The sequence below is a fragment of the Corynebacterium sp. 20-84 genome (assembly GCF_053479455.1).
In genome coordinates, this window is sequence record NZ_JBRBCB010000001.1 from 56,629 (window position 1) to 114,299 (window position 57,671).

Below are 57,671 nucleotides of genomic sequence, written 5' to 3' on the forward strand. Positions count from 1 at the left end.
CACAAAACCAACCAGGTCATCGGTCAGGCGTTGCTGGCGAAGAAGATGGGGAAGAAGCGCATCATCGCCGAGACCGGTGCCGGTCAACATGGCACCGCGACCGCACTCGCGTGTGCGTTGATGGACCTTGATTGCGTAATTTACATGGGCGCAAAGGACATGGAACGCCAGGCGCCGAATGTCTACCGCATGCGGCTCATGGGCGCGGAGGTGATCGGTGTCGATTCTGGCTCCGGGACCCTCAAGGATGCGGTCAACGAAGCCCTGCGCGATTGGACCGCTACCTTCCACGAATCGCACTACCTGCTCGGCACCGCCGCGGGGCCGCACCCATTCCCGACTATCGTTCGCGAATTCCACAAGGTCATTTCCGAGGAGGCTAAAGCACAGCTCGCCGAGCGCACGGGAGCGCTTCCCGACGTGGTCGTCGCCTGCGTCGGCGGCGGATCCAACGCCATCGGTATGTTCGCTGACTTCATCGACGACGAGTCAGTGGAGCTCGTCGGCGCCGAGCCCGGAGGCGAGGGCATGGAATCCGGCAAGCACGGTGCCGCCATCGCCGCAGGTACAGTGGGTATTCTGCACGGGACGAAGTCCTACCTCATGCGCGATGCCGACGGCCAGATCGAGGAGTCCTATTCGATTTCGGCGGGGCTCGATTACCCGGCCGTCGGTCCGCAGCACGCACACCTGGCCAAGTCCGGCCGCGCGACGTATGCGCCCGTCACCGACGGCGAGGCACTCCGCGCGTTCCAGCAGCTCTCCCGTCACGAGGGCATCATTCCCGCCCTCGAGTCCTCACACGCGCTCGCGTACGCATTGCGCCGCGCCGAGGAAGCCCGCGACACCAGCACGTCGACGACCATCCTCGTCTCCCTGTCCGGCCGCGGCGACAAGGACATCGCCCACGTCCAGCAGACACTCGAGGAGCACCCGGAGTACGTCCTGAACAACTCGGAGGAGAAATAATGTCCCGCTTTGCCACCCTTTTCGCGGACCTCGACGCCAAACACGAAGGCGCATTCGTCCCCTTCGTCATGCTCGGAGACCCCTCCGCCGAAGATGCCGTAGACATCATCAGCACGCTTATCGACGCCGGCGCCGACGCCCTCGAGCTCGGCATTCCCTTCTCCGACCCCGCAGCCGACGGCCCGACCATCCAGAAATCGCACTTGCGGGCGTTGGACGGGGGCGCCACCGTCGATAAGTGCTTGGACCAGATCCGTGAGATCCGCCGCCGATACCCGAATGTTCCGATCGGCATGCTCGTCTACGCGAATGTGCCCTACGTTCGCGGACTCGAGAAATTCTACTCTGAACTGCACGAAGCCGGCGCCGATGCCGTGTTGATTCCCGATGTTCCGGTCCGCGAGGGCGCTCCCTTCATCGAGGCCGCGACCGGAGCCGGTATCGACCCCGTCTTCATCGCCCCCGCTCAGGCCCGCCCCGAAGTCCTCGAGGACGTTGCCGCGAACTCCCGCGGATACATCTACGCCGTCTCCCGCGATGGCGTCACCGGTGCCGAGCGCGAATCCCAGACGCAAGGGCTTGCCGACGTCGTCTCCAACATCGCCTCCTACAACGGCGCCCCCGTCCTTCTCGGATTCGGTATTTCTACCCCGCAGCACGTGGCCGACGCCGTTGCCGCTGGCGCCGCCGGCGCGATCACCGGCTCTGCTATCGCGAAGATCATCGACGCCCACGTCGATTATGCGCACCCGAATCCCGGCACCATCCGCGATATCGATGTCCTGAAAGACGAGCTAAGCGAGTACGTCAGCACCATGAAGCAAGCTACGATCAAAGCATGACTGAGTTCTCCTGTTCCCGCCGCACATTCCTGCTCGGCACCGCGACCACCTTCGCCGGCGCATTCCTCGCCGCTTGCGGCAAAGCCCCGTCCGCGGAGGTCGCCGCCACGGAGGTTCCTGTCGGTAGCGCGGTGATCGTGGACAACCTCATCATCGCCCAACCCACCGAGGGCGAGTTCGTCGCCTACTCCGCTAAATGCCCGCACCAGGGCAACCCGATCACGCAAGTCGACGGCGATACAGTGCGGTGCCCGTCTCACGGCTCGGTGTTCAATATCGCGACCGGCGATCCCGTCTCCGGACCGGCTGCAACAGGCATGACCACCGTCCCCGTCCGCGAGGAAGGCGACACTGTCGTCGCTGGCGGCAGCAACGAGTAGCAATAGGAGCAAGAAAATCAGCGAAAATCCCATGCGCCTCTTCGTGAAGACAATTTTCACCACCCCAGACGGGTCCGGGCTGGTGAATGTCGCCGAGCTAGCTGAACTCGACGACACCCGCACTCACTGCCGCATGGTCAGGATGATCGAATTGACCCCTGACAATTCCATCGTCGGCACATACACTGAGGGCACGGTCTACGGCAGTGCTAACAAACCCCTCGATGTCGTGCCACACCCAGACCAGCTCGGCCAATTCGAGGACATCGAGCACCACATGCTCGAGAAAAGCGCTTTCGATGGACTGTGGGCAGAAGCCCAAGCCATTTTCCCGGACATTCCCGATCGCCCAACATCCCCCGACCCGAACTAAGACCCTCGAAGCAGGAGTAGAAGATCATGGTGCGACAGTCCACAAAGATTTTGGCCGGAATTATCTTGGCGGCTGCCTCTCTCACTGGTTGCAGCCAATTTTCCGACGACATTGATGAACCAACCCTCACGGAGCATAGCTCCACCGCGAGCCCAAGCCCCGCCGCCAACACAGAAGCTGCAGGAACGACAACGATCGAGTCTGGGCCGTCCTTCGTGAAGTGCGAGAAGAAGGACACCGCGCAGCTTGCCGACGGCAGCACCGTCACCGACACCCGCCGATGTGGCGATTTTGAGGAAGAATCCGCACAACCCGAGCAGCCGGAACAACCAAAGCGACCGGCACAATCTGAGCAACCAGCAGCCCCGGAAGCTCCCGCAGCTCCTCCGGCTGCACCTGCTGAACCAGAATGCACCGGCGGTGCCGCGGAATGCGGTTACGGTCACGATGAGCAGGGAAACCCGAACCCATCCTCGGGTGAGCTGCAGACCCAGTACGGATGCGAACAGGGTTATATCACCGACCCCGAGTTGTGCGCCGCGGTGAGGGATCTCTAGAACGGCGGTTCCTCGGGGAGCTGACATCCCCGGTGCTTTTCTGCCCCATTTTTCTGCCCGTTTTCCGGTGATTGTCCATTCACCTCCTCGGCTTCATCTTCGGGAGGCTCCGGACGGAACGGGAATTCCATGTTGAATTCCTTTTCGAGTTCGGCGATCGCTTCGAGCGTCTCCTCGTAGGTGATCGGGGAGAGTTCCTCAGAATCGGTACCGGATTCTGCGCCAGAATCGGGTTCGTCGTTGGTGGGGCGGGGGAGGCCTGCCTCGTACGCGTCGATAAGCGTGTGCCCTTTCGCGAGAAAATGGGCCTTTTTACGCTTGCGGTGCTCGATGTCCGCGGTGGAAGCGCGCCAGCGCGGTGCAGTCGGGGTGACCTGGGTGCCGATGAATCCGGCGGGTTCGGTGCGGGCGTAGGTTCCATCGTCGAAGAGCCAGATGATTTCGCCGGTGACCGGATCGGGCACGTAGAAAGCACGGCGATCGGTCTTGATGTTGTGGTGGTGAGCGCACAGGCAGTAGAGATTCGCTGCAGTGGTCTGGCCGCCTTCGTCGTAGGGGATGCGGTGGTCGAGCTGGCAGCTCCACGCCGAACGGTGACAACCCGGGAAGATGCAGGTGCCATCGCGGCCGCGAACGTACGCCTTGACTTTGTCGGGCGCGATATAACCGGCGACTGCGTGGTCCTTGTATTCTTCGAGGTCGATGATCTTGTCGGCCATCTCGTGGAAGGCTTCCGTGCCGGCACCGGTAGTCCAACCGAATCCGGGCAGGAATGCAGACTTCGACGGATCAGGCATTCCGTTCTTCATCGGCGCATAACCGTAGATGGTGGCCGACGTGGAACGAACCTTGTCGAAGATGAGCAGACGCAGTGCGTCCCACTGATCGACGCCATTTTCACGCGCGATGGCGTTGAGCTCGGCGCGCATAGCGGCGACTTCCACCTTGTCGCCCGTGATATTCATGTACGCGTTGCTGGGGTCGCCGGAACCGGAAGGGGGCACGGAGAAGGAGATCTCTCCTTCACCCGGCCCGAAAGGTTCCTTCTTCTCTTCCCGGTCCTTACGCTTCTTCTCGTCGTACGCGGCGGTGGAATCGAAGTTGGCGATCATCGAATTGATGCGGTGCGTGATCGCTTTCTTCGTGGGCAGCTGCTGGTTCATCTTCTCCGGCGTGAACAGGGCCGTGAGCATGTCGTCGAACTTCGCGTACACCTCGTCCGACACGTTGTTGCCCAGATCCGCGAGGCCGTTGGCGATAGCATTGACCCGCTCGAGATCGAGACGGTAATGCTCGAATTGGAGGGCGCGGAGCTTGGGCAGATTGCGCAGGCACATATACGCGGTGATCGCGTTGTCTACCTGCGGCTTCGTCATTCCGGTCTGGGTGCAAACCTGAACAACTTCGCGGTCGTGGTCCTTAGAGCAGAACCCATAACCGGGCTCGGAATAGGGTGCGAAAATCTTGGTCTGTGCCTCACGGATGGCCAACGCGGCGCGGCACGTCGCATTGTCGAAGTTCTCAGTGGCGAAGCAGGCGGGTTTCTTGGAACGGGCTCCTTCCTTCTCGGGCTGATTATTGGTCGTGCTATTGGAATCGGTGTGATGTTCGTTCGGAGGGCTGTCAGTCTTTCTATCTTCGGGTGGTCTCGCTGTAGTCATTGTGCTGGCTTTCAGTGAGTGCTTTGTTTGGTTGTATAGAACACTCTTTCACATAGGACGAACCATACCCCTGGAAGGTTTGCTCACATTCGCCCCTCTGTTCGACTCTAGTTGCAAAACTCCAGGTCAACCCTGTGGATAACTTTTGCTTTTCGAACAACCCCGGATGCGAGACCACCATCTAGACAGCGAACCAAGGTCGCACTGAGTACGAACCGCAAAGCAAACCGCGGGCCACACTGAAAGCCACCGAGCCCACGGCGCAAAAGCTACGGCAAGTACGCCTCAATCTGCGCGCGTACATCGCCCTGGACTCGCGCGAGATTCGACTGCGCATCAGCCTGCAAACGCGTGAAATCAGCAGAAGTGGGAAGCGCGATAAGACCAGCCTGATCAGCCGCGAAAACACCGCCGAACAGACCCACCAGGACACCAGCAGCGATCCACCAGTTCAGAGCCGTGCCCAGTTGCTGTCCACGCGCAGCATCCCACCGCAGGGAGCTTCCGAGCACCGCATTCGCGGATTCGTTGTTGTCGTATCGCGCCACGTTTTCGTCGACCGCATCCATGCGCTCTTCAAACCCATCGGGGATCTCAAGGTCGTAAATCGACTCAATGATCGGGGAGAAAAAGCCCTTCCGAGAGGCGGCTGCCCACTCCTCGCGTAGATGCTCGTCCGTTGCCATGCTGGAGTGCTCGGAACTGTGCTCTGGGGAGCTGAGCTCGAGCAACGGCTTGATCGAGCTGTGCTGATCAACAGGCCGCTCCTCGCCAGCATGCGCGGGCACGGCACCCGCAACGAGTGCGACGGTCAGGGCAGCAGCGACGGCACGACGCTTCATGGAAACTCCTTGAACGGCAGAAATACAGCACAGCAAGCATAGGACCTCAACGCATCTTTAGCAGCACGTTTACAGAAAATTCACTCACCGAGCAAAAAGCATTCGCTTATCGACGCCCACCCCTCCCGCGCAGAAGCCCCAACCCGCATCCCTTTGAAGGAGCGTGGTTGGGGCTAAAAGACTGGAGCGCTAGGGCGCTAGAACGGGAGCTTCGGCAACTGGACCAGACCCTGCTGGACAGCGAAATTACCGAGACCGCCGAGAATCAGGGCGGTGATGCCGGTGCCGAGCAGAATGTTCAGAGTCTTACCCGAGGCGTAACCGTTAGCGGCGTCATTACGGAGGGAACTGTAAAGAGCCTGCGCAGCGGGGGAATCTTCAGCCGGGTTCTGGTGCTCCTTGATCGCAATTTGCTTCATGAGCGCAGTGACATTTCCATTCCGCGCTTGCTCCAGGAGGTAGCTCTTCAGCTCAGTGTCCGAGATTTCGGACGAGGTTTTATTCTCAACTGCCTGGGCGGGGGCGACGGAGAGGGACAGGGCCGTGGCGGCTGCAAGGCCGGCGGCGAGGATACGACGCTTCATGTGGGGACTCCTTTGTGGATCTCTACGACGGCGAGTGAGTTCGCGTGGATGTTCCTAGAACGGCAGCTTCGGAAGCGGCAGCTGACCGGACTGTGCCGCACCGCCGAGCAGGGCGAGCACCGCGACAGCGATGCCGGTGCCGAGCAGGATGTCGAAGGTAGTTCCCATTGTGTAGTCGTTCTTCCAGTCGTTCTCGGAAGAGGGCAGAGTAAACTTGTACAGGGCTTCATTGACTCGATATACCCGTTCCAGTTTTTTGGGATCACGGCCAGCATCATCCCGCCTCTTTTCATACATCTTGCTGCTGGACTCGTACGAGGAAGTCAGCTCGAGCTTGGACGCTGCCTGGGCGGGGGCGACGGACAGGGACAGGGCAGTGGCGGCTGCAAGGCCGGCAGCGACGATACGACGCTTCATGTGTGGGCTCCTTGTGGGGTTGTGGGGCAATCAGCAAGGGGAAAGCCCACCCGTCCGGAGCACCGAGCGAGTGGACTTCAGCGATTTTAAGAGGATCTTCTTAGAACGGCAGCTTCGGAAGCGGCAGCTGGCCGGACTGTGCCGCAGCTGCGACGCTTCATGTGTGGACTCCTTGTGGGGTTGTGGACTGAAACTTGAGTGATCGGGGTGTGAACCAGTGAGAAATGATCAACCAATGTAATTGGCGTCATTTGATTAATAGCAGAGCCAAACCGAGTTGTTACTACAACTGGAGAAAAAGTTACCGAGCAGTGACCCTAGAACACCAGATTGATGAGCAGCATGTAGATGGCGGTGCCGGTGAGGATGGACAGGCCAGCGCGGCGCTTCCAGGCATGCAGTGCGAGGGTGATTCCGGCGGCTATGAGGGCAGCGACGAGTCCATGGGGAATGTCAGGGTCGAGAGAAATTGAGGAAATTGTGTAGATAAGGAGGACAGTCATCACGCCGACCGGCATGGTTGCGCCGAGGAACTGGACAACGGGGCTGTCCTTGAGCAGCCGCAGGAACGAAAAGGGGATGGCACGCAGGAGCACAGTGACGATGCCGACGGGAATGAGGACAGCGGCGACCATGGCGAAGGTGACGCCTTCGGGAAGGCCCAAGATCACTGACCTCCTTCGTGAGAGGGGCGGAGCTCGAGGGCGCGGTCGAGGTCGGGGTGCGCGTAGCGGAGCAGCAGGACAAAGAAGTAGGCGGTCAGCGCGACCATGAGGAGCCAGGAGGGGGCGACGACGGCGACAAGGATGGCGATTGCTGTGACGGTCAGCGGCAGGGAGAAATCGCGGTTGGAATTGAAGGACTCGTAGGCGAGAACGACGAAGAGGGCGGTCAAGGCGAAGTCCATTCCTTTGACCTCCGGCGGGATGACCTCACCGAGCAAAGCGCCGAGAATGCCGGGGATGACCCAGAGAAGTTGGCAGACGATCTCCACGGTGAGGATGCGGGTGCCAGTAAGGGTCGAGCGGGTGGAGGGGGGAAGGGAGGAGATGACGGCGTAGGTTTCGTCGGTAAGCGCGTAGGTGGAGTACGCGCGGCCGAGAGACGACGAAATGCGGTGGCGGGGGAAGGTGAGGCCGTAGAAAATGTGGCGGAAATTCACCATGAACCCGGTGACCGCCGCGGACAGTGGGCCGACGCCCGCGGAGACGAGCTGCACGGCGAGGAACTCCATCGACCCCGCATAGATGACGACGGAGAAAAAGGGGGTCCACCACCACGCGAAACCAGCTTGGGTCATGACCAGGCCGAATGCGAGGCCGAGGGGAATCAGCCCCAGGCCGACAACCCACAGGTCTTTGAGGGCGGCGTGGATCTCCCGATCCACGGCTAGTTGTCCTCGAGGTCCGCGGGGAAGGTCGAGAAGAGGGGCAGGGGCATCGGTTGACGGCGCAGGACATCGCTGTACAGGTCGGCGGCGGCGGGAGCGATGACGTCGGTGGGCAGGGCGGGGGCGACGTACCAGTCGCCGCGCTCGATCTCCTCGTCAAGCTGGCCTGGGGCCCACTCGGCGTAGCCGGAGAAGACGCGCATGCCCTCGAGGAGACCTTCGACAGACTCGGGCTCGGCCTGCAGGTTCACGTGGACAAGGCGATTAGCCAGACGGGTGAAATCGGGGTGGTCCTCGATGACGGTGCCGGAAGACGTCATGCCGACGGCAATAGCGGCCTGGGGGCGCAGGGGTCCACCGACATAAAGAGCCTGCGGCTTTGCCACGTGGGGGAGCCAATCGGGCAAAACGGAGTGGACGGCCAATTCGGAGCGGCGGTTGAGGACGACGCCGAAGGTGGCGGAAGGGGAGACGTCGATAAGCAAAATGACGGTGCGGGAGAAGTCATCCGCGAGCATGCCTGGGGCGGCGACCAGCAGCATTCCGGGCGCTGGTGTTTCGCGCTCGAGCGCGGTGAATAAGCGGTCCGCGTAAAAGAACTCAGCCATTTTCCTTCTCCCACCAAGCCTTGAGCTCCGCAACGGCCTCGTCGTGGTCTAGCTCGCCGCGTTCGAGGCGCAGGTCCTTCATATACTTCCAGGCTTTGCCGACCTCGGGGCCCGGTTTGAGGTCGAGAATCTTCATGATCTCGTTGCCGTCGAGGTCCGGGCGCACGCGGGCGAGGTCCTCCTTGGCGGAGATCTCCGCAATGCGTTCCTCCAGCTCATCGTACGTGCGGCGGAGACGCGCGGCCTTCTTCGGATTGCGGGTGGTGCAGTCGGCGCGCACGAGCTTGTGCAGGCGCGGAAGGAGATCGCCGGCATCCGTGACATAACGGCGAACCGCCGAATCGGTCCACTGGCCCTCGCCGAAACCGTGGAAGCGCATGTGCAAGTAGACAAGCTGGCCGACGTCCTCGATGACGTGCTTCGGGTACTTGAGCTTGCGCATACGCTTGCGGGTCATCTTCGCGCCCACGACCTCGTGGTGGTGGAAGGAAACGCCGCCGCCGGGCTTGAGCTCGCGCGTGTCCGGCTTGCCGATGTCGTGCATCAACGCAGCCCACCGCAACTTGAGATCCGGGCCCTCGTCCTCGAGCTCCGTGGCCTGGCGCAAGACGGTGAGCGAGTGGGCGTAGACGTCCTTGTGCTGCATGTGCTCGTCGCGCTCGAGTTGGAGCGCGGGAATTTCGGGGAGAATATGGTCGGCCAGGCCGGTCTCGACGAGCAGGTCAATGCCCTCCCACGGCTGGAGACCCAGCATGAGTTTGTCGAGCTCAGCCTGGACGCGCTCAACCGTGATGCGGCCGATCTCTTCTGCCATGTCCGTCATCGCACGCTTGACGCGCGGGCTGACGGTGAAGCCGAGCTGGGAAACAAAGCGGGCGGCGCGCAGCATGCGCAGCGGATCGTCGCGGAAACTCACCTCGGGTTCTTGAGGGGTGTCCAAGGTACGCCCCAGCAGATCCTTCAGGCCGTCGACGGGGTCGTGGAAATCCAGCGACAACGTGCCGTCGGCGGCGGGAATGAGCTCGATTGCCATCGCATTCGCGCGGAAATCGCGGCGGACGAGATCGCCCTCGATCGTGTCGCCGAAGGTGACCTCGGGGTTGCGCGTCACACCGTCATAGAGGTCGGCGCGGAATGTGGTCACCTCCACCTGCTGGTCGTGCTTCACGGTGGACACGGTGCCGAACTCAATTCCGGTGTCCCACACGGCCTCGCCCCACTCGGTCAGGATCGCCTTGATCGTCTCCGGGCGGGCCGAAGTGGTGAAGTCCAAGTCGTGGCCCAACCGTCCCAGCATCGCATCGCGCACCGGGCCGCCGACGAGAAACAGCGACTCGCCCTCGGCGGCAAAGGCGGCAGCAAGGGGTCCGAGCAGGCCAGCGAGCTCGCCAACGGCACTTTCCGCGCGGGCGAGCAGGGCAATGAACGCTGTCGGATCCCCCTTCTCCGGCAGGTTGAACAGCTCCGCCGGGTCGGTGGACGTCGTCTGACTGCTGTTCTGGGTGGTCACCCGCACAACCTTACAGCCCCACGCAAACCACCCAGTAGCACCTCACAGAACACCACCTTGGAGCAACTCAAGTACCACATGGTCACCACGGGCGGATACCATTCAATAGATGGCTCAAGAAACCCCCGGCGATTCGAATTCGCCGCAGCACAACACGCGCAGGCGCAAACGCCGCCGGCGCGCGTCGAGCCGCGCCCACGATAACCAGAGCCAGAACAAAGGCCAGAACAAGAGCCAAGGCAAGAATCAGGGCCAAAATCAGGGCGATAAACACGGCGACAAGCAGGGTGACAAGAATCGTCGCCGCAAGCGTCGCGGGGGAAGCAACAACCGGGGCAATAACCAACGGGGCAACCAACGCGGTAATCAGCGCGGCCGGAATCGCGGCGGCGGGGGCAATAGGTACCGCAAGCCTTCGCACAAGAACGCGCAGTACGCGTCGCAAAACATGGAAACGCGCGACGAAACGAGCGCGGGCGGCCTCGTCGTTTCGGGCATGGCGGAGGCAGTTGCGCCGGACGGTTCCGTGGACATGTCGCAGATCTACGTCGCACTCATCGGGCGGCTCGACAGGCGCGGGCGTTTGCTGTGGTCCATGCCGAAAGGGCACGTCGAGCCGGACGAGCACCAGTGGGACACCGCGCGCCGCGAGGTATGGGAAGAAACGGGTATCTCGGGGGAGCCGTTCGCTGAGCTGGGCGTGATCGATTACTGGTTCGTCTCGGAGGGGGTGCGCATCCACAAGACGGTCCACCACAATCTGTTGCGCTATGTCGACGGGGTGCTCAATGACGAGGACCCGGAGGTCACGGAAGTCGCGTGGGTGCCGGTCAGCGAGTTGATCGAGCATTTGGCGTACGCGGACGAGCGGAAGCTGGCACGCATCGCATTCGACAAGATGCCGGAGCTCGCCCGCGCGGAAAAAGAAGCGGGAAGGACCACCCCGCGGTGATGATTCGGCGCACGCATCGGGCGGCTGCGGTGCTCACCGCGGCGGTGCTCTCATGCGCGGCCCAGCCCGTCCCCGTCGATCCGAACGATCCCGCAGTTGCACACGAGTGGGTCAACGAGCAGATCCGTCCCGACGACGGGGAGCAAGGACTGAAGCTTTCGCTTATCGACGCCCCGGCCACCGTCCCTTCCGGCAACCCCCTGTCCGTCACTGTTCGTGTCAGGAATGAATCTGACGCGGACGTCTCCGGACTGACCGTGGCACCACTGCGCGGACCCGCCTCCGGCTCGGTGTCGGACGCGCGGGCGGCGAGCGTGGCATCGGTCTCGGAGTACCACGCGGCTGGCGACGAAGTGAAGGTCCCGGAGCTGGCACGAGGCGAGGAGACCGAGATCAAGGTCACCATCCCCACCCAGAAACAGCCGTACAACAGTAATTTTCCGATGATGCTGGTGCTGGGCCAAGACGGCGCGACGCTGGATACGGAGCGCTGGCACATGGCGGTGAAGGGGGAAACGCCTGAGAATGAAGCAGAAGCAGAGGCAGAGGCAACCAAGCCCGCAGGAATGAGCGTGCTGTTCCCGATTTCTGCGCCGGTGGACATCGTGCCGGGGGAGACGGGAGAGGCGCCGAACCGGCCACCGCTGATTCTGCGCTCGGAGGAACTCGCCGCTCAGGTCGCGCCCGGGGGGCGCTTGGACGAACTGGTGAACACGTACGAGGAAGCGACGAAGGACGAGGGCGTACGCAGCTCGACGTGTCTCGCGGTCGACCCCGCGCTGCTCGACACCGTGGAACGCATGGCCCAGGGCTACACGGTGGATGACGACCGGCCCTCGCCAGGACTGAACCGGAAGCGGCTGCGCGATTCTTGGGGCGGTGACGAAGCTAGCGCAGGTGCGGAACAAGGCACAGGTGCCGAAGATGCCGCGGCGTGGCTGGACAAGCTCCGCGGGGCCGCAAAAAACAATTGCGCGGTCGCACTGCCGTGGGCGAATACCGACCTGAACGCAGTGGCGCGCACCGGCGACACGTGGCTCATGCGAGAGGCGGTCGAGCGCGGACCCTTCACAGCAGAACGCATCCTTGGGACCCCGGTGGTACGCAACCTGGTGGTGCCCGGCGCGGGCTACCTCACCTCCGAATCCGCGCCGGGCATGGGCTGGGCTGACCTGAGCAAGTCGGACCTGCCCGTCACCGGGATGCACACCCAGTGGGAGCTCGACCAGCAGGCACAGGCGAAGAATTCCGAGGCGCCTGGCGGTCGCATCGAGGGGGAGCAGGGCGTTGCCTTGGACAACCTGAACAACCCGGCACTGCCGAGCGTGGCCGACATCGCGGCACCAGAACCGGCTGAGACCGTGCGGGTGCTGGTGGCGGACAACACGGTGGATACTGTCGAGAGGTTCGCCACTCTCACGCCTGGGGTCACGGCGGTGACATTCGATAGTTCACTGGCGGCCACTTTGGCAGCGACGGGACCAGCGCCGGAAACAACGGGGTATTCCGACGAGCACCTGCGCTACGACTACACGCTCGACTCGGTGCAAGCGCGGGATCTCACTGCGGCGACGGCAGTGCGGACCGCGGCGGAACGGGCAGAACGGTCGGAAGAGCTCGATCCGACGCTGGTGAACCCACCGGCGGCATGGGAGGCCTCGACGGCGCAAGCGGTCATGGCGACGGTGACGGAGCTCTTCGGGGAGCGCACTGCCGCTCCGATGACGCTCGAAAATTATGTGGGGGCGCCGGGACAAGTGGGGCAGGGGGACGTCGATAAGCTCGGCGTCCCGGAGAGCGACCCGGCTGAACTCACGGACACCGAAGTGCTCAATTCTGGGCAGCAAGCGCGCTTCATCAACGACCTGACGGCACTGCTGGCCAACGACAACGCGATCGCGCTGACGCGGTACGGGTACACGTTGCCGCTGCGCACAAACCTGCTCACCGCGATGACGGTGACCGGGCGGCGGGCGTACACGGGCTACGCGGAGGCGGAAAAGCGCACCCGGGAGCGCCTCAACGGAGGCCGAGACACGCTAGCGGCGCTGAGGTCGTCGATCGCGCTCATCCCGCCGGGAAACGTGTACACGCGCACGTCTGCGTCGTCGCCACTTTTGATCGTCGCACAGAACGGCCTGCCGTTGCCCGTCGACGCGACGATTCTCTACCGCGGACCTGAGGGGGCAAAATTGAACACCCCGACGGAATTCCGCATCCCGGCGCGTGGCTCGATCACGCTGCAGATGACAGCGGACCTGCCGTCGAATAACGAACGCACCGACTTGCAGTTATTCCTGGCCACACCACAAAACCAAGCGATTTCGCAACCGGTGGGCATCGGGGTGCAGACGGCGGGGACGTCGATAAGCAACTGGGTGCTCATCTCGCTGCTGGCGGGACTGTTCGTGCTCGCTGTTCTCGCGCAGTTGGGGAAACGCCGACGAGATAGAGATTCGCGGCAGGCCGACTAACATACCCTTGACCCAGAATTCCCGAACCCGGGATTCTCAAGACTTGGAGTGTGTATGGCGGAAACGACGACGGAGGAGCAAAAGACAACGAGCGATAAATCCGTTGTCCGCTCCACCGGCTCCATGGCTGTGGCGACACTGATGTCGCGCATCACCGGCTTCATCCGCACGGTGATGATCACCTCCGCACTCGGCGGCGCCGTGGCATCGGCATTCAACACGGCGAACACGCTGCCGAACATGATCACGGAGATCGTGCTCGGGTCGGTGCTCACCGCGCTGGTCGTGCCGGTGCTCGTGCGCGCGGAAAAGGAAGACCCGGACCGCGGCGCCGCATTCATCAGGCGGCTATTCACCCTGACGATCACGCTGCTGACCGCAGTCACGTTGATCACCGTGATCGGTGCGCCGCTGCTCACAGAGGTGATGCTGAAAGAGGGCGGGCACGTCAACCTGGTGCAGGCGACGTCTTTCGCCTATCTGCTGCTTCCACAGATCATGTTCTACGGCCTGTTCTCGCTGTTCATGGCCATATTGAATACCAAGGAAGTGTTCCGGCCCGGGGCGTGGGCGCCGGTGGCGAACAACCTGGTCTCCATCGGCGTGATGATGCTGTACATGATCCTGCCGGGCCAGCTCGACCCGAAGGAGCACACCGGGGTCACCGACCCGCACATTCTGCTGCTGGGTCTGGGCACCACGCTCGGCGTGGCGGTGCAGTGCCTGATCATGCTGCCGGCGCTGCGCCGACTGAAGATCGACCTGCGGCCACTGTGGGGCATCGACGAACGTCTCAAACAGTTCGGGGGAATGGCCCTGGCGATCGTGACGTATGTGGCGATCTCGCAGGCAGGATACATCATCAACAACCGCATCGCATCGGGCGTGGATAGTTCCGCGCCGGTGATCTACATGCAGCATTGGCAGCTGCTCCAGGTCCCGTACGGCATCGTCGGCGTGACCCTGCTGACGGCGATCATGCCGCGCCTGTCGCGCAATGCCGCCGACGGCGACGACGAGGCCGTGGTCCGCGATCTGACGTTGGGCACGAAGCTGACGTTCATCGCGCTCATCCCGATCATCATCTTCATGACCGCACTGGGCCCCGACATCGGCAACGCCCTGTTCGGCTACGGCAACTTCACCAACGAAGAGGCCCGCACGCTCGGCCTGACCTTGAGCTTCGCCGCGTTCACGCTCATCCCGTACGCACTCGTGATGCTCCACCTGCGCGTGTTCTACGCCCGCGAAGAAGCGTGGACGCCGACCTTCATCATCGCCGGCATCACACTGACCAAGGTGGTTCTGGCCACCTTGGCACCGACTGTGGCATCGCGGCCAGACCAGGTCGTGGTTCTGCTCGGCGCGGCCAACGGCTTCGGCTTCATTGCCGGCGCAATGATCGGCGCATTCCTGCTGCACCGCAAGCTGGGCTCCCTGCGCTTTGCTTCGGTGCTGCACACCTCCGTGTGGGCGGCCGCCGCAGGCCTGGTGGGTGTCGCCGCGACCATGCTCGTGCGTTTCCTGCTGCGCCTGATCCCCGGCGGCATGCCCGGGTTGGCCGCGGCTTTGGGCCGCCGCGATTCCTTCGGCCTGCTGCTGGAAATCCTGATCCTCGGCATCGTCTTCGTCATCGCCACGGGCATCGCACTGTCGTTCTCCAAGCTCCCTGAGGTTAAAAGCCTGGGCGCGGTGCTCGCCCGCGTGCCTGGCCTGCGCCGCATCGTGCGCACGAGCCCCGCCGATGACATCGCAGCAGGCACCGGCGTAGACCCGCAGTTCCTCGGTACTGACACCTTCAACACCTCCCCGGTCCCGCCGCCGATGTCTGCCGGCGTGGTCCGAGGGCCGCGACTCGTGCCCGGCGCGGCTGTCTCCGACGGCCGCTTCCGCCTCCTGCGCGATTGCGGCGCGTCCAATTCCGCCCGCTTCTGGCAGGCGCGCGAGCAGGCCACCGGCCGCATCGTGGCGCTGACATTCGTGGACACGTGCGGCACGGCACCGATGGCGCCCGTCACCCCGCGGCAAGCGGCGATCGACGCCGCCGGCATCTGCCACCGCACGAATCAGCTGAAAGAGCTAGGCCTGCCCGCGGTCGCACCGGTTCTTGAGACAATCAGCTACCGCACCGGCGCGGTCGTTGTCGCCGACTGGATCCCAGGCTCCGACCTGAAGACAGTCGCCGACTCGGGTGCAACGCTTCTCGACGAAGCCGTCGCCGCCGCCATGATCCCCCTGACCGATGCCATGGCACAGTCCCGCGATCGGGGCGTGCCACTGGGTCTGGACAACCGCAACCGCATGAGAGTCAGCGACGACGGCACGGTCGTCCTCGCTTTCCCAGCGATCCTGCCCGACGCCGACGTCGAGGCCGATGCTTCCGCCTACGCATTCGCCCTTGAGTTGCTGGCCGGTTCCGCGGAGACGGATGCGCTCACGCCTCCTGCCGCCGCCGCGCGCGAAGAGGTGCCCGACTACCGCGCCATCGAGCAGTCGCTCGCTGAGATTGCGCACACGCACGTCGCTCCGGCACCGCTCGTGGAGGTCGCTGCTCCGGAGGAAGCGAATTACGACGCGACCTACGAAACACACGAGCACACCGCGCGCAGAGGCGGCTTCGGCGAGCGCGGTATCGGCGCACTGGGCACAGCAGGACTGGTTGCCGTCGCCATCACGGCGGTCGTGCTCGTCGCGGCGCTGACCGTCTACCTCGTGGGTATGTTCAGCCACCGCGCCGATTCGCCGATCACCAGTGAATCCGCGCGCGACGGAGCCGACCAGGTCTCCGAAGGCATAGAAAACGGCCCGCTCGGAACACTGCCCGTGATCATCGCACCGCTCACCGCTACCGCATGGGGCGAGGATGCCGACAGCGACAGGAATATCGACTTCGCCGCGCTTGTCGACGGCGAGGACTCCACCGCCGCCTCCGCCAAGGCGGGCGAGAAGGTCCTGCTCACCGCCGATAACGGTGCCCCGTTCATCCCCGAGGAGCTCAATATCGACTCCGCCAGCGGCGCGGGCATGGACTACGTCGTTTATGCCACGACCGAGCAGACCGCGAACACCACAAACGTCAACCACCTGCGCATTTTGACGAACGGCACGTTGAAAGACGGCCGCACGAGCATCGAGATCGACGGCAGCAAGGAGGCGGTTACCGGTCTCGTCATTGCGTTCAACAGCGAGAACGACGCTGCAGCGATCATCCGCGGCATTTCCGTCGTCGGCACGCGGATGAGGTAGAAAGCCCGTTACAAGCGTTGCGCACTATAGTGCGCACTTTTGGCGAGCGCGTCCCCCACGCGTCAGGGCAAAATGGGTTCCACAGCACACATACAGCTGGAAACAGGGGAGACTTGTTCGGGGGGACAAGGTGAATACGCATAGTCACGGCCGCTTGGCGCGCACATACCGGATCAACGCGCAGCGGAAGCAGCAACAGCTAAAGAAGACCGATAATGCACTGGTCACGGAGTACGTCGCGGGGGACAACCGGGCCTTTCAGATCATTGTGGAAAGGCACCGGCAGCGGATGATGGCCGTGGCCAAGCAGTACGCGCGCAATGAGCACGACGCGCAGGACATCGTTCAGGACGCGTTGTTCAAGGCCTCGCGCAATATGCACACTTTCCGCGCCGAATCCGCGCTGACCACGTGGCTCTACCGCCTCGTGAAGAATGCGGGCTACGATCACGCGAAACGCGCGGAGAATAAAAGGCAGCACACGAGCCTGGATGATTCGGAGAAGCTCAGCCCTGACGCGAACCGCTACCTCGCGCATGACCCGCTGGGCAATCTCGACCGCCTGCTCACGCTCCGCCAGGCCCTTTTCAAACTTCCGGCCGCGCAACGACGGGCTTTAATGCTTATCGACGTCGCCGGCTACTCCATCAACTCCGCCGCCTCCCATCTGGGCGTACGCCCCGGCACCGTGAAATCGCGCCGAAATCGGGCTCGCCAGGCGTTATCTGACGGCTTGCGCAGTTAACTACACTGGCAGCCATGACTGAATCCAACGGGTCCACCGGCTCCAACAACATTCCGAAATTTCCCTCCGTCAATGCCCTGGGCGGATTCAAATCCGCACCGGAGACTGCTCCCACCGAGCAGATGAAGGAATCCTCCGAACGCACCGGCGCGGACGCCGACAGCAACACCATTTACGACGTCATCGTGGTCGGCTCCGGACCTGCCGGCTACACCGCTGCGCTGTACACCGCGCGCGCCGACTTGAAGCCGCTCGTTTTCGAGGGCTACGAGTTCGGCGGCGAGCTGATGAACACCACCGAGGTGGAGAACTTCCCCGGTTTCCAAAATGGCATCCAGGGCCCGGACCTGATGACGGAGATGCGCGCCCAAGCCGAGCGTTTCGGTGCCGATCTCCGCGCTGACCAGGTCGATAGCGTCGAGCTGGACGGCGACATCAAGAAGGTTCACGTCGGCGACGAGGTTTTCCACGCCCGCGCGGTCATCCTGGCCACCGGTGCGGCACCGCGCCACCTGGGCATTCCGGGCGAGCAGGAGCTCACCGGCCGCGGCGTGTCCACCTGCGCGACGTGCGACGGCTTCTTCTTCAAGGACCAGCACATCGCTGTCGTCGGCGGCGGTGATTCCGCGATGGAGGAAGCCACCTTCCTGACCCGTTTCGGCTCCAAGGTGACAATCATTCACCGCCGCGAGGAATTCCGCGCCTCCCAGATCATGCTGGACCGCGCGAAGGAGAACGACAAGATCGAATTCCTCACCAACGCCGTCGTGGAAGAGGTCCTCGAGGACGGCGGCAGGGTCGCCGGTCTTCGCATCAAGGACACCCAGACGGGGCAGGAATCCACCCTGGACGCCACGGCAATGTTCGTCGCCATCGGCCACGACCCGCGTTCCGGCTTCCTTGACGGCCAGGTAGCCACCGACGCAGAAGGCTATGTCACCGTCGAGCACCCCACCACGAAGACGTCGTTGCCGGGCGTTTTCGCCGCTGGCGATTTGGTGGACAACTACTACCGCCAGGCCATCACCGCCGCCGGTTCCGGATGCCGCGCTGCCATCGACGCGGAGCACTACCTGGAAGCGCTGTAGGGAAGCGGAAACCGCATCTGAAACAAAATCGAAAACAGCAGCGGTAAAAGAAAATCGCAAGTATTTTGGACGAAAATAAAGCAGAATAGGAGCGCAGCGACCATGAGCAAGCCCATCGACATCACGCAGAACACCTTCAAATCGGAGGTCGTCGAATCCGATATCCCCGTCCTCGTCGAGTTCTGGGCGGAATGGTGCGGCCCGTGCAAGAAGCTCTCGCCGATCCTCGACGAGATCGCAGAAGAACTGGACGGCAAGGTCAAGGTAGCGAAGGTCGACATGGACGAAGAACGCACACTCGGTGCGCTGTTCCAGGTCTTGACCATCCCGCACGTGTTGATTTTCAAGGACGGCCAGAAGGTCGACGAGTTCAGCAGCGTGCGGCCCAAGGCCGAGATCCTCTCCCGCCTGGAACCGCACCTGTCGTAAGCAAAAACGGCGACACGCAAGGTGTTCGGCTTACCCAACGCAGGGGACAGTAAGATGAAACCGTTCCTCAATGCTCATAGAAAGGTGAGTTGTGTTCGGTCCGTATCGAGTGGGAGACTCCAGCGCACGCGTCGCTGAAGTCCGCTCGACCCTTGCGCGTCTGGGGTTGGTGGACGACTTCGAGGGCGATGTGGGGGAGTGGAACCGCCGGCGTTTCTCCCAGTCGGAAATGTATTTCGACGAGGAATTATGCACCACGCTCAAGGCCTTCCAGCAGTCCCGCGGCATTTTGCCCTCGGGCGAGATCGACGAGCTCACTCTGCGCGAATTGCGCCACGCTTCCTACACCCTCGGTGCGCGTGCTTTGTCGTACCAGCCGAACCAGGTCCTCGTCGGCGACGACGTGGGCCAGCTGCAGAAGCAACTGCAAGAACTCGGCTTCTACTCCGGGCGTATCGACGGGCACTTCGGTCCCGACACCCACGCCGCACTGTCTAATTACCAGCTGAATTACGGTATCCAGGACGATGGTGTCTGCGGCCCGGAGACCCTGCACGCGCTGAGCTTGCTGGGCCGGCGCATTACCGGCGGTTCTACCCAGGCGATCCGCGAACGCGAAGTCGTCCGCATGGCGGGACCGCGCCTGACGGGCAAGCGCGTGGTCATCGATCCGAGTATCGACGTCGAGAATATGGCACGCATCAAGGGGCCGTACGGCGAGATCACTGAGGAAGAAATCCTCTGGGACCTGGCCGCCCGCGTGGAGGCACGCATGATCGCCGCCGGCATGGAGACGATCATGTCGCGTCCGCACGGCGATAATCCTTCGGCGAAATCGCGGGCAGATCTGGCGAATAGCTTCGAAGCAGACCTGCTGATCTCCCTGCAGCTGGACCGCTACCAGAATGAGAAAGCTAACGGCGTAGCCACCTTCTATTTCGGGTCTGAATTGGGCGCGTCGTCCATGACGGGCGAGATGCTTTCCGGCTTCATCCAGCGCGAAATCGTCGCGCGCACGCAGCTGGGCAACTGCTACAACCACGGCCGGACGTGGGAGCTGCTGCGCATGACGCAGATGCCGTCAGTCGAGGTCGTGCTCGGATACGTGACTAACCCGCACGATATGTCCATCATCACCGATCCGACTCAACGAGACGCGATCGCCGAAGCGATCGTCGTTGCCGTCAAGCGCCTCTACCTGCTCGAGCAGGACAACCAGCCGACAGGCACCTTCTCTTTCACAGAGCTGTTGCGCCAGGAACGCGCTTAGCGTCCACCAACGGAAACAGCGGCGAGCAGATCTGCGATCTCACGCTCAGTGAGCAGATCGTGCACTGGCGGCAATTCCAAACGCAGACGCGGAATCGCCGGGTGATCGGCGACAATCTGAAAGCCCGCTGACTCCAACACATCAACAGGCATCAAGCCGATGGTGGAGCGGTTGGCCACCAACTGGCGACACATCCGGGTCAGGTCCTCGGGCAAATCAGAACGCAACCCGAACGCTTCCACCGCGGGAAGGGACCTTTGGGTGAGGGCGGCAACGGCGGCGTCGATAAGCACTGCCTCCCAGCCGATGCCCTCGACCGCCGCATCAATATGCAAGCTGGTCAGGCAAAATGCGTCGGTGGAGAAGGGCGCGGTGGGCATCCGAACAGCGCCGGGCGCTGCCGACGGCGGGCACATGAGCAGACTCGCGTGCGCACCAGCGGTGATAGCCGGGTCGACGATGGAAAAGCCCACGGCGGGCTGCTCGTAGGCGAGGCTTAAGAGCCAGGCGGCCTTGTCCACGTCGGAATCGGTGCCGCTGAACGCGTCACCCAGCGGATCGAGCTCCCAGAACACGCTGCGCGCGGTCGTGCGGTGAATGCGGTCCAAGGTGGCCGCCTCCAGCGGAATCACCCGGACGTGTCGCAGCGCCATGGCCCCAGGGCTAGTCCGTGCCCTCGATGAGCGACATGATGCGCTCGAAATCCTCGCGGTCGCCGAATTCGACGACGATCTTTCCCTTGCGCTTGCCCATGGTCACCGAGACCTTGGTGTCCCACTCGTCGGCCAAGCGATCGGCTGCCTGGGTGAGGAATTCCGGCTGCGGAGTCGGCTCGCGCTTCGGCTTGTCCGGCAAGGCGCCCTGGCGGTTGAGCAGGGTCACGGCCTCCTCCGTCGCGCGGACGGACAGGCCCTCGGCGACGATGCGGTCCGCGAGCTGCTCTTGGGCCTCCGGGCCCACCTTCACGCCGAGGAGCGCGCGGGCGTGCCCGGCACTCAGAACACCGGCGGCGACGCGGCGCTGCACCGGCACAGGCAGGTTCAGCAGGCGGATCGAATTGGTGATCACCGGGCGGGAGCGGCCGAGGCGGTCGGCGAGCTGCTCTTGGGTGACGCCGAATTCGTCGAGCAGCTGCTGATACGCAGCGGCCTCTTCCAGCGGGTTGAGCTGCACTCGGTGGATATTCTCCAGCAGAGCGTCGCGGAGCATATCCTCATCGGATGTCTCGCGCACGATCGCCGGAATGCGCTTCAGGCCAGCCTTCGAGGACGCGCGCCAGCGGCGCTCACCCATGATCAGCTCATAGCCGTCCTTCGCCGGGCGAACCACGATCGGCTGGAGCAGACCGAATTCCTTGACGGAGTGAACCAGCTCAGCCAGCTCGTCTTCGTCGAATTGAGTACGCGGCTGCTTCGCGTTCGGGAAAATATCCCCGATCGGGATCTCCTGGTAGGAAGCGCCGAAAGAATCGTTCTTGTCTGTCACCATCGCCGCCGGCACAGAAGAGGGCCGGCTCATCGTCGGCGCACCCGGAATCGTCGGAGCGCCCTTGACCTGTTTCTTCTTCTTGGGCTTGCTGTTTTCATCCCGCGCGCCCTTATTCCCGCCGATGATCACGTCAGCCGCGCCATCACCAAGCGGGCCCGTCTTCTGGTGGTGGTCCGGATTCGACGGGATCAGCGCCGCCAACCCGCGGCCCAGACCGCCCTTGCGTTGCTCTGCCATTGCTCTACTCGTCCTCCTCGCCCAACTGGGCGAAAATCTCGGGACTCACACCGATCGGCCCCGTCGTCTCATGCGGCTGATAGTCGCCACGGGTAGCGAATTCACGCGCGGCATCGAAATATGCCAGCGCACCGCGCGAGCCCGGGTCGTACTCGATCACGGTCTGGCCGTAACCCGGCGCCTCCGACACCTTCACCGATCGCGGAATCATATTGCGCATCACCACATCGCCGAACTGGCCGCGGACCTCTTCTGCGACTTGCTCCGACAGCTTCGTGCGGGCGTCATACATCGTCAACAGCACAGCGGAGATGTGCAGGCTCGGGTTCAAAGCGCCGCGGATCATCGTGATGTTATTCAGCAGCTGGCCCACACCCTCGAGTGCGTAATACTCGCACTGGATCGGGATGAGAACCTCATCCACAGCATTCATCGCGTTGATGGTGAGCAGACCGAGCGACGGCGGGCAGTCCACAAAAACGTAATCGAAGCCGTGCTCCTCAAGGAATCCACCGCGCAACGCATCTGCCAAGCGGTACTCGCGCCGGACCAGACTGACCAGCTCAATCTCAGCGCCAGCCAAGTCGATGGTCGCGGGAATGCACCACAAATTTTCGTTGTCCCCGGAGCGCTGCAGAGCCTCTGCCGGACCCGCGGCACCGATGAGAAGCTCATAACTCGATGTCTCGCCGTCACGGTGGCCGGCACCCAGCGCGGTGGACGCATTGCCCTGGGGGTCCAAATCCACCACGAGCACCTTGCAGCCCAGCTTGGCCAGCGACGCCGCGAGGTTCACCGACGTAGTGGTCTTGCCCACGCCGCCCTTCTGGTTTGCCACAGTGATCAGGCGCGGTTGATCCGGCTTCGGCACCGTCGAGCGCCCAGTATTCATCTGCGCCGCACGGCGAGCCGCCGCAGCAATCGGGGTGTCATCCCACTGCTCGTCGTCCACGTGGCCTCCCGTCACTCTCAATATCAGTCAGTGTCAGATTAGTAGAGCGACCGAACATCCGTTACCCCGCCCGCTTAATGCGGATCAAGGTGGTGGGTTGTTCCAGCAAGCCCTCACCGACGGTGAGGATCTCCGCATCCGTACCGCGGGCCTTGGTGATCATGGCGGCGTCGCGCTCCAATTCCTCTGCCACGCTCGCACCCTTCATTGCGGTCATAGAACCGCCGGGGCGCACGAGGGGAAGGGACCAGCCAGCCAGCTTGCCCAAGGGGGCGACGGCGCGGGAGGTGGTGACGTCGAAAAGCATCTTTTTCTGCTCTTCCGCACGCCCGCGGACAACCGTGACGTTATCGAGTCCGAGTTCTGCAGTGATCTCGCTGAGGTACGTCGAGCGCTTCAGCAACGGCTCGATGAGCGTGATCTGCAAATCCGGGCGGGCGATGGCCAAGGGAATGCCCGGTAGGCCCGCGCCGGAACCGATATCCGCAACGCTTTGGCCCTCGTCGAAGGCTTCGGCGATGACCGCGCAATTGAGCACGTGGCGGCTCCACAGGCGGGAGACTTCCTTCGGGCCGATGAAACCGCGCTCCGCCGCGGTGGTGGCCAGGGAATCGTGGTAGGCCTGCGCGAGCGGCAGCCGGTCGCCGAAGATCTCGGCAGCTGCGGCGGGCGCGGTCTCCCACTCAGGCGTGTGCTCAGGCATATGCCTTATTTCCCCTTCTTCTTTTTCTTCTTGCCCTTCTTCGGGTTATTCGGCTTAGCTCCCGGCTTGGGCTTGAGGCCGACATTGGAATCCCCATCCGGATCAGCCTTGTCCGACGATTTGCTCTCCGGCTCATTCGCCGCGGACTTTTCCGTGTTGTTTTCCGGGTGATTATTGTTGGCGCGCTGCTTCGCGGCATCGCGCTGACGCTGTTTCTTGGAACGGTTGTCCACCGTACGGGCGCCAGCGACCGGTGCGGAAGCACGCTTTGCCTCGCGCTTGGCCTCTTCCTCTTCCGCCTCTTCCTTGTCCATCTTGGCGTAGACAATCTTGGTCTGGAAGAAGGTCCAGATGTTGTTGGACAACATGTAGGTGAGCAGACCGATGTGCCAAAAAGCACCAGTGACCAGCAGGGTTGCCGGGAGGAACCACAGCATCATGCCGTTCATGGTCTTCATCTGCATTTCCATCATTTCCGGCGAGTTCATGCCGCTTTCCGGCTGCTTCTTGCCGGCCGCTGCCTGCTCCGCCTTGCGCTTGGCCATGCGCTCGCGCTGGCGGCTCATCGAAATGCGCGCGTTGAAGTGGGTCAGGAGCACACAGGCGATGACCATCGGCAACGCAACCAGGATGATGTCGGTGCGGGAGAAGTCCGACGGGGCGAACGCGGCGAACTGCTCTTCCGGCATGGACATGTAGGAAGACAGCGGAATGCCGAAGACGCGCGCATCAAGGAAGGACTGCACTTCTTCCGGAGAGAAGATGTAATTCGCAGTATTGCGGTTTTGCTCCACGGTCATGCCCAAGCCGCCGCCGGAGGTGCCGGTGCGGTTGAAGGAGCGCAGCACGTGGAACAGACCGAATAACACCGGCATTTGCACCAGCGGAACAATGCAGCTGGCCAGCGGGTTCATGTTGGCTTCCTTGTACAGGCGCTGCATCTCCTGCGCCTGCTTTTGCTGGTCCTTGCCGTATTTGGCGCGGATCTCCTGCATCTTCGGCTGGAGTTCCTGCATCTTTCGGCCGGCGCGCAGCTGGTTCACCATCGGCTTGACGAGGAAGACACGGATGGTGAAGGTCAGGAACATGATTGCCAGCAGCCATGCGGCGCCGGAATCCGGCGAGAGCAGGTAGCCGAAGATCTTGTGCCAGAACCACAGCACCGCTGAGATGGGCCAGTAGATGAAATTCAGCACTGGTTGTCTAACTCCTGTTCATAGGTACGGGGTCGTAACCGCCGGGGTGCCATGGACCGCACTTGGCTAGACGCGCAAGGGCGAGAAGGCCACCGCGGGCCGCTCCATGCCTCGACACTGCTTCAAGCGCATACGCGCTGCAGGTCGGCTCGAAGCGGCACGTCGATCCCATCTTAAGGGGTGAGAAAAGTTTTTGGTAAAGCCGCACGCACCGCACCATCACACGGCCGACGGGCCCAGATGGTGCAGGAATACGCTCACCGTCAGTATTGAAATGCTCGAAATCGGTCATGAGCGCGCGGCTGCTTTCTTGCGGGCCCGCGATACACCTGATTCCAAGTCCGCCAGCAGTTGCGCACTCGTGGCACCGGCACTCGCAGGAAGGGCACGGATGACAATGTCCACTTCCCGGTCGAGCGACTCGGCGACCTCCATGCACAGGTGTCGCAATTGTCGCGATAGACGGTGACGGGCAACGGCGTTGCCCACCTGCTTAGACACAATTAACCCGAACCGCGGGCCGCCGGAGATGACGGTGTCGGTTCGGGTGTAATAGTGCACCACGAGGGTGCGGGTGCCTGCGCGCCCGCCCTTAGAGATCACCCGGCGGAATTCCGCGGACGAGGTGAGCTTGTGGGCACGGGGCAGCACAGCGCGCTCGAGATGAGCCTAGAAGAACTAGGCAGTGAGCTTGGAACGGCCCTTGCGGCGGCGCGCGGAAACGATGGCGCGGCCGGCACGGGTGTTCATGCGGGTACGGAAGCCGTGCTTGCGTGCACGACGGCGGTTATTCGGCTGGAAAGTCCGCTTAGACATGGCGGGGTACTCCTTGCAATCTATGCGGCGGCCAGCGGCGCACACCGAATGATGCGGTGCGTGCGCCTTCCCGGGAAGAGGCAGCCATTTTCAAAACATGTAAGTGAGATGCTCTTACAGCGAATTTGCTGGTGGCATACATTATCTGCGCTGACTCGCCGACACGGGCGGCCCGGTACTCGGCGCTGATGATGCTCTCACGCACACCCCGACTTCCGCGGAACCGCAGAGGTCACAGAGTGCGACAGACCATGCCAGGATACGTGATCGTCGTCGCACCGGCCAAATCGACGCGCGGGGGTAGTTGACCCCAAATTCGTTCACCCCCGAAATTACAACAATGTGTTTTTCCGCAGGTCAAACCGCGACACGCCGACGTAGCCTGCACGGGACCGGTGGGGGTGTCGAACGTGCTTTCTCATACGTCGCGAACGAGGCCCCGGCCACGGATCGGTCGCCTAGACAGTCGGCGGCGGATCAGGGTAAGAAAGCTTTATCACCACAACTTCACAGGAAAATTTCCACCACCGCTGTGGATAAACCTCAATCAGACCTTGAGGCTTGATCGAAAGATGCGGTAAAACACGAGGTCAAGGGCGGTAATTTGGCTCCAGGGTTTATCCACAGCAAGATGAACGTCTTGTGGATAAACTTTGAGTCACCCTGTGGATAACATTGTGAATTCACATGTTCAGGGCGATGTTCACACTCCTGTGAGTTGTGAATAGCCCGCGGCATGCACGGCCCGGAACCGGGGGATCCCGTGCGCGCCGCGGGCTGATTGTTGGGATTTGTATGAGGGAAAGCAGGCTTTCATGGCACACGACCAGCAGAGTTTGAATGCTCTGTGGCAAGACATTGTCGCCGAACTGCTCAACCTGTCCGAACGCCCGAATTCCCACGTTCCCACGTTCAGCCCGGGCGACCGCGCATACCTGCAGCTGGTCACACCCGTCATGCTCGTCGACGGCTACTGCATTCTCTCCGCGCCCCACGCGGCCGCGAAGAATGTCGTGGAGAATAATTTGGGCCCCTACATCGTGGAACTGCTCAGCCACCACATGGGCCAGCCCTGCAACCTCGCCGTCTCAGTGAACGCGCCAGCACCCGAACCGCAATCAGCGCCGCAGGAACAGCCGGCCTCGCAGCCCGCACAGCACACGCAGCACACCGACAGCTCCGCCGACGATTGGTACAGCACCTATTCGGAGCCGGCTTTTCCGATGACGCCGCAGCAAGCACCCACGCGGCCAGCGAATCCGTCACCGTTGGCGGGAGAACAGTTGCCGATGGGGCTGGACGAGCTTGCCCGCATTCATGCGCAGCAACAGGAAAACCCGGTCGAGGAATCCTCCCGCCAACAATCGAGCCACCCAATCGTCGCGGCGCCGCAGCGCATTCCGCGCGAGAAACCGGCGCATGATCCCGATCGGGAAATGAGCCTGAACCCGAAGTACACCTTCGAGAATTTCGTCATCGGCTCCTCCAACCGCTTCGCTAACGGCGCCGCCGTCGCAGTCGCAGAGAATCCTGCCCGCGCCTACAATCCGCTGTTCATCTGGGGCGGATCAGGCTTGGGCAAGACGCACTTGCTGCACGCCGCAGGCAATTACGCCCAAGTGCTGCAGCCGAACTTGCGCATCAAATACGTCTCCTCGGAAGAGTTCACCAACGACTACATCAACTCCGTGCGCGACGACCGGCAGGAATCCTTTAAGCGCCGCTACCGCGACTTGGACATCCTCATGGTCGACGACATCCAGTTCTTGGAAGGCAAGGAAGGTACGCAGGAAGAGTTCTTCCACACGTTCAATGCCCTGCACCAGTCGAATAAGCAGATCATTTTGTCGTCCGACCGTCCGCCGAAGCAGCTGACCACGCTGGAGGATCGCCTTCGCACGCGCTTTGAGGGCGGGTTGATCACGGATATTCAACCGCCGGATCTGGAGACGCGCATTGCGATTTTGATGAAGAAGGCCGCAGCCGACGGCACGCGAGTGAGCGAGGACGTCCTCGAGCTCATCGCATCGCAATTCGAGTCCTCCATCCGCGAGCTTGAGGGCGCTTTGATCAGGGTGTCGGCGTATTCGTCGCTGATCAACGAGCCGATTACGCTCGACGTCGCCCAAGTCGCGCTCCGTGACATCCTCCCGGACGAAGGGGATGTGACGATCACGGCGGAGACAATCAAAGAAGCCGCAGCGGAATTCTTCCGCGTCCCGATGGACAAGCTCACCGGCGCCGGCAAAACGCGCGTTGTCGCGCACGCCCGTCAGTTGGCCATGTATCTGTGCCGCGAGCTCACAGATTTGTCTCTGCCGAAGATCGGCCAGGAATTCGGCGGCAAGGACCACACGACGGTGATGTACGCCGACCGCAAGATCCGCAAGGAAATGACGGAAAACCGCGAAACATACGATGAGATCCAGGAGCTCACCCAGATCATCAAGAATCGCGTTCGCGCGCGGTAATCACAAACGGTAATCACGTACTAGCACGGCGCTTATCGACGTCGCACTCGCGCCATTGAGGGACACACCCCCTCAATGGCGCTTTTTTGTTGCCCATGAATTGCATGGTTTTTGCAGCGATCGAGTTATCCACAGAGTTATACACACCTGTGTAATTCCACGGTTGTAATTAAGTGGAGTTGGTCACTTCTGGCTTCTCCACAGCCGAAATCCGCTGTCCACAGACGCGGGAGAAGGTTGTGATTTGGCGGTGGAATTTCACGCGTCCGCTGTGGGAAACGAAGACCCCGAGAAAGTTATCCACAACATCGCCGAGTTATCCACAGAAATTGCACACCCGCTCCCCACAAGCGACACGCCGATCCGACATGCACCAATGAGGTGAGATCCACAGACTGCACAACGCTTACTGTTACTCCCAATCTTTTTCCTAGTATTGAAACCAAGAGAAAGAGAGCGTGGGGACAACTCCGCCGGGCTGCCGCCGCCGAAGCGAATGACAATGCGCGACTATGGGCAGCCTTCCGTTGAGGCGAAACCACGCACCGCTTAAGGTGAGTTGGACATGAGCTCACCTGACGATGACCGGCAGCGCTAGCAAGGAGCAACGAGGACCATGGACGACAACAACGTGTCATTCCGCGTGCACAAAGACGATCTTTCGGATGCCGTCGCATGGGTGGCACGGAACTTGCCGACGAAGAACACCCAGCCTGTGCTCCGCGCCGTGGTGATCACGGCAGATGACACCGGTTTGGAGTTGGCAGGCTTCGATTACGAAGTCTCCACTCGCGTGCGCATCAGCGCTGAAGTCGCAGAGCCTGGCCGTGTGGCTGTTGCTGGCAAACTCATGGCGGACATCGTCTCGAATATGCCGGCCAAGCCGGTCGAGGTATCCGTGGACAATTCGCGTCTGCTTCTGCAGGGCGGCTCCGCGCGCTTCGAGCTGCCGCTCATGCCGCTCGACGACTACCCGGTGCTGCCTGAGCTGCCGGAGGTGACCGGCACGCTGGACACCTCGACTTTCGTCAACGCTGTCACCCAGGTCGCATCTGCTGCCGGCCGCGACGACACGCTGCCGATGCTCACGGGCGTGCACATGGAAATTGCAGGCAACCAGGTCAAGCTCGCTGCCACCGACCGTTTCCGTCTGGCGCTGCGCTCCCTGGAATGGGATCCGGTAGCAGGCGACGTGCAGGCAAAGCTCCTGGTCCCGGCGAAGACGCTGCTGGACAACGCTCGCACCCTGGATTCCCACCTGCAGGATCCGGTGGAGATCGCGGTGGGCACCGGCGAGAATGTCGGCGGTGACGGCCTGTTCGGCCTGCACTCGCAAAACCGCGAGACCACCACTCGCATGCTGGACGCGGAATTCCCGAATATTCAGCCGTTGCTGCCGAAGACCCACACCTCGATGGCGTCAGTGGAGATCGCTCCGCTGGTGGAAGCGATCCGCCGCGTGAGCCTGGTGGCCGACCGCAACGCGCAGCTGCGCATGCACTTCAAGCCGGGCGAGGTCTCGCTGTACGCCTCCGGCGCCGATTCCGGTGAGGCGACCGAGTCGCTGCAGTGCGCTTTCACCGGCGCCGATGAATTGCTCATCGCCTTCAACTCCGGCTACCTGCGCGACGGCCTGAGCGTCATTCCGACGAAGCGCGTTGTTTTCGGCTTCACCGAGGCGTCCCGCCCGGCGATCATGATTCCCGAGCCGGAGGAAATGCCGGAAGCAGGAGCGGACGGCACGTTTGAGACTCCGGCGACGGACTTCACCTACCTGCTCATGCCGGTGCGCCTGCCGGGATAGCACGTGTTTGTCCGTGAACTCGATCTGCGTGATTTCCGCTCCTGGCCGGAGCTGAATCTCGCGCTGGATAAAGGAGTCACAGTCTTCTCCGGCCGCAACGGCCACGGCAAGACCAATATCGTCGAGGCAGTCATCTACTCGGCGACGCTGTCCAGCCACCGCGTCTCTCAGGACCAGCCGCTGGTGCGAGCGGGCGCGCAGAATGCCCGAGTCTCGGTCACCACGGTCAACGAAGGCCGTGAACTGACAACCCACCTGCTGATCAAGCCGAAGGAAGCGAACCAGGCGCAGATCAACCGCACCCGGCTGAAAACGCCGCGGGAAATTCTGGGGGTTTTGCGCACAGTGGTTTTCGCGCCGGAGGATTTGGCGCTCGTCGTGGGCGAGCCGGGGGAGCGGCGCCGCTTCTTAGACGGGCTGGCCGCCATCCGCACGCCGCGCTTCGGCGGGGCGAAAGCCGATTACGACAAGGTTCTGCGCCAGCGCAATGCGCTGCTGCGTTCGCAGAAAATGCTGCTGCGCCGGGGCTACAACGACGACCAGGGCGCGAGCGCGCTGTCCACCCTCGACGCCTGGGATATGCAGTTGGCCTCTCTTGGCGCGCAGGTGATCGCAGGACGGAAAAAGCTGGTGGGGGAGCTCGCCCAACCCGTCCACGACGCATATGCCTCGGTGGCGCCGGAGTCGCGGCCGGCGAGCATTAGTTATGTGTCGACGGTGGATGGGGGCGTCGATAAGCTCGCTGGTGTTGATAGTGATGACCCGGAGATTCTTGAGGCCGCTTTTCTCACTGAGCTGTCGCGGCGGCGCAAGGAGGAGATCGACCGGGGCACGACGCTGGTCGGCCCGCACCGCGACGACCTCGTGCTGATGTTGGGTGACCAGCCGGCGAAGGGGTACGCGAGCCACGGCGAGACTTGGTCATTCGCGCTGTCTCTGCACTTGGCGGAGTACGCGCTGCTGGCATCCGACGGCGCGGAACCCGTGCTGATCTTGGACGATGTCTTCGCTGAGCTCGACGCCAAGCGCCGTCAGCGACTTGTGTCTGTGGCGGAGAAAGCTGAGCAGGTGCTCATCACTGCCGCTGTCGGCGACGATCTGCCTGGAAATCTCGACGACCATGTCTCCGCGCGCTACGGCGTCGTCATGGAGGACAGCGACGACGGGCGGCGCGTGTCGCGGATCGAGGAAGCCCCGTGACGCGAGCGGAAGAACCAGACCTGGTCCGCGCCACGTTCGAGAATCTCCGCGCTACCGCGAAACGCCGCGGTGGGAAGGTTCCGCGACTGTCAGGGCAGGGAAAGAATGTCGTGCCGCGTCGCTCGGTGGGCAAGCTTGCTGCGGCGATGGGCGCGGACGAACCCGCGACGCCGGAGATTTCCGTCCCGGGCTTGGACCTTACGCCTGAGCCGGCGAAAAAGAAAAGGTTCCAGCGGGGACGTCCGACCGGCCCCGACGGGCGCCCTCTACAGCGGGAATACACAGTCGCCGGCTTCGGATCACTGCTCAAAAAAGAGATTTCCCAGCGTGAATGGACCGAACCGATCGCCCACGGCTGGGTGATGGGTAACTGGGAAGCGCTCGTGGGGGAGAAGATCGCGCAACACACCAAAGTCAGCATGATCAAAGACGGCGAGCTGTTCATCTCCTGCGACCAGACCGCCTGGGCGACGAACCTGAAGTACATGCAGTCCACGGTCCTGTCCCAGATCGCGGAGAAGATCGGGCCCGGCGTGATCACCAAGCTGCACGTCTACCCGCCGAAGACCAAGAATTGGCGGTACGGGCCCCTGCATGTCAAGGGTCGCGGGCCGCGGGACACGTACGGGTAGATTGCAATTCAGGTCATGAAATCGTTGCGAAAAAGGTTATAAAACAGTTGCAGATCAGGTCATGAAATCGTTGCGATTCAGGTTATTATAGGTCTATGCAGTATAAATGCCGCGCTGTTGACTCCGTTCTCATCGAGCTTTTAGAGGCGATGGGTGCAGTCTTGATTGAGGGACCTCGCGGTTGTGGAAAGACATCTACAGCTCTAGCCAAGGCTGCTAGTCACGTTCGGTTGGATAAATCGCCGAGCATGGTGCAGCTGGCGGAATTGAATCCTTCAGAAATTCTGAAAGGTGAAACTCCACGACTGATCGACGAATGGCAGCTAGCCCCGTCGATTTGGAATGCCGTTAGGCATGAGATCGATGATCGGCAACAGCAGGGCCAATTCATACTGTCTGGGTCATCATCGCCAAACATCGATGAAAAGCGCCATTCGGGAGCGGGACGAATTGCTCGGCTACGCATGCGTCCGATGGCTTTAGTCGAAAGCGGTGCCTCTTCGGGTTCAATTTCTTTGAATCAGTTGAGTATCGGTGAGAGTGTCAGCGCGACCTCGAAGCTGGGGTACAAGGACTTGGCGGAACAGGCTGTCCGTGGAGGATGGCCCGCACTGCTGGAAGCTGGGACACGACAGGCTATAGCTTTTAACCGTTCGTATTGTGAAAATCTCTATGAGGCTGAACTTGAAGCAGTGGTTGGTGTTAGGCATAACCCAGATGCCGTACGAAGGTTGATGTCATCCGTCGCACGCAATATTTCGAGCGAGGCAACACTCCAGAATCTGGCTAAAGACATTGCTCCAGCTGGCGCCTCTACGGAACCAAAAACTGTAGCTACTTACTTGTCCGCGTTAAACCAAGTTTTCGCGTTGGAGGAGCTCCCTGCTTGGAGTGTGTCTTTGCGATCGAGATCGCGTTTGCGCACCTCGTCAAAACTGCACTTGGCAGATCCGAGTCTTGCGTGTGCAGCTCTAGGCGTCGGGGTAGATCGGCTGTCGAACGACCCTGAATACTTCGGACAAGTATTTGAGTCGATGGTGATCAGAGATCTGAGGACTTTAGCCGGTGCTGACTTTGGCAGGGTCTATCACTACCGCGACAACACTGGACTAGAGGTTGATGCGATCATTGAATACCCCGAGGATTCTAAGTGGGCCGCGTGCGAGGTAAAGCTAGGTTCAAGCAGGATTGCTGAAGCAGAAGAAAGTTTGCTGAAACTGGCTAATCATCGAGTCGATCTTGAAAAGGTAGGTAAGCCTGCATTTCTAGCTGTCATTACAGGAACTGAGTACGCCTATACTCTCCCGAGCGGGGTCCATGTGGTGCCCTTAGGCGTGCTGGGATACTGAGCCCAAAGTGATTGAACCGGTCTCATAAAACCTGACGGCTTCCGGTAAGTACGGAAAAACGCGCGTGAAACACCCTGTCGCTGAAGCTGGCGCTGCAGCTGTGGGGGACCACAACCGTGTAAGATGACATGGGTTAAAGACGTATTCACGCCGTGACAGGAGAGTTTCGGGAAAGTGGCCGAACAACAACCGCATTATGACGCGTCATCGATCACCATCCTTGAGGGATTGGAGGCCGTGCGCAAGCGCCCCGGCATGTACATTGGCTCCACCGGTGTGCGTGGCCTGCACCACTTGGTGTGGGAGGTCGTGGACAACTCCGTCGACGAAGCCATGGCAGGCTACGCGGACAAGGTCGAGGTGACGCTGTTGGCAGACGGCGGTGTCCAGGTCGTGGACAACGGCCGCGGCATTCCGGTGGAGATGCACCCGTCGGGTGCGCCGACCGTCCAGGTCGTGATGACGCAGCTGCACGCCGGCGGCAAGTTCGACTCGGAGTCCTACGCGGTTTCCGGCGGCCTGCACGGTGTCGGTATTTCCGTGGTGAACGCGCTGTCCACCCGCGTTGAGGCGGACATCAAGCGCGACGGAAAGCACTGGTACCAGAACTTCACCAATGCTATCCCCGAGGATTTGGTTGAAGGCGATAATGCCCGCGGCACCGGCACGACGATTCGTTTCTGGCCGGACGCGGAGATCTTCGAGACGGTCGATTTCGACTACGACACGATCTCCCGCCGCCTGCAGGAGATGGCTTTCCTGAACAAGGGTCTGACGATCACTTTGAAGGACGAGCGCGTCTCCGAGGAAGAGCTGGAGCTCGAGGCCATCGCCGAAGAGGGCGACACCGCCCAGGTGGTCGAGGGCGATTCTTTCGACGACGCTGATTCTGAGGGCACCGACAACGAGACGGAGAAGACTGAGGACAGCGACGACGAGACTGGTGTCGCGCCGGACACCAAGAAGAAGCGCGAGAAGAAGGTCACGTACCACTACCCGAACGGTCTGATCGACTACGTGGATTACCTGAACCGCAATAAGACGGCGATCCACCCGACCACCGTCGGCTTTGAGGCGAAGGGCGACGAGCACGAGCTTGAGATCGCCATGCAGTGGAACGGCGGCTTCAAGGAGTCGGTGCACACCTTCGCCAACACCATCAACACGCATGAAGGCGGCACCCACGAGGAGGGGTTCCGCGCGGCGCTGACCACGTTGATGAACCGCTACGCGCGCGAGCACAAGCTGATCAAGGATAAGGATCCGAACCTTACGGGCGACGACTGCCGTGAGGGCCTCGCCGCAATCGTGTCTGTCCGGGTGGGCGACCCGCAGTTCGAGGGCCAGACGAAGACGAAGCTGGGCAACTCGGAGATCAAGGGTTTTGTCCAGCGCGCGGTGAACGAGCACCTCAACGACTGGTTCGACGCGAACCCGGCTGAAGCCAAGGTCATCATTAAAAAGGCCGTGTCCTCCTCCCAGGCACGTGAGGCCGCGCGCAAGGCCCGCGAGTCCGTGCGCCGCAAGTCCGCCACGGATCTCGGCGGCCTCCCGGGCAAGCTCGCCGACTGCCGTTCGAAGGACCCGACAGTCTCCGAACTGTTCATCGTGGAGGGCGACTCCGCTGGTGGTTCCGCGAAGCAGGGCCGTGACTCGATGTACCAGGCGATCCTTCCGCTGCGCGGCAAGATCTTGAACGTGGAGAAGGCCCGCCTCGACCGTGTGCTGAATAACAACGAGGTCCAGGCGATCATCACCGCGCTGGGCACGGGCATTAACGACGAGTTCGACATCTCGAAGCTGCGCTACCACAAGATCGTCCTCATGGCGGATGCTGACGTCGACGGCCAGCACATTGCAACGCTGCTGCTCACGCTGTTGTACCGCCTGATGCCGGATCTGATCGCGAACGGCCACGTGTACTTGGCTAACCCGCCGCTGTACAAGCTGAAGTGGGCCAAGGGCGATCCTGGCTACGCATACTCCGACGCTGAGCGCGACGCTGAGCTCGAGGCCGGCCTGAACGCGGGCCGTAAGATCAACACCGATGACGGCATCCAGCGCTACAAGGGTCTGGGGGAGATGAACGCGGGTGAGCTCTGGGAGACCACGCTGGACAAGGAGCACCGCGTGCTGCGCCGTGTGGACTTGGAGGACGCCCAGCGCGCCGACGAGCTTTTCTCCATCCTCATGGGCGATGACGTCGCCGCTCGCCGCTCGTTCATCACGCGCAAGGCAAAGGACGTCCGCTTCCTCGATATTTAGCGCATTTTCGCTTATCGACGAATAGTTGTTGCCCCCTGATGCATGTCATCCGGGGGCATCTTGCTTTGCGTGAACAGGTGTTGAAAATCACAAACCAAAAAACGGGGCGAGACCCGTCAGCTGGAATACCCGACCGAGTTCATCCTGGATGACTCCCTGCCGGCTGGTACCCAGAAGGTGGACCAGCAAGGCGAGAACGGAGTCGAGACCATCACTTCGGTCCAGGAGATCAAGGACGGTAAGCCGGTCGGCGAGCCCAAGATCACCACGGAGCGCACGAAGGAGCCCAAGAAGGCGATCATCCGCGTGGGCACCAAGGTCGACCCGACCACTGTGCCGACAACGGTTCCGACGACCGTGGAAAAGCCGGTTCCGACGACGGTCCCGACCACCGTGCCGACGACGGTGACGGAGAAATCCACCGAGAAGACAACGGAGACGACCACCGAGCGCACCACGGAAACGGTGACCGCGACGATCACGAATGTGATTGAGAAGCACTTCACCACCACCGTCACGCCGACGCCGGCGACGTCGCTGCTGACCACGACGGTGACGCCGTCCCCGGTAACGACCACTGTTACCGAGCAGGGCGAGCCCGTGACGAAGACGATCACTCCGGACCCGGAGACGACCGTGGTGACCACTACTGTTACCGGTGAGCCGATGCCGACGACCATCACTGAAACCGAGACTGCTGACCCGGTAACGACCATGGTCGAGGTCCCGGTCAAGGAAGTCGAGGTCAAGGTTGTCGGTGGCACGATCATCGCAAAGGGCAAGCCAGATACGCCGCTGGCACTGAAGCTGCGTGATCCGCTGGTGGACAACGACTCACTGAAATTCCGTCCGGTCAACGGCGGAACCCTCAGTGACGACGGACGTACCCTCACCGTCGAAGGCCAGGACGTGTGGAAGGTCAACCCGGAGACCGGCGAAGTCAGCTTTGACCCGGAGAAGGGCTTCAACGGCCAGGTCACCCCGGTTGAGCTGGATTACGAGCGCACCGACGGCGCAGAAGTGATCACCCCGATTCGCATCGAGGCGAGCTACCTGAAGGCCGACGAGCTGGCCCAACCGGAAGAGCCCGGCAAACCCGAGGATCCGAATCAGCAGGGTTCGTCCGGTAGCGAGACTGCAAAGCGTTGCTTCGGTAACGCGGTGCGTTCCCCGCTGCTGTGGCTGCTCCCGATCGCTCTGCTTTCTCAGGTTGGCGGCAAGCTGGCCCAGCCGTACATCGGTCAGGTCCAGGGTCAGTTCAACGCACTGAATGCGCAGATCCAGGAAGAGATCCGTCGTAATACGCCGGACTTCGGCTTTGGCCACCACGGTCACGACAATGAGCAGTTCAACGAAATTGTTAGTCGTGTGAACGCGGCCAATGCGCAGCTGCAGGGCTACGCGAATGACCCGGCCATCCAGAAGATCGGACAGGGAGCGGGTGTCATCCTGGCAATGGTTGCCGCAGGCGCCGTCCTCTACGACTGGTGCTCCAGCCCAGTGGGTGAAGCCAAGACCTCCATCGGTGGTGCTGGTTCTTCCAAGCCTGATGGTGGCGAGCCGGCGAAGAGCGGTAGTTCTGCACAGCAGGACCGCGGCTCCTCCCGCAGGAAAGGCAGCTCCGGCAAGTCCGGCAGCTCCGAGAACTCGGAGAACTCCTCGAGCAGTAAGGGTTCTCAGAACTAAATCGAGTCCTTCAGGCTCCTCCCCGTGAGGAGCATGGAGAAAGTGGCTGGCGGCCGTTCGAGCATGAGCTCGGGCGGCCGTTTCCGCTTATCTAGGTCTGTGATCTGGCACACTAGCTTCATGAGCGAAAACAGTCATTCACGCGACTACACCTTCGTCAACGCAGATGTGACCTTGCCGGACGGGACGACCTCGCCGGTGTTCGTGTTTCCGGCAAAGGGGGGAGCGGGGAACGTCGATAAGCCGTTGGTTGCTATTTGGCCCGGTTTCGGCATGGGTGCGCGGTACTTCAGGCCCACGGCGCAGGAACTGGCGGACCGCGGCTACCCGGTCGTGATCGGTGAGCTCCGCGGGCAGGGGAGGAGCAAGGCCAAAGCGTCGCGCAAGGCGCGCTGGGGCTACCACGACACCGCCTCGGAGGATTATCCCAGGACGATCCGCGCGGCAAAAGAGGAGCTGGGTCTTCCGGTAGACCACCCGACGGTGCTGCTGACGCACTCGATGGGCGGGCAGGTGGCGTCGCTGTTCCTCGCGCGCCCGGAGGCGAAAGAGCTCAATGTGGTGGGCATGATGGGCGTCGGCACAGGCAGCCCGTACAAGGAGAGCTTCGTGGGGGCGGATCGGCGTCGTGTAGCACTGGGAAGCCTGTTCATGACGGCCGTGTCCAAGGTCGTCGGCTACTGGCCGGCGGGACGCGTCGACCTAGCCGGGTACGGCCGACAGTCGGGTGTTCACGTGGAGGAGTGGACCCGGTTCGCGCACTCAAATTCCTTGGCTAATCTGCGGGGCCAAGACATCGATTACGAGGCGGGAATGAAGAAGGTGACCGTCCCGATTCTGCTCACCCGTTTCACCGACGACGATGACTGCACATTGGCATCTGCGGCGTACCTGGCAGATAAATTCGACCCCGACAATGTTCATGTTGAACAGTTGATCGGGGGACTGGGGCACACGAAGTGGGCGCGTAAGCCGGAGCGGGTCGCCGACCGGCTGGAGAAATTCGTGGCGTCGCTCTGAGTTTGGGTGGGTCGGGCTCAGAACCTAGCGTTCCAGCCACTCCGAGCGGAGAATCCCGTGGCGTGAGCAGATAGCTTCCCAAGCCACAGGGTTCATTTTCACGACCATCCGGCGCTCGCACAACGGGCAGATCCGGGGTGCGTCATAGGGTCGCGCCGGGTCAAAAGGTAATTGGATCTCGCCGCTCAACACTGCGTCGGCCAGTTCCGTCGAATCGGGGATTCTCACTAGAGCGACTTCAACGTGCTGTACAGGACGCCGTGGTCGGTGCGCTGTTTCTGTCCGACGGGCGTGATGGGAAGGTTCCGCGGAGACTCCATGGCGCGGTCGACCGCATCACGGTCTTTTTCGATCGGCCGGCCGAATGTCGTCAGGTAGTTGCCGCCGATGATGGCGTTAGCCCCGCCAAGGAGACCAGTTTCTGTGCCGTCATCCCCGAGCGCGAGCTCAGTACCGCCGGCAAAACGCAGCTGTGTCGACGGCATGGCTAGTCGGAGAGCGGCGACCGCGCGCAGGGCCTCGCCTTGGGGAACCAAGGGCCGGTCAGCGAACGGGGTCCCGGGGCGGGGGTCGAGGAAGTTGATCGGTGTTTCGTGCGGGTTGATCTCAGCGAGCTGAGCGGCGAACTCGGCGCGCTGCTCGAGAGTCTCGCCGAGACCGATGATCCCGCCGGAGCAGGTCTCCATTCCTTCCGCCAAGACATTGTCCAAGGTGTCCCTACGCTCCTGCCACGTGTGCGTGGTGACGACGTTGGGGAAGAACGACTTCGCGGTCTCCAAGTTGTGGTTGTAGCGCATGACACCCATCTGCGAGAGCCGGTGGGCATCCTCGCGGGTCAGTGTGCCGAGGGAGGCGGAGATGGAAATGTCCACCTCGTTGTTGATTGCGACGATCGCCTGGGCGACTTGGTCGAGCAGGGACTCCGTCGGGCTCTTCACAGCGGCAACGATGCAGAACTCGCTCGCGCCCATCTTCTCGGACTGCTTCGCGGCCTCGACTAGTTCTGCTGTGTTGAGCGTGACAGAGCGGACGGGGGATTCGAACAGCCCGGACTGGGAGCAGAAGCTACAGTCCTCCGGGCACCCGCCGGTCTTCAAGGAAATGATGCCTTCGAGAGAGATCTCGACACCGCAGTGCTTGATCCGGACCTGGTGGGCGAGATCGAGTAGTTCCTGCAACCGATCATCCTCGATGGTGAGAGCTCGGTAGATCTCACCTTGGGAGAGTCCTTCGCCGTTTTCCAGGCATTTCTCTCGCGCGATGTCGAGGATGTCGGGTTCGTTCACTGAACTGGGTGTAGCCATAGCGACAAATGTAGACCACTCACCGCCAAATAGCAGCATGCAGCAGGTTTTGAACGGTGTTCAGCAGGTGTTTGGCAGTGGGGTAGGGGGTGCGCTAGCTGTCGAGCGCCTGCTGCCAGAAGTCGGCTTCCAGGCGAGTCGCCGTACGGAAAATATCCAGTAGGCGCTCGAAGCGCTTCGTGCCCTTGATCTCCTCGGCTGGCACCCCCAGTAGGTCGTCGAGAAGCGTCGTCATGGCTACTGCTTGGTTCTGGAAATCGTCGCCGGCGTATTCCTGGATCCACTCCGCGTACGGGTGGTCCGGGTTCTCCTTCAGCTTCGGCTCGAGGTAGGTGCCGATCTCGGCATAACCGATCTGGCACGGCGCAAGCGCGATCTGCAGCTCCAGCAGGTCGCCCGCCATGCCCGTGTCGAGCACGTAGCGGGTGTAAGCCACCGTGGACTTCTTCTCTGGCGCGCGCTCAAGCTCCTCGGTGGAAATGCCCCAGCGCTCCGTCAGGCGACGGTGGAGATTCGTCTCATGAATGGTGGCGGACAGGCCCTGCGCCGCGGATTCAACCTCCGCTAGCGTGCGGGACTTGTACGCGGCGAGCGCGTTCGCGCGGGCGTACTGCACGAGGAAGAGGTAATCCTGCACCAAGTAGTCCTGAAAGACCGGAAGGGGCAGAGTGCCCTCGCCGAGATCCTCGACGAATTTGTGGTGGATGTAGGCATCCCACTCGGGGGAGTCCTGCTTGAGAAGCTCCAAGAGATTCATGTTTTTACACCTCTAGCGGTTGCTCGTAGGAATTGTTGAAGAAGTCCAGCTCCAGCGCCACGGCGCGGCCGAAGTACTCCTCGACGACCTCGCGGTTGTCCGGGCCGACGCGGTCGACCTCGCTGCGGAGGAACTCCACCAGGTCGTGGAACTCCGGGTAGTCGTGCAGCTCGATCCACTCGTTGTGGACGAAGCTCTCCGGCCTCTTCTCCGGGGCGTTCGTGGCCCAGTCGAGGTACAGCCACTCCGCCACGACGAGCACGCCAAGGGCGGCGGCGTAGGAGCGGGTCTCGGCTGCCTCGCGCATCAGGCCGGTGAAGCCGGCGCATGCTGCGGTGTCCGGGGTGTTGTCGCGCTGCTCCTCAGTCACGCCGAGCTCCTCGAAGGAGCGGAGGAAATACGTGTTCTCATCGCCCGCGACCTCGCCGATGAACTGGGAGAGACGCAGACGCGGGGCGAGCTCGTCAGCGGTGGACATTGCTGCACCGAGCAGCTGCAGGAAGCTGTCCAGGAAACGGTAGTCCTGCACGAGGTAGCCGGCCATGACACCGTCGTCGATCGTGCCGTCGAAAAGCTCCTGCACGAAACGGTGACCCACTGCGGCGTCCCACTTCTCGCGGTGGGCGTCGCGCAGCTCGTCGCTGAATCTAGTCAATGTTGTGTCCTTCCAGTTGACGTGGAACTAGCGGACACGGGGGCCGTTGCAAGACAATCCCTCCGCGAAGATGGCTTCGATCAGGTTCGGCGGGTGTGATCTCAGCCCTGCTTGAGCAGGGCACCCCGTGTCTTGCCCGCCCACGCTACCAATTTCTGTGAACGGCGGCCTGGGCGCGGGTGTAGTGCGCGTTTGCTACTTCGCGTGGCGCTCGATGATGTCGCCGAATTCCGGCAGTGCAGGGGCGACGATCTTGCCCACCTTGCCGCGCATGGAGGAGTACACCTTCTGCACCGGACCCGGCGCGCGGTCGGCGAAGGAATCGCCGATCTTGAGCACGGACTCGGTGACGCTGTCCTCGTTGTCGGCGAGGTGCGCGCCAAAGCTGGCTGTGCCGGAACCTTTGTAGGACTCCCAGTGGGGTGTGAGTTCCTCGACGATGCTCGGCATGAGCTGGTTGATGCCCTTGCTCAACGCATCCGCATCCGCCTTCTTGGCGGCGCCGACAGCGGATTTCAGTGCCATGCCGGTCAGACCGGATTGGTTACTGATGGTCGTATCCGCCAGCTTGGTCAGGTCGGCGACGACCTTGGTGCGGGTGGAGTCATTCAGGAGAGATTTCAAGTCAGTCACGCGGACCATATTAACTGCCTTTTTGATCTGCGAACGGGTCCAGCAACAGGGAAACGGTCCCGCGCGTTCACCCTTGTCGGTGCTCGCGGGACCGCTGATTCCCATTCAAGTTGCAGTTCTTCCGCCACAGGTTCACATGAATCACTGCAACCACAACAGCCACAAATGTAACAAACGTTTCAGAACTCCGCTACATAAGGTGGGGGAGTGTCGCGTTTGTCGCTGTGTGCAGGCCGACTACTGGCCCTGTTGTTGCTGGTTCTGGCGCTGCGGCTGGTTCTGCCCCTGGTTCTGCTGCGGGAGGGGAAGGAACTTCTGGAGCTCATTCATCGCCTGGCGCTGGATATCCATCCACTGGGCATTGACCTTCTGCAATTCCTTCTGGATCGGCGGGTACTGCGCAATGACACCCAGAATCGCAGCGGTGGCGGCGGTGGCCAGGAAGATCGAGAGCGAGGCCGAACCGGTGTATGCGCTACCGAAGGCCGGCTGCTCCGGCACTTCGTACCCGTCCGGAATGGCGTCAGCGTTGTCCTTATTCCTTGTCACAGAATCAGCCGAGGAGCTGGAGCTGCCGCCATTATCTGCCGCGACAGCGGTGGGAGCGACGAGCAAGGATGCGGACAGTGCGGCTGCGACAGCAGCAGAGGTGAGCTTTTTCATGCCCCGCATTTTACCGCCCAGCTCTTTCGGCGGAAACTAGAACGAACGAAAGCCGGGCGCATCAGTCGCGCTCGCACCAGCGCTGATAGATCTCCCCGGCGATATCGGCGAAGGGAGCATTGAAATCGGCGAGCGGCTCGAGGCGCTCGATGCCGCGTGCGAGAGCGGCGGCAGCGGCGGTGGAGGAGTCGAAGACCGGCAGACCATCCAACTTCGCGCCGGGAATCGCCGCGGCAGCGCACAGGGAGGAATAGCTCCGCACGGTCGTGCCCCACTTCGCGCAGCACTCGTCCGCGATGATGAGCAGTTGCTCGGGGTTTAAAGGTTTCATGATTGGTGTGTGTGTGGGGGGATGTGGTGGGGTTTAATCCGTCTCATTGGGTCGGGCGCGGCGGATGCGGGCCTGCAACGCGGCACGGCCGGGGACGGTGTCGTTGGCGAGGGAGGCCACGGCGGCGTCGTCAAGCAATCTGCTTGCTGAAATGACCACCGCGCGTTTCGCTGCTTCCTGTTTGCTGCACCCCCATGCGCTCGCGAGCAGGACGAGCGCGCGGTCCTCCTCGGCGGACAGCCTGAGCGTCATAGCCATGATCGTGATGGTATCACTCTGATACCGCATGTGAGCGGGGGAATGGTTCTCACGGCGCGTAAACTGCTTTGTGAACTATCTCTAACTGAAAGGCCTCAACTTTGAGTGACGATATTTTCGGTGGCGGTAGCGAGGGCGACCGCATCCTCCCCATTGACATCAACGAGGAGATGCAGACCAGCTACATCGACTACGCGATGAGCGTCATCGTCGGCCGTGCACTGCCTGACGTGCGCGACGGCATGAAGCCCGTGCACCGCCGCATTGTCTACGCAATGTACGACTCCGGCTACCGCCCGGAGCGCTCGTACGTGAAGTCAGCGCGCCCGGTCTCCGACACGATGGGTCAATTCCACCCGCACGGTGACTCGGCTATTTACGACACCCTCGTGCGCCTCGCGCAGCCGTGGGTCATGCGCTACCCGCTGGTGGACGGCCAGGGCAACTTCGGCTCCCGCGGCAACGACGGCCCGGCGGCCATGCGTTACACGGAGTGCCGAATGACTCCGCTGTCCATGGAAATGGTGCGCGATATCCGCGAAAATGCCGTGGACTTCGTGCCCAATTACGACGGCAAGGCGCAGGAGCCAGTCGTGCTCCCGTCGCGTGTGCCGAACCTGCTGCTCAACGGCTCTTCCGGTATCGCCGTGGGCATGGCCACCAACATCCCGCCGCACAACCTGGGCGAGCTGGCCGAAGCGATCTACTGGATTCTGGACAACCACGACGCGGACGACAAGGCCACGCTCGACGCGTGCATGGAACGCGTCAAGGGCCCGGATTTCCCCACCGCAGGACTTATCGTCGGCGACCAGGGCATCAAGGACGCCTACACCACCGGCCGCGGTTCCATCCGCATGCGCGGTGTCACCGAGATCGAGGAGATCGGCACCCGCCAGGTCATCGTGATCACGGAGCTGCCGTACAACGTCAACCCGGATAATTTCATCTCCGGCATCGCCGAGCAGGTCGCCGCGGGCAAGCTCACCGGCATTTCCAAGATCGAGGACGAGTCTTCCGACCGCGTGGGCATGCGCATCGTGGTCACGCTGAAGCGCGATGCCGTGCCGCGCGTTGTGCTCAACAACCTGTACAAGCACTCGCCGCTCGAGTCGAACTTCAGCGCCAACATGCTCTCGCTTGTCGACGGAGTGCCCCGCACCCTCCGCCTCGACCAAATGCTCCGCTACTACGTGGCCCACCAGATCGAGGTCATTGTCCGGCGCACCCAGTACCGCCTCGACGAAGCCGAAAAGCGCGCCCACATCCTGCGCGGCTTGGTCAAGGCTTTGGACATGCTCGACGAGGTCATTGCCCTGATCCGCCGTTCCCCGACGGTCGACGAGGCGCGCACGGGCCTCATGGAGCTTCTCGACGTCGATGAGATCCAGGCCGACGCCATCCTCGCCATGCAGCTGCGCCGTCTGGCCGCTCTCGAGCGCCAGAAGATCGTCGACGATTTGGCCGCCATCGAGGCCGAGATCGCTGACTACAAGGACATCCTGGCCAAGCCGGAGCGCCAGCGCACGATTGTGGCTGAGGAGCTGAAGGAGGTCGTCGATAAGCATGGCGACGCGCGCCGCACCCGCCTTGTCGCAGCCACCGGCGACGTGACCGAGGAAGACTTGATCGCGCGCGAGAACGTCGTGGTCACCATCACCGCGACCGGGTACGCCAAGCGCACCAAGGTCGACGCCTACAAGTCGCAGAAGCGCGGCGGCAAGGGCGTGCGCGGTGCTGAGCTGAAGCAGGACGACGTGGTGAAGAACTTCTTCATCTGCTCCACCCACGATTGGATCCTCTTCTTCACCAACTTCGGCCGCGTCTACCGCCTGAAGGCCTACGAGCTGCCGGAGGCAGGCCGCACCGCACGCGGCCAGCACGTGGCCAACCTGCTGGAATTCCAGCCGGAAGAAAAGATCGCGCAGATCATCCAGATCCAGACGTACCAGGACGCTCCGTACCTGGTCCTGGCCACGCGCGACGGCCGCGTGAAGAAGTCCCGCCTGACCGACTACGAATCCGCGCGTTCTGCCGGCCTGATCGCCATCAACCTCAACGAGGGCGATGCCCTGATCGGTGCCTCCCTGGTCAGCGCGGAAGACGACATCTTGCTCGTCTCCGAGCAGGGCCAGTCCATCCGGTTTACCGCCGACGACGAGCAGCTCCGCCCGATGGGCCGCGCCACCGCTGGCGTGAAGGGCATGCGCTTCCGCGGCGACGACCAGCTGCTGGCCATGACCACGGTGAAGGACGACGACTTCCTCCTCGTGGCCACCTCCGGCGGCTACGGCAAGCGCACCCCGATCTCCGAGTACAACCCGCAGGGCCGCGGCGGCATGGGTGTCATGACCTTCAAGTACACCCCGAAGCGCGGCAAGCTCATCGGCGCACTCGCGGTGGAGGAAGACGATCAGATCTTCGCCATCACGTCTGCCGGTGGTGTTATCCGTACCGAGGTCAACCAGATCCGCCCGTCGTCACGCGCCACCATGGGCGTCCGCCTCGTGGACCTGGCCGAGGGCAACGAGCTTCTGGCTATCGACGTCAACGTCGAGGACGAAGGCGAGCAGGAAGCTACCGCCGTGGCCAAGGGCGAGAAGACCCTCGACCAAGGCGCCGAGCCCGTGAACGTCAACTCCGTCGAGACCGACGAGGTGGGCGAGAGCCACGAGTACGACGAGTCTGATTCCGACGGGAAGGAATAAAGCATGGCCGCACGCAACGTCACCGTCACGCACATCCGCGCCGGGAGCGCCTTCAAAATAGGCATCCTCATGGCGCTCATCGGGTTCGCCGCGTGGCTGATCGCCGTCTCCGTGCTCTACTTCGCCGTCGATGCCGCCGGTGTAGTGGAATCCATCAACTCCCTTATCGGCGGCGTGGGCGGGGAGACCATCATCGACTTCCCGCTCGTCATCGCTCTCGCCGCCCTGGCCGGCGCCATCGGCGTCGTGGCCGTAGCCATCATGGCCCCGCTCACCGCGTTCATCTACAACGCGCTTGCGGACCTGGTCGGCGGCCTCGGCGTCGAGTTGACCGACTACCGTTGATTAAAGCGCGTATAGTCGTGTTAAAGGCGCAATGAAACAACGCTAAATAACTTCATGACCAGGCGATTTGGTTTTAGTCCGGTCGTCTGGGTAATGTTCTAACAGTTCCGAGCGGGCCTATAGCTCAGTCGGTTAGAGCGCATCGCTGATAACGATGAGGTCGCAAGTTCGATTCTTGCTAGGCCCACCAGTTCGGAACAAAGGGGCATTAGCTCAATTGGTAGAGCGCCTCCCTTGCAAGGAGGAGGTCAGGAGTTCGATTCTCCTATGCTCCACAGCATAAAGCACCGCTGACTTCGGTCGGCGGTGTTTTTATTTTCGCTCGGCCCGGCTCGGAGTTGCGGGTTAAACGAGGGTTAAGTAGCAAAATGGGGTGCGGACGTGCTGCGAAGGTTTGTGACAAGTAATGGCGAAACCGCGACATCAAACTGCGAAAAACTGAGAAAAGTTCTCACTTTGGCTCATACTTTAGACTTGAAAGTGTGAATATGCAGGTAGTGAAAGTTTCAGTCATGCACTAAAGTCGTAATCATGACTTGGAATGACGTGCGACTTGCAGAAACGCTGGCGGAGCTGCGTGCCTTCGGCGACGACACGACGCTTATTGAGTGCAAGACTGCAGCAGGAGGAGTTCCTGAAGATCTCGGGGAGACTCTGTGTGCATTTGCGAATATGCCCCAGGCAGGCACGATCATTCTCGGCGTCAGCGAACGCAAGGGTTTCGAAGTGACCGGGGTGCAGAATCCGGCGGAGATGGAAAAGGCCGTCACGTCAGTGAACCGCACCACCGTGCAACCGGCTCCGCAACTCACGTTCTCTTATCGCACGGTAGATAACAAGCAGGTCGTCGTCGTTGAAGTGACTCCATTGATGCCGTCGGAGAAGCCGGCAACGTTTAGGAACAAGGCGTATCTCCGTCAAGCTGATGGCGACTACGAAATGAATTCCAACGACCTGAAAATGCTGGAGCTTTCCGCACTCACGGAGAACCAGCAAACACATTTCGATTTCCAAACAGTGCCAGGAACCGATACCGGTGTGCTCGACGCGGAGGTGCTCAACGAGTTCATCGCCTCCGTGAGGCAGTCACGGTCACGCGTGGCCAGGATCGACGATGATACTCAACTGCTGCAGGTCACTAATGTGACTGACAACCAAGGCAATATCCGGCTCGGAGGACTGTACGCACTCGGCTACCTTCCGCAATCGGTTGAGCCCGCTCTCGGTGCGACTGTTGCAGTAAGACTGTCGCGTGGTGACGGTGTCGGTCGCCATAAAAACCTCAAGGAGATTGAGGGACCCCTGCCAGTGATGTTGGTGGAGGTCATGGAGTGGATCAGGCAGAACACCGACACGGTTAGCCGGTATACCGAGAATGGCCACTTGGTCGACGAACCGGAGTTCCCTCCGTCAGCAATCCGTGAAGTGCTGGCGAATGCACTTGTTCACCGGGATTTGGGCCCTTCCGTAGAAGTGGGGAAGAAGGTTGAAGTCAGGATTACGGAGAAGATGCTCGTGGTGGTGAGCCCGGGGGGACTTCGGGGCCTCTCTGCGTCTCAACTAGAGAGTCCGGAGCTGACTAAGGCGCCCGTGAACAAGCGCCTGTACGAGATTGCGCGTTATTTGCGGACAGCAGACGGGGAGCGCGTGATCGAGGGCGAAGGTGGCGGCATTCAAGAGATTCTCACGGCGACCCGAGAAGCCCGACTGCCCAAACCGAGATTTATCGACAACGGTGTCACTTTCAAAGTGCTCTTCCCGCGAGGTTCTCGCTTTACCGAGGAAGAAAACCAGTGGCTCGAGGAGCTGCAGCGAAAGGGGGAGCATCCTCTGAATCCAACAGAGGAGGACATTCTGGTCAATCTTCGAAGCCAAGGTGGCGCGACGCTGCAGCACATCGTGCAGCTCTATATGCCTTTGGGGGAGCGGACGTGCAGGAGAATGCTTGACCGGCTGGTAGAAAGTGGCTTCCTGGACCAGGAGGATAGTGTTTACTACGCGGTCGGGGAGAGGGCATCGACCACGGCGCGATCGCAGAGTACTCAAGTGGATCCTCCATCACTAGCCGCGATGGGCAAGAACGTTCCGGCAGTGTACGGCGCTATTCAGGACGGCGAGTCCGTGACACTAAAGGAGTTGCGCGAGAGGACCGGCTTGTCGGAGGCGCAGGTGCGGTACGCGCTTGATCCGCTTCTCGCAGTGAATCATGTGGTGATGATTGGCGGTCGGGGTCGCAAGGCGACCGTCTATAGGCGGACGTAAGCGGCGCGAAATTCTAACTTTGAATCAAAGTGTGAAAAATGGTCGCACTTTCACACTTAGGATTCGCACTTTCGCAGTGTGGTTTCCAGTTTTCGCGGTTTGAGTGTGAGTTGCAGCGGTCGTGCGGAGGTCGGTGTCAGAGGTCTGCGGGAGCGGTGCCGTCGACGAAGACGAAGCGGTGGGTGCCTCCGCGCATGTGCTCGAGGGCGGCGCGGACGCCGGCTGCGGTGCCGGATGAGGGCTGGTTCATGTGCGCGAGGACGATCGCGCCGTCGGGGGCTTCCATGATCGCCGCGGCGACTTGATCTGCGGGGGAGGTGGCGCCGTAGTCGGCGTTGACAGTGAAGCCGGCGATCTTCACTCCCCGGTCCCGGGCTATTTCCACCGCGACATCGTCGTAATGCGCGGTGCCGGAGCGGAACCAGGCGGACTCGACGCCGTAGGTGCGCAGCAATTCGCGGTTGTCCTCTATTTCAGCGATCGCCGCGGCAGGATCTGCCGTGCCGGCAATTCCATAGGCGGATTGGCCGGTCACAGATAAAGGAGCATGCAGGGTGCCGTGGGAGTGGATGAGGAAGAGGGGGTCGTCGATAAGCGATTGCGTTTCGTGCGGGTGAACGTCGATCCAGCGCGAATTGAGGAAGAGCGTCGCGGGGACGCTGATTTCGCGGAGCGTATCGACGAGCCCCTGGTCCACCCCTGAACCCGTCGGCCCGCCGCATGCGTCGAATGTGAGGGCGACGGTCGTCGTGCCGGGTGTGGTGGGGACGGTGTCGGTGATGCCGTCCATGTGAAGGCCGAATTCGCGCGGGACGCGGCCTTCGTAATGTTCCGCCGGCGGTGGGGGAGGGGCAGTGGTCGTTGTGGTGCTGCTGCCGGGCTGTGTGCCCGTGGTTGTTTCGCTGGTCGTGCTTGAGTGTTCCTCGCGCTGCTGCGTGCAGCCAGCGAATAAGGCTGAGCCAGCGACGGCGAATGCGCCGGTGAGGAATTGGGCGCGGGTGAGGTGGTGGTCCACGCGACGTATATTTCCGCGCCGGGCGCGCGCCCGCAACAGGAGCGAACCTTGGTGAAACCTGGCCACCCGTGGGTGTCCAGGGAGTTTTGCTCACACGAGTGACAGGCGTAACGTCATAAAAGCCTTCAGGGGCATTAGCTCAGTTGGTAGAGCGTCGCGTTCGCAATGCGAAGGTCAGGGGTTCGATTCCCCTATGCTCCACAAAAAATGCTCTTATCATGCCTTTTGCATGCTTTCCGGGTCCGCTCTTGGTGACGTGCGCGGTTTTTTGGCGACATGGAATTACGTTGCGGACATGTCACCAAGCCTATGAATACCCCCTAATGGGGGTAAAAATCATGTCCGAATATGCTCGTTTGTTGAGCTGACCACAAAACCGTTCCCGAGGAAACGTTAAGGATTGCGTGTCGCGGCAACCAGTGAATTTCAAAAATTCGTCCAGAAACCGGTCAACGGATACTAAGGAACGCCTCATAAATCGGTCTAGCTTATGCAAAAAGCACTATAGGAAAATCTACCTATCTATCGCCTACTGTTCTCGGACGGGTTCGAACTCGTTCCCCATTGCTGCGCAGTGGACTTCCCCGAAAGTCCCCTTCGGGCAATTAGCTAGCAATGCGAAGGACGCCGTCATACGACGGCCATCAACGAGGAGATAAAGAGAAATTGGCTCACATTAGCCTGAAGAAGAAAGTCATGGCCGCGACCATCGCCATGACCATGGGTCTCGGCGCGACCACGGCGGTTGCGCCTGATGCTGGTGCGCAGACGATGGCGTTGTTGCAATCGGATTCCCAAACCGTCCGCGCGGCTTACGAGCCGCTGCCGGATGACGTTACGCAGCAGACTGAAAGTTCGCTGCTCGACCGCAAGAACGAAGAGAACATCAGCGTCAACCTTCTGGGAACCGGTAAGGGTCCGGGTTGGTGCATCGACTATGCAATTCCTTCACCGTCGAATGATCCGGCTGACTATGAGCTGCGTAAGCTGACTGGTCAGTCCGGCAACTACGGCGATAGTACCTCGATCAACGCTGACATCGAAACTGCGGCGATCCACGTGACGAAGCAGATGATCAAGGAATACAACCTTTCGTCCTTCGACCGCAGCAACGAGAAAATCAAGAAGCTCAACTACGTTCTTCAGGCGCTGCTGACCAACAACCTGTCCGCGCTGAACCAGATTCGCGCGGATATCAATGAAGGCAAGTACATTAGTACTGCCGATTTCCGTGAGTTCACGGGGTTTGACATCAACTACGTACGTCTGGCTCCGGAAGACCGCGGCCAGGGTCTTGCCGACTACCGTCTGGTGAAGAATGATGCTGCTTTCTCCAAGGTGGCTCAGGACGTCAATGACTCCGAATACATCACTGTCCTCTTGCCCAAGGATTACACCCTTAATCCGAACAAGATGGATAACTTCACGACGCAGCGTCTAATTACTGTCGAGCAGCCGGGCCTCGAACTGACGCCGAAGCCGACGCCGACGCCGGAGCAGACCACCACGCAGGAGCAGCCGTCCTCTGAGCCGTCTACCTCCCAGGAGACCACCACTCCGGAGACGACGACGCCGGAGTCTTCCAAGGAGACCACCACTCCGAAGTCCTCCGAGCCGACGACCTCCAAGGAGACGACGAAGCCGTCTGAGCCGAAGTCTTCTACCGTGACTGAAACGACGACCGCGACCAAGGTCAACAACACCACAGAGACCGTGACCAAGTACGAGTACCACTACGAGTACACTTGGATCTTCAACTACCAGCAGACCTACCGCGAGATCAACGTCAGCAAGAAGGTATCCGGTAGCTGGGATTACACGGTAATCAAGGGTGGCGACCTCGTCACGGTGGAAAAGAAGGACGGCACGCTCGTCATCACCCCGAAGGATGGTGCCAAGGGCGAGGTGACCATCGTTGTCACCGACAGCAAGGGCAACACCCACGAGTACACGATCAACATCGACAACTCCGCCAAGAACCAGAACGGCGGATCGAATACCACCAACATCACCAATATCAACGTGACGGTCAATGTCACTGGCGGTTCCTCGGAGCAGGTAACGAACTCCCGCATCATTTGGCTTCCGTCGGGCGGCGACTTCCGCATCATCAGCGGTGGCGACAACGTGAACGTTGAAAATAAGAACGGCCAGCTTGTCATCACCCCGAAGCCGGGTTCGAACGGCAAGACCGCCGTTATCGAGATTCTCGACCGCGACGGCAACCCGGTTCAGCGTGTGAACGTGGACATCACGATCACGACCGAGGTCAGCGAGAATGAGGAGAAGCTGGTCAACGGTGGCCAGATCATCATCGAGAACACCGGCAAGCGTCACTTCGAAAAGGGCGAAGACCTTGTCACGGTCACCGAAAAGAACGGCCAGCTGGTCATCGAGCCTAGGCCGGGTAAGAGCGGCCAGGCGATCCTCGTCATCGAGGACAAGTGGGGCAATAAGCACCGCTACATCATCAACGTCATCAACAACGTGACCGTCATTGAACGCACGCTCACGCTGGAGAACGGTGCTACCGCCAAGATTGATATCCAGGGTGAGTGGACCCACCGCATCAAGAGCGGCGAGGAATTCGTCAACGTCGAGAAGAACGGCAACAAGCTGGTCATCGAAGGCGTCAAGGACAAGAACGGCACTGCCGTCGTCGAGATTCTGGACAAGAACGGCCAGGTCATTGCCCGCTACACCGTCGTGGTCAACAACACGACCCAGCAGATCGTCACCAATGTCGTCGAGCGTGATATCACCGACCGCACCGATTTCACCGTTTCCCGTGGCAATGAGGGCAATACGCTGAAGATTGTCAAGGGCGAAGATCTGGTCAACTGGAAGGACGAGAAGGGCATTCTCTCCGTCAAGCCGAAGGCGGGTGCCAATGGGACGCTCGTCATCGAGGAGAGGAACGCAAACGGCGACCTGCTGACCAAGTACGTCATCAATATCACGCCGGAGAAGGTTCAGGAGATCCGCAGGGAGATCACGACCCAGCAGATTATCAACATCGGTGGCGACAACCTCACCGTCGTCGAGGGTGAAGGCCTGGTCGACATCAACAAGTCGACGGACAAGTGGAAGATCACCCCGAAGGATGGTTCCAACGGCGAACTCATCATTGAGGACCGTGACGACGAAGGTCGCGCGAACATCCGCTACATCATCACCATCAAGCCGGCTCAGCCGAAGGTGACCGAGATCAACATCTCCATCACCAACACCGTTACGGGCAAGGTCTCCATCGACAAGGACTCCACGGTCAAGGTGATTGAGGGCAAGGACAAGGTCGACGCCTCCAATGACGGCGGCACCCTCGTCATCACCCCGAAGGATGGCGCAACTGGCAAGGCTGTCATCGAGGTCAAGAACCCGGACGGCACCATCACCCACTACGTCGTGGACATCACCCAGACTGAGGTGAAGGACCACAAGGTCACCATCATCAACCCGGGCAAGGATTCTGACTCGAACAACAACTCCGAGTCCGGCTCCCTGGTGATCGACGTAAAGCCTGGCAACACGGTCGAGGTCGTCGAGGGCGACGCTGACCTGGTCGTCATCGACAAGCGAGGCGACAACGTCGTCATCCGTCCGAACGAGTACAAGGCGGGCCAGTCCGGCACCATCGTCGTCGAAGAGCGCGATGCCAACGGCAACCCGGTCAACCGCTACGAGATCGAGATTGTGGGCAAGAACCTGTACAAGGGCGACAACCCCGGCAAGATCAACGTGATCGAGAAGGACCCGAAGAACGGCATCATCAAGATCACGGCTCCGGGCGAAGACGGCACGATCACCATCAAGGATGGCGGCAAGGACGTCACCGGCGAGTACGACATCAAGGACAACGGTGACGGCACCTACACCATCACCCGCAAGGACGGTAAGCCGATCAATGGTGACCTGACCATCACCTGGACTAGCCCGGACGGCAAGAAGGTCACGAACAACGTGAACATCACCGTCAACACGGGCAGCAGCCGCGGTGAGGGCGGATCCTCCAACCCGGCTTGCGTCGGCGCGATCTCCCTGTTGTCCCTGCCGCTGCTCCTGGCTATCCCGGCGGGCATCCTGTCCCAGGTCCAGGTCCCGGGCTTCGAGCACGTCAGCGCACAGCTGAACGCTGCGATCCAGCGGGCGAACACCGATCTGCAGAAGGGTCTGGGTGTCTTCAACGAGGACCGTGCAGCGAAGGCAGCAGGTATCGATGCCGCTGCATCTCAGGTCGCACCGCTGATCGGTGCCGGCGCAGCAGCAGTCGCAGCTATCGCTGTCATCGCCGGTATCGGAGCAGGCGTCCTGCACGCATGTGAGGTTGTCGACCTGAACGAGGCTTCCTCCAACGGCTCTAGCTCTAACTCCAACGGTGGCTCCAGCTCCCGCGAGCAGTAGTTGAACCTTCGGTGCAGGGCATGAAGACGTTGGTAACCCCGGCGACATGCTCTCGCTGAGAGCCTGAGCGGGCGAACTCCTTTCACAGGGTTCGCCCGCTTTGCTGTTCTGTGGAAGAAAAGAGTGGTCGATATTGTGGCGGGATTAACTGGAGGTCTGGTTGCTACGCATTCTTCCGGGTGTCGAGCAGGAGCTCCTTATCCTCGAATCGGATATGCACCTCAAGAGTTCCGCCGAGTGCTTCGACGTAGTTTTTGATCGTGCCGAGAGACGACTTCTCAAGTTCCCCAGCCTCGACGGCTGAGATGCTCGGTTGGGTGAGGCCCATCCGGGCGGCCAGATCTGCCTGTGTGACGCGCTGGAGTCCTCGGAGTTCCTTGAGCAGGTAAGCGCGCTCCTCAAGAACCATGCGCGCGGCGTGCTCAGCAACGGAATCTTCATCGATCGGACGGCGCTTTTTTACGTCATCCCAAGAGACTGTGTCACTCATTACGTACCTCATTTCTTCAACCAATCGTCGAAACGTTCGTCAGCTAGAGGAATGTTTTCTTCGTACCAACGCTTCCAGTTCCCGGCTTTATCTCCTGCTACGAGCAGTATCGCTTGTCGTTGGGAGTCGAAAGCATACAGAATGCGGATCGCGCTTTGGCCGGAAGACCGCGGACGCAACTCTTTCATGTTGTGATGTCGAGATGCTTTAGCGCGGTCAGAAGTGGGGCGTCCAAGTGTGGGTCCCACTTGTTCTAAGCGGGTCAACGCACCTGCAACCAGGTTGTAGTTCTTATCGTCCAGTTGAAGCATCCACGATTCAACCTCTTTCACCATCCTGATTTCCCACCCCATGCTTTCAATATAGGCCACGGTCGATATAGAGTCCAGGTTATTTTTTCGTCGATAAGCGGAAGCCCCACAGAACCTGGAAACACTCCTGGTATACCCTTAGAGGCGTGACACGGGGTGCCACCGTGGCTGCGTGAGGCAGTGCGGCGCCGGGAGGCGATGGCTGAGATGACACCCGTTGAACCTGATCCAGTTAGTACTGGCGGAGGGATGGTCGCGAGAATGCATGCGCCTATGCTTCCGCCCGGAGAAAGGCCGAGGTAAATGGGCATTAGCAAGAAAATCGCCGTTTTTCTGACCGCGCTGGCATCGACGATGATGCTTGCGGCGTGCGGTGGCGGCGCTGATGATTCGGACGGCATGACTAAGGTCCGTTTCGCACTCGACTGGACCCCGAACACGAACCACACGGGCCTGTACGTGGCCATGAATAAGGGCTACTTCAAGGAAGCGGGCCTGGACGTAGAGGTCGTGCCGTACAACGACAGCAACCCGATCCTGCTGACGGACTCCGGCAATGCCGAGTTCGCCGTCGACACGCAGGACCGCATGACGATGGCCAAGGCGGCCAGCGCAGATGTGCGTTCCGTCCTGGCGGTCGAGCAGACATGGACCACCGAAGTCAGCGTCCTGGCTGAGCGCGACGACATCAAGAGCCCGGCCGACCTGGACGGAAAGACGTTCGGCGGCTTCGGCTCCCCGTCGGATCACGCGATTTTGAAGGGCGTCATCCGCGGCGCCGGCGGCAAGGGCGAATTCGAGGAAGTCACCCTGGGTACCTCCGCATACGAGGCGCTGTACAACCACGACGTCGACTTCACCGTCCCGTACGTCGCGTGGGAGGGCATCGAGGCCGCCGACCGCGGTGTCGAGCTGAAGAATTTCGCCTACACCGACTACGGCTTCCCGGACTGCTACCAGATGCTCGTCGTGGGCAGCAATAAGTGGATGGAGGAGCACCCGGAGGACACCAAGAAATTCGTCCAGGCCATCCAGCGCGGTTACCAGGACGCCGTGGATAACCCGGACGAGGCGGCGGAGATCCTGCAGAAGGAGAACCCGGAGATCCTCACCGACCTCGAGTTTTTGAAGAAGAGCCAGCGCATGCTCTCCGAGCAGTACATGCTCGACGAGAACGGCAAGTTCGGTCACCAGACCGAGCAGCACTGGGCGGACCTGGGCCAGTTCCTCTTCGACAACGAGCTGCTTGTCGACGATGCCAACAACCCTCTGAGCGAAGCCCCGGACTGGAGCACCTACTTCACTAATGAGTACATCTCCGAGTAGTCCCGCCGCCGGCGGCGCCCGCGGGCTGAGCAGCAACCTCTGGGTGCCGCTGCTCTTCGTGCTCGCCGGCCTCGCTGTGTGGGAGGCGGCCGTGCGCGCCACGGGCGTGCGCCCGCAGGTCCTGCCGGCGCCGTCGCAGGTCGCGCGCTCTGGGTGGGCGCAACGCGAAATCCTGGGCACACACGCACTGGCGACCTTGCAGGTCACCCTCATCGGCTTCGCGTTGTCGCTGGTGTGCGCGTGGATCATCGCCATCGCAATCGATTTCTCGCCGACGCTCAAGCGTGGGTTGACCCCGCTGCTGGTGGCGTCGCAGACGATCCCGGTGGTGGCCATCGCCCCGCTGATGATCATCTGGTTCGGCTTCGGCCTGCTGCCGAAGACGCTGGTGGTCGCACTTGTGACCTTCTTTCCCATCTCCATCGGCCTGATCGAAGGCTTCGCCCGCACCGACCGCGAGGCATCGAACCTGCTGCGCAGCATGGGGGCGTCGAAATGGCGCGAGTTCTGGATGGTGCGCCTGCCGTCGGCCATGCCTGAATTCTTTACCGCGCTGCGTATCGGCATCACGTACGCGGTCACCGGCGCGATCTTCGCTGAATACGTCGGTGCGAAGAAGGGCCTGGGCATTTACATGAGCGTGCAGAAGAACGCCTTCCGCACCGACCTCGTTCTCGCCGCGGTGGTGGTCACGGCCATCATCAGCGTGGCTTTGTACCTGTCCACCTACCTCATTGAGCGTGCGGTGATTCCGTGGCACATCAAGGAAAGGAAGGCCGAGCGTGCTTGAGCTTAAGCAGATCAGCCGCGCATTCGGCGACCGCCAGGTGCTCGACAGCGTGAGCTTCGAAGTCGCGCCCGGCGAGTTCGTTTCGCTCATCGGCCCGTCCGGCGCGGGCAAGTCGACGCTGTTCAACATCATCGCAGGGCTGGACAAGCCAGACTCGGGCGAGCTGCGTTTCGACGGCACCACCGCCTACATGCCCCAAAAAGACCTGCTCTTTCCGTGGCGCACCATTGAAGCGAACGCCGCGCTCGGCCTCGAAGTCCAGGGCGTGCCCAAAAAGGAAGCGCGGGCCCGCGCGCGTGAATGGTTCCCGCAATTCGGCCTCGCGGGATTCGAAAAGGCCCTGCCGTTCCAGCTTTCGGGCGGCATGCGTCAACGCGCCGCGCTTTTGCGCACCGTTGTGCAGGAAAAGAGCACATTGCTTCTCGACGAGCCGTTCGGCGCCCTCGACTCCCTCACCCGCTCCGAATTGCAGACGTGGCTGCAGGGCATGTGGGCCGAACACGACTGGACCGCGATGCTGATCACTCACGACGTGCGCGAGGCGATCATGCTCTCCGACCGAATCGTCGTGCTCAACCCCCGCCCGACCAGCGTCCGCGAGATCATCGACGTGAACCTGCCGCGGCCCCGCGGTACCGAGGTGCTCAGCTCACCCGAGTTCGGCGGGTTGGAGCGCCGTATCCTCGAGCACCTGCAGGCCCGGTAGTCGGGGGCGAGCCGCTAGACGTCGAGCTCGGGGTGGATGTCCTTCTCCATGAGCACGCGTTCCTTCCAGAATCCGAGCATGGCCAGCAGGAACGAGGCCACACCGACGGCGCCGAGGACAAGCATGGCCACTTCGACGCGGTTGTCGCCTTCCATTGTGCCGAACAGCGTGTGGCGCATCAGGTCGACGGAGAAGCGCATCGGATCCCAGGAGTGGACCCACTGGATGAACCCTGGCTGAACCTCCGGCGGGTAGAGACCGTTCGAGGCCACCAGCTGCAGGGACATCAGCACCATAGTGACCAGACGGCCGACAGATGGGCCGAGGAGCGAGTAGATCGCCAAGATCGCCGTGTTGAACACCACGGCGATGAAGCCCAGCGACAGCAGCATCTGGAACGGGTGCTGCGGATTCACGTCCAAGACGAAGTGCTGCACGACCCACAGGTTGAAGGCCTGCACGAGGCCGACGAGGACAGCGGGGATCCAGGAACCCATGACGACACGCGCCGGGTTCGTACCCGAATCGATCGCGCGGCGGGAGATCGGGTTGAACACCAT

54 protein-coding genes, 3 tRNA genes, 1 pseudogene and 1 riboswitch (2 of these 59 only partly in view) are annotated in these 57,671 nt (G+C 61.5%); of the genes and pseudogenes, 30 read left to right on the plus strand and 28 right to left on the minus strand.

Annotation, left to right across the window (positions count from 1 at the left end; all coding sequences use genetic code 11):
• The 5 genes in view from trpB to ACUY2Y_RS00295 are tightly spaced (at most 43 nt apart) and all read left to right on the plus strand, a layout consistent with a single transcriptional unit that may run on beyond the window.
• Positions 1-969 carry the 3' portion of a tryptophan synthase subunit beta gene (gene trpB, locus ACUY2Y_RS00275; RefSeq protein WP_448324327.1) on the plus strand. It extends 288 nt beyond the left edge of the window, so 969 of the gene's 1,257 nt are visible here — the last part of the coding sequence; the start codon falls outside the window, past its left edge; its stop codon occupies positions 967-969.
• Positions 969-1,811 (plus strand): tryptophan synthase subunit alpha, encoded by an 843-nt coding sequence (gene trpA, locus ACUY2Y_RS00280; RefSeq protein WP_448324328.1) that lies wholly within the window; start codon positions 969-971, stop codon positions 1,809-1,811. Before trpB ends, trpA begins: the two co-directional genes overlap by 1 nt.
• Positions 1,808-2,191, plus strand: a complete 384-nt coding sequence (locus ACUY2Y_RS00285; RefSeq protein ID WP_448324329.1) for a Rieske (2Fe-2S) protein — start codon at positions 1,808-1,810, stop codon at positions 2,189-2,191. Before trpA ends, ACUY2Y_RS00285 begins: the two co-directional genes overlap by 4 nt.
• A 43-nt stretch (positions 2,192-2,234) precedes the next feature.
• Positions 2,235-2,564: a hypothetical protein gene (locus ACUY2Y_RS00290; RefSeq protein WP_448324330.1), complete on the plus strand. Its 330-nt coding sequence runs from the start codon at positions 2,235-2,237 to the stop codon at positions 2,562-2,564.
• Between the two features lie 26 nt (positions 2,565-2,590).
• Entirely contained in the window at positions 2,591-3,121 is a 531-nt protein-coding gene (locus ACUY2Y_RS00295) for a hypothetical protein (protein ID WP_448324331.1), read from the plus strand.
• On the opposite strand, the gene ACUY2Y_RS00300 is transcribed toward ACUY2Y_RS00295, so the two are convergent.
• The 8 genes from ACUY2Y_RS00300 to ACUY2Y_RS00335 all read right to left on the minus strand — a co-directional run bounded on the left by ACUY2Y_RS00300 (position 3,118) and on the right by ACUY2Y_RS00335 (position 10,085).
• On the minus strand, positions 3,118-4,782 hold the full coding sequence (locus tag ACUY2Y_RS00300) for an HNH endonuclease signature motif containing protein (protein ID WP_448324332.1): 1,665 nt from the start codon (positions 4,780-4,782) through the stop codon (positions 3,118-3,120). The two genes, ACUY2Y_RS00295 and ACUY2Y_RS00300, sit on opposite strands and share 4 nt — an antisense overlap.
• Positions 4,783-5,051: 269 nt before the next feature.
• On the minus strand, positions 5,052-5,624 hold the full coding sequence (locus ACUY2Y_RS00305) for a hypothetical protein (protein WP_448324333.1): 573 nt from the start codon (positions 5,622-5,624) through the stop codon (positions 5,052-5,054).
• A gap of 197 nt (positions 5,625-5,821) precedes the next feature.
• On the minus strand, positions 5,822-6,208 hold the full coding sequence (locus ACUY2Y_RS00310; protein ID WP_448324334.1) for a hypothetical protein: 387 nt from the start codon (positions 6,206-6,208) through the stop codon (positions 5,822-5,824).
• Between the two features lie 54 nt (positions 6,209-6,262).
• Positions 6,263-6,625, minus strand: coding sequence for a hypothetical protein (locus ACUY2Y_RS00315; protein ID WP_448324335.1), 363 nt, complete (start codon positions 6,623-6,625; stop codon positions 6,263-6,265).
• A gap of 317 nt (positions 6,626-6,942) precedes the next feature.
• The gene (locus ACUY2Y_RS00320) at positions 6,943-7,296 is read right to left on the minus strand and encodes a branched-chain amino acid transporter permease (protein ID WP_448324336.1); all 354 of its coding nucleotides are present in this window, start codon (positions 7,294-7,296) and stop codon (positions 6,943-6,945) included.
• Positions 7,293-8,012, minus strand: coding sequence for an AzlC family ABC transporter permease (locus ACUY2Y_RS00325; protein ID WP_448324337.1), 720 nt, complete (start codon positions 8,010-8,012; stop codon positions 7,293-7,295). Before ACUY2Y_RS00325 ends, ACUY2Y_RS00320 begins: the two co-directional genes overlap by 4 nt.
• Before the next feature lie 2 nt (positions 8,013-8,014).
• Positions 8,015-8,623 (minus strand): YqgE/AlgH family protein, encoded by a 609-nt coding sequence (locus ACUY2Y_RS00330; RefSeq protein ID WP_448324338.1) that lies wholly within the window; start codon positions 8,621-8,623, stop codon positions 8,015-8,017.
• On the minus strand, positions 8,616-10,085 hold the full coding sequence (locus ACUY2Y_RS00335; RefSeq protein ID WP_210573741.1) for a CCA tRNA nucleotidyltransferase: 1,470 nt from the start codon (positions 10,083-10,085) through the stop codon (positions 8,616-8,618). The genes ACUY2Y_RS00330 and ACUY2Y_RS00335 overlap by 8 nt, the downstream gene beginning before the upstream one ends.
• 157 nt (positions 10,086-10,242) lie before the next feature.
• On the opposite strand from ACUY2Y_RS00335, the gene ACUY2Y_RS00340 reads away from it, so the two are divergent.
• From ACUY2Y_RS00340 to ACUY2Y_RS00370, 7 genes are all read left to right on the plus strand, one after another.
• On the plus strand, positions 10,243-11,085 hold the full coding sequence (locus ACUY2Y_RS00340; RefSeq protein WP_448324339.1) for an NUDIX hydrolase: 843 nt from the start codon (positions 10,243-10,245) through the stop codon (positions 11,083-11,085).
• Positions 11,085-13,559: a hypothetical protein gene (locus tag ACUY2Y_RS00345; RefSeq protein WP_448324340.1), complete on the plus strand. Its 2,475-nt coding sequence runs from the start codon at positions 11,085-11,087 to the stop codon at positions 13,557-13,559. The genes ACUY2Y_RS00340 and ACUY2Y_RS00345 overlap by 1 nt, the downstream gene beginning before the upstream one ends.
• Positions 13,560-13,613: 54 nt before the next feature.
• A complete protein-coding gene (gene murJ, locus ACUY2Y_RS00350) occupies positions 13,614-16,805 on the plus strand; it encodes a murein biosynthesis integral membrane protein MurJ (protein ID WP_448324341.1) in 3,192 nt (1,063 codons plus the stop codon).
• A 130-nt stretch (positions 16,806-16,935) separates the two neighbouring features.
• Positions 16,936-17,550 carry a sigma-70 family RNA polymerase sigma factor gene (locus ACUY2Y_RS00355; RefSeq protein ID WP_259901691.1) on the plus strand — a complete coding sequence of 205 codons (615 nt, stop codon included), beginning with the start codon at positions 16,936-16,938 and terminating at the stop codon, positions 17,548-17,550.
• Positions 17,551-17,672: 122 nt separating this feature from the next.
• Complete coding sequence (gene trxB / locus ACUY2Y_RS00360; RefSeq protein WP_448324496.1) at positions 17,673-18,638, plus strand: thioredoxin-disulfide reductase; 966 nt, start codon at positions 17,673-17,675, stop codon at positions 18,636-18,638.
• Between the two features lie 102 nt (positions 18,639-18,740).
• Positions 18,741-19,067: a thioredoxin gene (trxA, locus tag ACUY2Y_RS00365; RefSeq protein ID WP_448324342.1), complete on the plus strand. Its 327-nt coding sequence runs from the start codon at positions 18,741-18,743 to the stop codon at positions 19,065-19,067.
• 91 nt (positions 19,068-19,158) lie between these two features.
• Positions 19,159-20,337: an N-acetylmuramoyl-L-alanine amidase gene (locus ACUY2Y_RS00370; RefSeq protein ID WP_448324343.1), complete on the plus strand. Its 1,179-nt coding sequence runs from the start codon at positions 19,159-19,161 to the stop codon at positions 20,335-20,337.
• Here ACUY2Y_RS00370 and ACUY2Y_RS00375 read toward each other — a convergent pair.
• The 8 genes from ACUY2Y_RS00375 to rpmH form a co-directional block, all read right to left on the minus strand.
• Positions 20,334-20,990: a hypothetical protein gene (locus ACUY2Y_RS00375; protein ID WP_448324344.1), complete on the minus strand. Its 657-nt coding sequence runs from the start codon at positions 20,988-20,990 to the stop codon at positions 20,334-20,336. The two genes, ACUY2Y_RS00370 and ACUY2Y_RS00375, sit on opposite strands and share 4 nt — an antisense overlap.
• Positions 20,991-21,000: 10 nt before the next feature.
• A complete protein-coding gene (locus ACUY2Y_RS00380; protein WP_448324345.1) occupies positions 21,001-22,062 on the minus strand; it encodes a ParB/RepB/Spo0J family partition protein in 1,062 nt (353 codons plus the stop codon).
• Between the two features lie 4 nt (positions 22,063-22,066).
• Entirely contained in the window at positions 22,067-23,014 is a 948-nt protein-coding gene (locus ACUY2Y_RS00385) for a ParA family protein (RefSeq protein ID WP_448324497.1), read from the minus strand.
• Positions 23,015-23,075: 61 nt separating this feature from the next.
• A complete protein-coding gene (gene rsmG / locus ACUY2Y_RS00390; RefSeq protein WP_448324346.1) occupies positions 23,076-23,717 on the minus strand; it encodes a 16S rRNA (guanine(527)-N(7))-methyltransferase RsmG in 642 nt (213 codons plus the stop codon).
• A 5-nt stretch (positions 23,718-23,722) separates the two neighbouring features.
• Positions 23,723-24,913, minus strand: a complete 1,191-nt coding sequence (yidC, locus tag ACUY2Y_RS00395; protein WP_448324347.1) for a membrane protein insertase YidC — start codon at positions 24,911-24,913, stop codon at positions 23,723-23,725.
• Positions 24,914-24,920: 7 nt separating this feature from the next.
• Positions 24,921-25,205 (minus strand): membrane protein insertion efficiency factor YidD, encoded by a 285-nt coding sequence (yidD, locus tag ACUY2Y_RS00400; protein ID WP_448324348.1) that lies wholly within the window; start codon positions 25,203-25,205, stop codon positions 24,921-24,923.
• The gene (gene rnpA, locus ACUY2Y_RS00405; protein ID WP_448324349.1) at positions 25,202-25,564 is read right to left on the minus strand and encodes a ribonuclease P protein component; all 363 of its coding nucleotides are present in this window, start codon (positions 25,562-25,564) and stop codon (positions 25,202-25,204) included. Before rnpA ends, yidD begins: the two co-directional genes overlap by 4 nt.
• A 27-nt stretch (positions 25,565-25,591) precedes the next feature.
• Entirely contained in the window at positions 25,592-25,729 is a 138-nt protein-coding gene (rpmH, locus tag ACUY2Y_RS00410) for a 50S ribosomal protein L34 (RefSeq protein ID WP_076598259.1), read from the minus strand.
• 815 nt (positions 25,730-26,544) lie between these two features.
• Between rpmH and dnaA the strand changes: the two genes are divergently transcribed.
• The 8 genes and pseudogenes from dnaA to ACUY2Y_RS00450 all read left to right on the plus strand — a co-directional run bounded on the left by dnaA (position 26,545) and on the right by ACUY2Y_RS00450 (position 38,156).
• On the plus strand, positions 26,545-28,200 hold the full coding sequence (gene dnaA, locus ACUY2Y_RS00415) for a chromosomal replication initiator protein DnaA (RefSeq protein WP_448324350.1): 1,656 nt from the start codon (positions 26,545-26,547) through the stop codon (positions 28,198-28,200).
• Positions 28,201-28,816: 616 nt separating this feature from the next.
• On the plus strand, positions 28,817-30,004 hold the full coding sequence (dnaN, locus tag ACUY2Y_RS00420; RefSeq protein ID WP_448324351.1) for a DNA polymerase III subunit beta: 1,188 nt from the start codon (positions 28,817-28,819) through the stop codon (positions 30,002-30,004).
• Positions 30,005-30,007: 3 nt separating this feature from the next.
• Positions 30,008-31,204, plus strand: a complete 1,197-nt coding sequence (recF, locus tag ACUY2Y_RS00425; protein WP_448324352.1) for a DNA replication/repair protein RecF — start codon at positions 30,008-30,010, stop codon at positions 31,202-31,204.
• The gene (locus tag ACUY2Y_RS00430; protein WP_448324353.1) at positions 31,201-31,836 is read left to right on the plus strand and encodes a DciA family protein; all 636 of its coding nucleotides are present in this window, start codon (positions 31,201-31,203) and stop codon (positions 31,834-31,836) included. The genes recF and ACUY2Y_RS00430 overlap by 4 nt, the downstream gene beginning before the upstream one ends.
• Positions 31,837-31,931: 95 nt before the next feature.
• Complete coding sequence (locus ACUY2Y_RS00435) at positions 31,932-33,185, plus strand: ATP-binding protein (RefSeq protein ID WP_448324354.1); 1,254 nt, start codon at positions 31,932-31,934, stop codon at positions 33,183-33,185.
• 174 nt (positions 33,186-33,359) lie between these two features.
• Complete coding sequence (gyrB, locus tag ACUY2Y_RS00440) at positions 33,360-35,450, plus strand: DNA topoisomerase (ATP-hydrolyzing) subunit B (RefSeq protein WP_448324355.1); 2,091 nt, start codon at positions 33,360-33,362, stop codon at positions 35,448-35,450.
• Between the two features lie 108 nt (positions 35,451-35,558).
• Positions 35,559-37,136: pseudogene (locus ACUY2Y_RS00445) on the plus strand (G5 domain-containing protein); the annotation flags it as partial.
• A 120-nt stretch (positions 37,137-37,256) separates the two neighbouring features.
• A complete protein-coding gene (locus tag ACUY2Y_RS00450) occupies positions 37,257-38,156 on the plus strand; it encodes an alpha/beta fold hydrolase (RefSeq protein ID WP_448324356.1) in 900 nt (299 codons plus the stop codon).
• 24 nt (positions 38,157-38,180) lie between these two features.
• Here the strand turns inward: ACUY2Y_RS00450 and bsaP are convergent, their stop codons facing one another.
• The 8 genes from bsaP to ACUY2Y_RS00490 all read right to left on the minus strand — a co-directional run bounded on the left by bsaP (position 38,181) and on the right by ACUY2Y_RS00490 (position 42,757).
• Positions 38,181-38,384: a biotin synthase auxiliary protein BsaP gene (bsaP, locus tag ACUY2Y_RS00455; RefSeq protein ID WP_448324357.1), complete on the minus strand. Its 204-nt coding sequence runs from the start codon at positions 38,382-38,384 to the stop codon at positions 38,181-38,183.
• A complete protein-coding gene (gene bioB / locus ACUY2Y_RS00460; RefSeq protein WP_210573629.1) occupies positions 38,384-39,460 on the minus strand; it encodes a biotin synthase BioB in 1,077 nt (358 codons plus the stop codon). The genes bsaP and bioB overlap by 1 nt, the downstream gene beginning before the upstream one ends.
• A gap of 94 nt (positions 39,461-39,554) precedes the next feature.
• Positions 39,555-40,217, minus strand: a complete 663-nt coding sequence (gene tenA, locus ACUY2Y_RS00465; RefSeq protein ID WP_448324358.1) for a thiaminase II — start codon at positions 40,215-40,217, stop codon at positions 39,555-39,557.
• A 4-nt stretch (positions 40,218-40,221) separates the two neighbouring features.
• Positions 40,222-40,872: a TenA family protein gene (locus tag ACUY2Y_RS00470; RefSeq protein WP_259901623.1), complete on the minus strand. Its 651-nt coding sequence runs from the start codon at positions 40,870-40,872 to the stop codon at positions 40,222-40,224.
• 195 nt (positions 40,873-41,067) lie between these two features.
• A complete protein-coding gene (locus ACUY2Y_RS00475) occupies positions 41,068-41,514 on the minus strand; it encodes a DUF6918 family protein (protein ID WP_448324359.1) in 447 nt (148 codons plus the stop codon).
• Positions 41,515-41,742: 228 nt separating this feature from the next.
• A complete protein-coding gene (locus tag ACUY2Y_RS00480; RefSeq protein WP_448324360.1) occupies positions 41,743-42,168 on the minus strand; it encodes a hypothetical protein in 426 nt (141 codons plus the stop codon).
• A gap of 61 nt (positions 42,169-42,229) precedes the next feature.
• Positions 42,230-42,499: a TetR family transcriptional regulator gene (locus tag ACUY2Y_RS00485; RefSeq protein ID WP_448324361.1), complete on the minus strand. Its 270-nt coding sequence runs from the start codon at positions 42,497-42,499 to the stop codon at positions 42,230-42,232.
• 33 nt (positions 42,500-42,532) lie between these two features.
• Positions 42,533-42,757, minus strand: a complete 225-nt coding sequence (locus ACUY2Y_RS00490; protein ID WP_259901615.1) for a CopG family transcriptional regulator — start codon at positions 42,755-42,757, stop codon at positions 42,533-42,535.
• 170 nt (positions 42,758-42,927) lie between these two features.
• Here ACUY2Y_RS00490 and gyrA point away from each other — a divergent pair, with 170 nt between their 5' ends.
• From gyrA to ACUY2Y_RS00515, 5 genes are all read left to right on the plus strand, one after another.
• Positions 42,928-45,465, plus strand: coding sequence for a DNA gyrase subunit A (gene gyrA, locus ACUY2Y_RS00495; protein ID WP_448324498.1), 2,538 nt, complete (start codon positions 42,928-42,930; stop codon positions 45,463-45,465).
• 3 nt (positions 45,466-45,468) lie between these two features.
• Positions 45,469-45,810: a DUF3566 domain-containing protein gene (locus tag ACUY2Y_RS00500; protein ID WP_448324362.1), complete on the plus strand. Its 342-nt coding sequence runs from the start codon at positions 45,469-45,471 to the stop codon at positions 45,808-45,810.
• Between the two features lie 113 nt (positions 45,811-45,923).
• Positions 45,924-46,000, plus strand: a tRNA-Ile gene (locus ACUY2Y_RS00505).
• 12 nt (positions 46,001-46,012) lie between these two features.
• Positions 46,013-46,085, plus strand: a tRNA-Ala gene (locus ACUY2Y_RS00510).
• Between the two features lie 256 nt (positions 46,086-46,341).
• Positions 46,342-48,072: an RNA-binding domain-containing protein gene (locus ACUY2Y_RS00515; protein WP_448324363.1), complete on the plus strand. Its 1,731-nt coding sequence runs from the start codon at positions 46,342-46,344 to the stop codon at positions 48,070-48,072.
• Positions 48,073-48,208: 136 nt separating this feature from the next.
• Here ACUY2Y_RS00515 and ACUY2Y_RS00520 read toward each other — a convergent pair whose 3' ends face one another.
• Entirely contained in the window at positions 48,209-49,087 is an 879-nt protein-coding gene (locus ACUY2Y_RS00520; RefSeq protein WP_448324364.1) for a polysaccharide deacetylase family protein, read from the minus strand.
• A 128-nt stretch (positions 49,088-49,215) separates the two neighbouring features.
• Here ACUY2Y_RS00520 and ACUY2Y_RS00525 point away from each other — a divergent pair.
• Together ACUY2Y_RS00525 and ACUY2Y_RS00530 are read left to right on the plus strand one after the other, a co-directional pair.
• A tRNA-Ala gene (locus ACUY2Y_RS00525) sits at positions 49,216-49,288 on the plus strand.
• A gap of 465 nt (positions 49,289-49,753) precedes the next feature.
• Positions 49,754-53,488: a hypothetical protein gene (locus ACUY2Y_RS00530; protein WP_448324365.1), complete on the plus strand. Its 3,735-nt coding sequence runs from the start codon at positions 49,754-49,756 to the stop codon at positions 53,486-53,488.
• A gap of 163 nt (positions 53,489-53,651) precedes the next feature.
• On the opposite strand, the gene ACUY2Y_RS00535 is transcribed toward ACUY2Y_RS00530, so the two are convergent.
• Together ACUY2Y_RS00535 and ACUY2Y_RS00540 are read right to left on the minus strand one after the other, a co-directional pair.
• Positions 53,652-53,978, minus strand: a complete 327-nt coding sequence (locus ACUY2Y_RS00535; protein WP_448324366.1) for a helix-turn-helix domain-containing protein — start codon at positions 53,976-53,978, stop codon at positions 53,652-53,654.
• An 8-nt stretch (positions 53,979-53,986) separates the two neighbouring features.
• Entirely contained in the window at positions 53,987-54,331 is a 345-nt protein-coding gene (locus ACUY2Y_RS00540; RefSeq protein WP_448324499.1) for a type II toxin-antitoxin system RelE/ParE family toxin, read from the minus strand.
• A 100-nt stretch (positions 54,332-54,431) separates the two neighbouring features.
• A riboswitch (TPP riboswitch) is annotated at positions 54,432-54,557 on the plus strand.
• Positions 54,558-54,592: 35 nt separating this feature from the next.
• Between ACUY2Y_RS00540 and ACUY2Y_RS00545 the strand changes: the two genes are divergently transcribed.
• The 3 genes from ACUY2Y_RS00545 to ACUY2Y_RS00555 are packed head-to-tail and all read left to right on the plus strand — an operon-like array spanning position 54,593 to position 57,111.
• Entirely contained in the window at positions 54,593-55,615 is a 1,023-nt protein-coding gene (locus ACUY2Y_RS00545) for an ABC transporter substrate-binding protein (RefSeq protein ID WP_448324367.1), read from the plus strand.
• The gene (locus tag ACUY2Y_RS00550; protein WP_210573608.1) at positions 55,596-56,405 is read left to right on the plus strand and encodes an ABC transporter permease; all 810 of its coding nucleotides are present in this window, start codon (positions 55,596-55,598) and stop codon (positions 56,403-56,405) included. The genes ACUY2Y_RS00545 and ACUY2Y_RS00550 overlap by 20 nt, the downstream gene beginning before the upstream one ends.
• A complete protein-coding gene (locus ACUY2Y_RS00555) occupies positions 56,398-57,111 on the plus strand; it encodes an ABC transporter ATP-binding protein (RefSeq protein WP_448324368.1) in 714 nt (237 codons plus the stop codon). The genes ACUY2Y_RS00550 and ACUY2Y_RS00555 overlap by 8 nt, the downstream gene beginning before the upstream one ends.
• A 14-nt stretch (positions 57,112-57,125) precedes the next feature.
• On the opposite strand, the gene ACUY2Y_RS00560 is transcribed toward ACUY2Y_RS00555, so the two are convergent.
• On the minus strand, positions 57,126-57,671 hold the end of the coding sequence (locus ACUY2Y_RS00560; RefSeq protein WP_448324369.1) for a YhgE/Pip family protein. 1,602 nt of this gene lie beyond the right edge of the window; only the last 546 of its 2,148 coding nucleotides appear in the window; the start codon falls outside the window, past its right edge — the gene reads right to left on this strand; it ends in the stop codon at positions 57,126-57,128.

Bases quoted from the DNA above. Each gene is read 5' to 3' on its own strand.
- gyrA (WP_448324498.1), top strand. From the start codon at position 42,928: ATGCAGACCAGCTACATCGACTACGCGATGAGCGTCATCGTCGGCCGT.
- ACUY2Y_RS00545 (WP_448324367.1), top strand. From the start codon at position 54,593: ATGGGCATTAGCAAGAAAATCGCCGTTTTTCTGACCGCGCTGGCATCG.
- ACUY2Y_RS00435 (WP_448324354.1), top strand. From the start codon at position 31,932: ATGCAGTATAAATGCCGCGCTGTTGACTCCGTTCTCATCGAGCTTTTA.
- dnaN (WP_448324351.1), top strand. From the start codon at position 28,817: ATGGACGACAACAACGTGTCATTCCGCGTGCACAAAGACGATCTTTCG.
- ACUY2Y_RS00330 (WP_448324338.1), bottom strand. From the start codon at position 8,623: ATGGCTGAGTTCTTTTACGCGGACCGCTTATTCACCGCGCTCGAGCGC.
- ACUY2Y_RS00485 (WP_448324361.1), bottom strand. From the start codon at position 42,499: ATGAAACCTTTAAACCCCGAGCAACTGCTCATCATCGCGGACGAGTGC.
- ACUY2Y_RS00285 (WP_448324329.1), top strand. From the start codon at position 1,808: ATGACTGAGTTCTCCTGTTCCCGCCGCACATTCCTGCTCGGCACCGCG.
- rsmG (WP_448324346.1), bottom strand. From the start codon at position 23,717: ATGCCTGAGCACACGCCTGAGTGGGAGACCGCGCCCGCCGCAGCTGCC.
- trpA (WP_448324328.1), top strand. From the start codon at position 969: ATGTCCCGCTTTGCCACCCTTTTCGCGGACCTCGACGCCAAACACGAA.
- tenA (WP_448324358.1), bottom strand. From the start codon at position 40,217: ATGAATCTCTTGGAGCTTCTCAAGCAGGACTCCCCCGAGTGGGATGCC.
- ACUY2Y_RS00515 (WP_448324363.1), top strand. From the start codon at position 46,342: ATGACTTGGAATGACGTGCGACTTGCAGAAACGCTGGCGGAGCTGCGT.
- ACUY2Y_RS00315 (WP_448324335.1), bottom strand. From the start codon at position 6,625: ATGAAGCGTCGTATCGTCGCTGCCGGCCTTGCAGCCGCCACTGCCCTG.
- trxB (WP_448324496.1), top strand. From the start codon at position 17,673: ATGAAGGAATCCTCCGAACGCACCGGCGCGGACGCCGACAGCAACACC.
- ACUY2Y_RS00300 (WP_448324332.1), bottom strand. From the start codon at position 4,782: ATGACTACAGCGAGACCACCCGAAGATAGAAAGACTGACAGCCCTCCG.
- rpmH (WP_076598259.1), bottom strand. From the start codon at position 25,729: ATGTCTAAGCGGACTTTCCAGCCGAATAACCGCCGTCGTGCACGCAAG.
- ACUY2Y_RS00490 (WP_259901615.1), bottom strand. From the start codon at position 42,757: ATGGCTATGACGCTCAGGCTGTCCGCCGAGGAGGACCGCGCGCTCGTC.
- ACUY2Y_RS00480 (WP_448324360.1), bottom strand. From the start codon at position 42,168: ATGAAAAAGCTCACCTCTGCTGCTGTCGCAGCCGCACTGTCCGCATCC.
- yidD (WP_448324348.1), bottom strand. From the start codon at position 25,205: ATGACCGATTTCGAGCATTTCAATACTGACGGTGAGCGTATTCCTGCA.
- dnaA (WP_448324350.1), top strand. From the start codon at position 26,545: ATGGCACACGACCAGCAGAGTTTGAATGCTCTGTGGCAAGACATTGTC.
- ACUY2Y_RS00450 (WP_448324356.1), top strand. From the start codon at position 37,257: ATGAGCGAAAACAGTCATTCACGCGACTACACCTTCGTCAACGCAGAT.
- ACUY2Y_RS00375 (WP_448324344.1), bottom strand. From the start codon at position 20,990: ATGGCGCTGCGACACGTCCGGGTGATTCCGCTGGAGGCGGCCACCTTG.
- ACUY2Y_RS00345 (WP_448324340.1), top strand. From the start codon at position 11,085: ATGATTCGGCGCACGCATCGGGCGGCTGCGGTGCTCACCGCGGCGGTG.
- ACUY2Y_RS00380 (WP_448324345.1), bottom strand. From the start codon at position 22,062: ATGGCAGAGCAACGCAAGGGCGGTCTGGGCCGCGGGTTGGCGGCGCTG.
- ACUY2Y_RS00540 (WP_448324499.1), bottom strand. From the start codon at position 54,331: ATGGGGTGGGAAATCAGGATGGTGAAAGAGGTTGAATCGTGGATGCTT.
- ACUY2Y_RS00310 (WP_448324334.1), bottom strand. From the start codon at position 6,208: ATGAAGCGTCGTATCCTCGCCGCCGGCCTTGCAGCCGCCACGGCCCTG.
- ACUY2Y_RS00535 (WP_448324366.1), bottom strand. From the start codon at position 53,978: ATGAGTGACACAGTCTCTTGGGATGACGTAAAAAAGCGCCGTCCGATC.
- ACUY2Y_RS00475 (WP_448324359.1), bottom strand. From the start codon at position 41,514: ATGGTCCGCGTGACTGACTTGAAATCTCTCCTGAATGACTCCACCCGC.
- ACUY2Y_RS00340 (WP_448324339.1), top strand. From the start codon at position 10,243: ATGGCTCAAGAAACCCCCGGCGATTCGAATTCGCCGCAGCACAACACG.
- ACUY2Y_RS00500 (WP_448324362.1), top strand. From the start codon at position 45,469: ATGGCCGCACGCAACGTCACCGTCACGCACATCCGCGCCGGGAGCGCC.
- trxA (WP_448324342.1), top strand. From the start codon at position 18,741: ATGAGCAAGCCCATCGACATCACGCAGAACACCTTCAAATCGGAGGTC.
- ACUY2Y_RS00295 (WP_448324331.1), top strand. From the start codon at position 2,591: ATGGTGCGACAGTCCACAAAGATTTTGGCCGGAATTATCTTGGCGGCT.
- ACUY2Y_RS00550 (WP_210573608.1), top strand. From the start codon at position 55,596: ATGAGTACATCTCCGAGTAGTCCCGCCGCCGGCGGCGCCCGCGGGCTG.
- ACUY2Y_RS00305 (WP_448324333.1), bottom strand. From the start codon at position 5,624: ATGAAGCGTCGTGCCGTCGCTGCTGCCCTGACCGTCGCACTCGTTGCG.
- bioB (WP_210573629.1), bottom strand. From the start codon at position 39,460: ATGGCTACACCCAGTTCAGTGAACGAACCCGACATCCTCGACATCGCG.
- murJ (WP_448324341.1), top strand. From the start codon at position 13,614: ATGGCGGAAACGACGACGGAGGAGCAAAAGACAACGAGCGATAAATCC.